Source organism: Leptolyngbya sp. AN02str (genome assembly GCF_050565595.1).
Taxonomy (GTDB): domain Bacteria; phylum Cyanobacteriota; class Cyanobacteriia; order Elainellales; family Elainellaceae; genus Kaiparowitsia.
In genome coordinates this window covers 57,672-115,342 of the sequence record NZ_JBNXVR010000016.1, presented here as the reverse complement: position 1 = coordinate 115,342, position 57,671 = coordinate 57,672, and the positions used below count along the sequence as shown (strand labels likewise).

At 51.8% G+C, this 57,671-nt stretch carries 44 protein-coding genes (1 of these 44 only partly in view); 18 read left to right on the top strand and 26 right to left on the bottom strand.

Annotated features, from left to right (window positions below; translation table 11 throughout):
• Positions 1-827: the 5' portion of a glycoside hydrolase family 10 protein gene (locus ACQ4M4_RS14260; RefSeq protein WP_430685166.1), read on the bottom strand. It extends 346 nt beyond the left edge of the window; only the first 827 of its 1,173 coding nucleotides appear in the window; its start codon is at positions 825-827; the stop codon falls past the left edge of the window.
• A 387-nt stretch (positions 828-1,214) separates the two neighbouring features.
• On the opposite strand from ACQ4M4_RS14260, the gene ACQ4M4_RS14255 reads away from it, so the two are divergent.
• Positions 1,215-2,657, top strand: a complete 1,443-nt coding sequence (locus ACQ4M4_RS14255; protein WP_430685165.1) for a hypothetical protein — start codon at positions 1,215-1,217, stop codon at positions 2,655-2,657.
• A gap of 102 nt (positions 2,658-2,759) precedes the next feature.
• On the opposite strand, the gene cobM is transcribed toward ACQ4M4_RS14255, so the two are convergent.
• Both cobM and lgt read right to left on the bottom strand, forming a co-directional pair.
• Positions 2,760-3,614, bottom strand: coding sequence for a precorrin-4 C(11)-methyltransferase (gene cobM / locus ACQ4M4_RS14250; protein ID WP_430685164.1), 855 nt, complete (start codon positions 3,612-3,614; stop codon positions 2,760-2,762).
• Between the two features lie 229 nt (positions 3,615-3,843).
• Positions 3,844-4,743 carry a prolipoprotein diacylglyceryl transferase gene (gene lgt / locus ACQ4M4_RS14245; RefSeq protein ID WP_430685163.1) on the bottom strand — a complete coding sequence of 300 codons (900 nt, stop codon included), beginning with the start codon at positions 4,741-4,743 and terminating at the stop codon, positions 3,844-3,846.
• Positions 4,744-5,148: 405 nt separating this feature from the next.
• Between lgt and ACQ4M4_RS14240 the strand changes: the two genes are divergently transcribed.
• Positions 5,149-5,964, top strand: coding sequence for a tryptophan-rich sensory protein (locus ACQ4M4_RS14240; RefSeq protein WP_430685162.1), 816 nt, complete (start codon positions 5,149-5,151; stop codon positions 5,962-5,964).
• Between the two features lie 151 nt (positions 5,965-6,115).
• Here ACQ4M4_RS14240 and ACQ4M4_RS14235 read toward each other — a convergent pair whose 3' ends face one another.
• Together ACQ4M4_RS14235 and ACQ4M4_RS14230 are read right to left on the bottom strand one after the other, a co-directional pair.
• Positions 6,116-6,880, bottom strand: coding sequence for an MOSC domain-containing protein (locus tag ACQ4M4_RS14235; protein ID WP_430685161.1), 765 nt, complete (start codon positions 6,878-6,880; stop codon positions 6,116-6,118).
• Positions 6,870-7,037 (bottom strand): hypothetical protein, encoded by a 168-nt coding sequence (locus ACQ4M4_RS14230; RefSeq protein ID WP_430685160.1) that lies wholly within the window; start codon positions 7,035-7,037, stop codon positions 6,870-6,872. The genes ACQ4M4_RS14235 and ACQ4M4_RS14230 overlap by 11 nt, the downstream gene beginning before the upstream one ends.
• Positions 7,038-7,189: 152 nt before the next feature.
• Between ACQ4M4_RS14230 and bcp the strand changes: the two genes are divergently transcribed.
• The 3 genes from bcp to ACQ4M4_RS14215 all read left to right on the top strand — a co-directional run bounded on the left by bcp (position 7,190) and on the right by ACQ4M4_RS14215 (position 9,485).
• The gene (gene bcp / locus ACQ4M4_RS14225; protein WP_430685159.1) at positions 7,190-7,660 is read left to right on the top strand and encodes a thioredoxin-dependent thiol peroxidase; all 471 of its coding nucleotides are present in this window, start codon (positions 7,190-7,192) and stop codon (positions 7,658-7,660) included.
• 404 nt (positions 7,661-8,064) lie between these two features.
• On the top strand, positions 8,065-8,520 hold the full coding sequence (locus ACQ4M4_RS14220) for an NUDIX hydrolase (RefSeq protein WP_430685158.1): 456 nt from the start codon (positions 8,065-8,067) through the stop codon (positions 8,518-8,520).
• Between the two features lie 116 nt (positions 8,521-8,636).
• Positions 8,637-9,485, top strand: a complete 849-nt coding sequence (locus ACQ4M4_RS14215) for an alpha/beta fold hydrolase (protein WP_430685157.1) — start codon at positions 8,637-8,639, stop codon at positions 9,483-9,485.
• Positions 9,486-9,709: 224 nt separating this feature from the next.
• On the opposite strand, the gene fghA is transcribed toward ACQ4M4_RS14215, so the two are convergent.
• The 3 genes from fghA to ACQ4M4_RS14200 all read right to left on the bottom strand — a co-directional run bounded on the left by fghA (position 9,710) and on the right by ACQ4M4_RS14200 (position 12,091).
• A complete protein-coding gene (gene fghA / locus ACQ4M4_RS14210) occupies positions 9,710-10,570 on the bottom strand; it encodes an S-formylglutathione hydrolase (protein WP_430685156.1) in 861 nt (286 codons plus the stop codon).
• Positions 10,571-10,587: 17 nt separating this feature from the next.
• Positions 10,588-11,703 (bottom strand): S-(hydroxymethyl)glutathione dehydrogenase/class III alcohol dehydrogenase, encoded by a 1,116-nt coding sequence (locus ACQ4M4_RS14205; RefSeq protein WP_430685155.1) that lies wholly within the window; start codon positions 11,701-11,703, stop codon positions 10,588-10,590.
• 187 nt (positions 11,704-11,890) lie between these two features.
• Positions 11,891-12,091 (bottom strand): hypothetical protein, encoded by a 201-nt coding sequence (locus ACQ4M4_RS14200; RefSeq protein ID WP_430685154.1) that lies wholly within the window; start codon positions 12,089-12,091, stop codon positions 11,891-11,893.
• Positions 12,092-12,700: 609 nt separating this feature from the next.
• Between ACQ4M4_RS14200 and ACQ4M4_RS14195 the strand changes: the two genes are divergently transcribed.
• The 5 genes from ACQ4M4_RS14195 to ACQ4M4_RS14175 all read left to right on the top strand — a co-directional run bounded on the left by ACQ4M4_RS14195 (position 12,701) and on the right by ACQ4M4_RS14175 (position 21,943).
• Positions 12,701-16,066: a type ISP restriction/modification enzyme gene (locus ACQ4M4_RS14195; protein WP_430685153.1), complete on the top strand. Its 3,366-nt coding sequence runs from the start codon at positions 12,701-12,703 to the stop codon at positions 16,064-16,066.
• A gap of 594 nt (positions 16,067-16,660) precedes the next feature.
• Positions 16,661-17,155, top strand: a complete 495-nt coding sequence (locus tag ACQ4M4_RS14190; protein ID WP_430685152.1) for a thiol-disulfide oxidoreductase DCC family protein — start codon at positions 16,661-16,663, stop codon at positions 17,153-17,155.
• The gene (locus ACQ4M4_RS14185; protein ID WP_430685151.1) at positions 17,152-19,620 is read left to right on the top strand and encodes a ligase-associated DNA damage response DEXH box helicase; all 2,469 of its coding nucleotides are present in this window, start codon (positions 17,152-17,154) and stop codon (positions 19,618-19,620) included. Before ACQ4M4_RS14190 ends, ACQ4M4_RS14185 begins: the two co-directional genes overlap by 4 nt.
• Positions 19,605-20,306 (top strand): ligase-associated DNA damage response endonuclease PdeM, encoded by a 702-nt coding sequence (gene pdeM / locus ACQ4M4_RS14180; protein WP_430685150.1) that lies wholly within the window; start codon positions 19,605-19,607, stop codon positions 20,304-20,306. The genes ACQ4M4_RS14185 and pdeM overlap by 16 nt, the downstream gene beginning before the upstream one ends.
• Positions 20,307-20,503: 197 nt before the next feature.
• On the top strand, positions 20,504-21,943 hold the full coding sequence (locus ACQ4M4_RS14175; protein WP_430685149.1) for a CHAT domain-containing protein: 1,440 nt from the start codon (positions 20,504-20,506) through the stop codon (positions 21,941-21,943).
• Positions 21,944-22,069: 126 nt separating this feature from the next.
• Here ACQ4M4_RS14175 and ACQ4M4_RS14170 read toward each other — a convergent pair whose 3' ends face one another.
• On the bottom strand, positions 22,070-22,327 hold the full coding sequence (locus ACQ4M4_RS14170) for a hypothetical protein (RefSeq protein WP_430685148.1): 258 nt from the start codon (positions 22,325-22,327) through the stop codon (positions 22,070-22,072).
• Positions 22,328-22,607: 280 nt separating this feature from the next.
• On the opposite strand from ACQ4M4_RS14170, the gene ACQ4M4_RS14165 reads away from it, so the two are divergent.
• Positions 22,608-23,555: a tetratricopeptide repeat protein gene (locus ACQ4M4_RS14165; protein WP_430685147.1), complete on the top strand. Its 948-nt coding sequence runs from the start codon at positions 22,608-22,610 to the stop codon at positions 23,553-23,555.
• Here the strand turns inward: ACQ4M4_RS14165 and ACQ4M4_RS14160 are convergent.
• From ACQ4M4_RS14160 to ACQ4M4_RS14135, 6 genes are all read right to left on the bottom strand, one after another.
• On the bottom strand, positions 23,552-24,661 hold the full coding sequence (locus tag ACQ4M4_RS14160) for an ABC transporter ATP-binding protein (RefSeq protein WP_430685146.1): 1,110 nt from the start codon (positions 24,659-24,661) through the stop codon (positions 23,552-23,554). The two genes, ACQ4M4_RS14165 and ACQ4M4_RS14160, sit on opposite strands and share 4 nt — an antisense overlap.
• Before the next feature lie 40 nt (positions 24,662-24,701).
• On the bottom strand, positions 24,702-25,520 hold the full coding sequence (locus ACQ4M4_RS14155) for an ABC transporter permease (RefSeq protein ID WP_430685145.1): 819 nt from the start codon (positions 25,518-25,520) through the stop codon (positions 24,702-24,704).
• The gene (locus tag ACQ4M4_RS14150; RefSeq protein ID WP_430685173.1) at positions 25,520-26,485 is read right to left on the bottom strand and encodes an ABC transporter permease; all 966 of its coding nucleotides are present in this window, start codon (positions 26,483-26,485) and stop codon (positions 25,520-25,522) included. Before ACQ4M4_RS14150 ends, ACQ4M4_RS14155 begins: the two co-directional genes overlap by 1 nt.
• A 35-nt stretch (positions 26,486-26,520) precedes the next feature.
• Entirely contained in the window at positions 26,521-27,360 is an 840-nt protein-coding gene (locus ACQ4M4_RS14145; RefSeq protein WP_430685144.1) for a sterol desaturase family protein, read from the bottom strand.
• A gap of 187 nt (positions 27,361-27,547) precedes the next feature.
• Positions 27,548-28,294, bottom strand: coding sequence for an SDR family oxidoreductase (locus ACQ4M4_RS14140; RefSeq protein ID WP_430685143.1), 747 nt, complete (start codon positions 28,292-28,294; stop codon positions 27,548-27,550).
• Positions 28,295-28,426: 132 nt separating this feature from the next.
• On the bottom strand, positions 28,427-29,212 hold the full coding sequence (locus ACQ4M4_RS14135; RefSeq protein WP_430685142.1) for a hypothetical protein: 786 nt from the start codon (positions 29,210-29,212) through the stop codon (positions 28,427-28,429).
• A 240-nt stretch (positions 29,213-29,452) separates the two neighbouring features.
• Between ACQ4M4_RS14135 and ACQ4M4_RS14130 the strand changes: the two genes are divergently transcribed.
• The 3 genes from ACQ4M4_RS14130 (at position 29,453) to ACQ4M4_RS14120 (ending at position 32,873) form a co-directional block, all read left to right on the top strand.
• Positions 29,453-29,812 (top strand): Spx/MgsR family RNA polymerase-binding regulatory protein, encoded by a 360-nt coding sequence (locus ACQ4M4_RS14130; protein WP_430685141.1) that lies wholly within the window; start codon positions 29,453-29,455, stop codon positions 29,810-29,812.
• 111 nt (positions 29,813-29,923) lie between these two features.
• Positions 29,924-31,033 carry a DUF389 domain-containing protein gene (locus ACQ4M4_RS14125; protein ID WP_430685140.1) on the top strand — a complete coding sequence of 370 codons (1,110 nt, stop codon included), beginning with the start codon at positions 29,924-29,926 and terminating at the stop codon, positions 31,031-31,033.
• Positions 31,034-31,214: 181 nt separating this feature from the next.
• Positions 31,215-32,873, top strand: coding sequence for an ATP-dependent DNA ligase (locus tag ACQ4M4_RS14120; protein WP_430685139.1), 1,659 nt, complete (start codon positions 31,215-31,217; stop codon positions 32,871-32,873).
• A gap of 85 nt (positions 32,874-32,958) precedes the next feature.
• Here the strand turns inward: ACQ4M4_RS14120 and ACQ4M4_RS14115 are convergent, their stop codons facing one another.
• From ACQ4M4_RS14115 to ACQ4M4_RS14085, 7 genes are all read right to left on the bottom strand, one after another.
• Positions 32,959-34,599, bottom strand: a complete 1,641-nt coding sequence (locus ACQ4M4_RS14115) for an iron uptake porin (protein WP_430685138.1) — start codon at positions 34,597-34,599, stop codon at positions 32,959-32,961.
• A 125-nt stretch (positions 34,600-34,724) separates the two neighbouring features.
• Complete coding sequence (locus ACQ4M4_RS14110; protein WP_430685137.1) at positions 34,725-38,999, bottom strand: filamentous hemagglutinin N-terminal domain-containing protein; 4,275 nt, start codon at positions 38,997-38,999, stop codon at positions 34,725-34,727.
• A 373-nt stretch (positions 39,000-39,372) separates the two neighbouring features.
• Entirely contained in the window at positions 39,373-40,044 is a 672-nt protein-coding gene (locus tag ACQ4M4_RS14105; protein ID WP_430685136.1) for a DUF4439 domain-containing protein, read from the bottom strand.
• Positions 40,045-40,546: 502 nt separating this feature from the next.
• Entirely contained in the window at positions 40,547-41,587 is a 1,041-nt protein-coding gene (locus ACQ4M4_RS14100) for a TauD/TfdA family dioxygenase (protein WP_430685135.1), read from the bottom strand.
• 375 nt (positions 41,588-41,962) lie between these two features.
• The gene (locus tag ACQ4M4_RS14095) at positions 41,963-43,018 is read right to left on the bottom strand and encodes an ABC transporter substrate-binding protein (protein ID WP_430685134.1); all 1,056 of its coding nucleotides are present in this window, start codon (positions 43,016-43,018) and stop codon (positions 41,963-41,965) included.
• Between the two features lie 1,019 nt (positions 43,019-44,037).
• Entirely contained in the window at positions 44,038-44,790 is a 753-nt protein-coding gene (locus tag ACQ4M4_RS14090) for an SDR family NAD(P)-dependent oxidoreductase (protein ID WP_430685133.1), read from the bottom strand.
• Between the two features lie 142 nt (positions 44,791-44,932).
• On the bottom strand, positions 44,933-50,806 hold the full coding sequence (locus ACQ4M4_RS14085; RefSeq protein WP_430685132.1) for a trifunctional serine/threonine-protein kinase/ATP-binding protein/sensor histidine kinase: 5,874 nt from the start codon (positions 50,804-50,806) through the stop codon (positions 44,933-44,935).
• Positions 50,807-51,526: 720 nt separating this feature from the next.
• On the opposite strand from ACQ4M4_RS14085, the gene ACQ4M4_RS14080 reads away from it, so the two are divergent.
• From ACQ4M4_RS14080 to ACQ4M4_RS14070, 3 genes are all read left to right on the top strand, one after another.
• Complete coding sequence (locus ACQ4M4_RS14080) at positions 51,527-51,760, top strand: hypothetical protein (RefSeq protein WP_430685131.1); 234 nt, start codon at positions 51,527-51,529, stop codon at positions 51,758-51,760.
• Between the two features lie 336 nt (positions 51,761-52,096).
• A complete protein-coding gene (gene dps, locus ACQ4M4_RS14075; RefSeq protein ID WP_430685130.1) occupies positions 52,097-52,672 on the top strand; it encodes a DNA starvation/stationary phase protection protein Dps in 576 nt (191 codons plus the stop codon).
• Positions 52,673-53,309: 637 nt separating this feature from the next.
• Complete coding sequence (locus tag ACQ4M4_RS14070) at positions 53,310-54,374, top strand: pentapeptide repeat-containing protein (protein ID WP_430685129.1); 1,065 nt, start codon at positions 53,310-53,312, stop codon at positions 54,372-54,374.
• 234 nt (positions 54,375-54,608) lie between these two features.
• Here ACQ4M4_RS14070 and ACQ4M4_RS14065 read toward each other — a convergent pair whose 3' ends face one another.
• Positions 54,609-54,758: a hypothetical protein gene (locus tag ACQ4M4_RS14065; protein WP_430685128.1), complete on the bottom strand. Its 150-nt coding sequence runs from the start codon at positions 54,756-54,758 to the stop codon at positions 54,609-54,611.
• A gap of 166 nt (positions 54,759-54,924) precedes the next feature.
• Here ACQ4M4_RS14065 and ACQ4M4_RS14060 point away from each other — a divergent pair, with 166 nt between their 5' ends.
• Positions 54,925-55,305, top strand: coding sequence for a BON domain-containing protein (locus ACQ4M4_RS14060; protein WP_430685127.1), 381 nt, complete (start codon positions 54,925-54,927; stop codon positions 55,303-55,305).
• A gap of 50 nt (positions 55,306-55,355) precedes the next feature.
• Here ACQ4M4_RS14060 and ACQ4M4_RS14055 read toward each other — a convergent pair whose 3' ends face one another.
• The 3 genes from ACQ4M4_RS14055 to ACQ4M4_RS14045 form a co-directional block, all read right to left on the bottom strand.
• Positions 55,356-55,859: an ureidoglycolate lyase gene (locus ACQ4M4_RS14055; RefSeq protein ID WP_430685126.1), complete on the bottom strand. Its 504-nt coding sequence runs from the start codon at positions 55,857-55,859 to the stop codon at positions 55,356-55,358.
• A 199-nt stretch (positions 55,860-56,058) separates the two neighbouring features.
• Positions 56,059-56,886, bottom strand: coding sequence for an RNA polymerase sigma factor (locus ACQ4M4_RS14050; RefSeq protein WP_430685125.1), 828 nt, complete (start codon positions 56,884-56,886; stop codon positions 56,059-56,061).
• Positions 56,887-56,891: 5 nt separating this feature from the next.
• Entirely contained in the window at positions 56,892-57,368 is a 477-nt protein-coding gene (locus tag ACQ4M4_RS14045; RefSeq protein ID WP_430685124.1) for a peptidoglycan-binding domain-containing protein, read from the bottom strand.
• Positions 57,369-57,671: the final 303 nt, after the last annotated feature.

The window sequence follows — 57,671 nt, the reverse complement described above, 5'->3', positions numbered from 1 at the left end:
TCGTCGTAGGAGAACTTGCGCGGATTGGGCGACATCGAAATCACACAGTCGGGGTTGATAGCCTTGACCTCAGTGACCACTCGGCGCATCAATTGGGTAATTTCGTTGGCGCGCCACCGCACCCAGTCGGGGTCGCGGGCATCTTCTGGGGGTTCGGCTCCGTTGTGTTCGGCCTTATATTTGTTGATGGTGATGGGATCGTAGCCAAAGGCAACCGGAATGCCAAAGTGGTCATCAAGCTGAATGCCATCGACTCGATAGCGGCGCACCGCTTCAGTCAGCAAATTCACCATAAAGTCCTGAACTTCGGGATGGGACGGGCTGAGCCATACGCGAGGAATGACGCCACCTTCCATCCAAATTTGGTCGCCGTCGCGCTTTTGGGTAACCCAGTCGGGATGTTGCTCCACCAGCTCCGATTGAGCCGGTGCCATCAGCCCAAATTCAAACCAGGGAATGACCGCCATGCCCTGACGATGCCCTTCGACCACCATCTCGCCCAGCATGTCGCGTCCGGCAAATCCAGGATAAGGATCTTGCTCGATGCCAAAGGTGGCCAGGGCCGTAGGGCTAGGATATTGGGTATAGCCGCCATTCCATACCGTGGGATACAGCGTGTTGAAGTTGAGATAGCGTAACCGACGCAGCCCGCTCACCACATTTCGGCTCGAAAAAAGCACTTCGCTGTCAATGTTGGTCAGCCAAATGCCTCGCAGTTCGGTCATGGGCGGGTTGGCCGTGGCCGCAATGGGAAGATGGAGCAACAGGGCGATCGCCATGCCAATCGCCAACAATCCAGAAAACCAGCGAAGACGAGAAAAAACCATAGAAAACAGGCCAAACAGAACCGCTGTCAGTTGTTCAGGTGTAGAACACCAGCCGTCAATCAACGGCTTTCTAGTTGTACCGCTTATCTTTCGCAGTTACGCACTTTGTCCTCAAAAAACAGCGGAACCTCGCGAATTTCTTTTTGGATACTGAAGCTACAGGTAGACGGAAGACGCAGCATTTTATGTTTCATCAGACTGACGCAAATCCACTAAATCTCATGTGTTGTGGATGGGGGGCTTCGACTCCTATCCACAACACACATGCATAAGTCCTGAGAATCTTGAGTTGTGGGCCGAGCCAACGACTCAGCATTCAAACCTTTAGATTCTGTACGAAGTGCGTAAGTCCTGTTTCAATTGGGAGGAGTCGAGTTTCGGTGGTTTATGCTGAGTCGCACGTCGGCCCGTCGGTCGTCTCATCCTGTGATCCGCGTGGTCAATCGAGCGATCGCTGCGATCGCTTTGGTGAACCTGGGGCTGGTCGCGTTTGATTTGAGCTATGTTTCCTGGCGTGATACTTATTTGCGGATCGATCCCGGCTTTACCACTTGGTATGGAGCGCAGTTCAAAGGAATTGAGCCCCATCGAGTAACTGAATCTTATCTAGATGCGGTCGATACGTTTGTCAACAGTGGCGGGCTGAATGCTGCCGATGCCGACGCCCAGCTAGAAGACTTACAGAACCGCAGCGCCGAAATCATTAGCGAAAATCCGTTTGAAATTGCCAACAAATCGGGTACGCTGGAGCGCATCAAGCGGCGCATGCGCGAAGAAGTGAATGTGGACAGCTCCACGCAGGCATTTCAAGAATTTTGGAGCCGCGAGTATTTGGAACAGGAAGGAACAGCCAATGCGATCGCCTTTTTTAACGAGCGCATTCGTCCCCTGATGGCTGCCAACTACTACCGAGGCATTGGCGAAAACGGGCTTCCTATCGATCGCTTTTGGTTGATTGACCGTTGGTTTGTGGCCCTGTTTGCCGCCGATTTTTTGGTTCGCACGGTTCACTTAGCGCGGCGCTATCGCGGCACAAATTGGTTTGATGCGGTGCTATGGCGCTGGTACGACCTGCTGTTTTTCCTTCCATTTTGGCGCTGGCTGCGAGTCGTTCCCACCCTGGTTCGGGTTGATCAATCTGGGCTGATTAATCTATCCCCAGTGCGCGATCGCATCATTCATGGAGTGATCACTAGCTTTGCCGTTGAACTCACCGAAATTGTGGTGCTGCGCGTAGTGGAACAAATGCAAGACATCATTCAACAAGGTGACGTGGTGCGCTGGATGCTCAATCCCGAAAACCGTCGTCGCTATGTGGATTTAAACGGCATTAATGAAGTGGATGCGATCGCCCAGGAACTCACCAACCTGTGGGTGTACCAAACCATGCCCAAACTCAAGCCCGAGCTAGATGCCCTTGTGAGCCACAGTATTGACTCCGTCCTTCAGCAAGCGCCCGCCTATCGCAGCCTCAGCCAACTTCCCGGCATTGGCGACGGAGCCCAACGCTTGCGCGATCGCCTCATTTCCGAAGCCACCAGCACCGCCTACCACAGCGTTACCGCCGCCCTCGAAGATGAAAAAGGCCGCCAGCTGACTAGCAAACTCGTGGAACGCCTGGGCGAAACCTTGCGCACTGAACTGGTGAACGACGGCACGCTAGAGCAGCTGGAAGCGCTGCTGGTTGATCTGCTAGAAGAAGTGAAAGTCAACTACGTCAAACGCATTGCCACCCAAGACATGGAGCAACTGCGCCACGAAACCCAACATCTTTACGCGCTCACCCAAGGCAGCAGGCTTACCCTCCAACAAAAACCGACCAAACCCTAAGCCCTATTCCCGCCTCCCCACTCCCTAATCCCACGGGAGTGATGGATAAGCAAAAATGGGCTTTTCTGAGGTTTTCGCGCCGCGAAAACCTCAGAAAAGCCCTTAATCCCTCTTCCCCACAGGCCGAAACAAATGATCATGTTGGGGATTGTACAGGCGCGATCGCCATTCATGGGCGGCCTCTTTATCCACCAGCGGTTTCAGCGCCGGACTGATCACATACAGCGTCGTGCGAATCAGGTTTTCGCGGGCCGTCACATCGGCAATTTCATCCAGGCGGGCCAGCCACACCTTTTCATCCGGCCAGCCCAGACGAAAGCACACGGCCACGGGTGTTTCGGGAGGGTAATGCTGCATCAGCTTGGCCTGCGACTCGGTCACGTGGCGAGCGCTCAAATACAGACACAAACTCGCCTGATGTGCTGCCAGCGATGCCAATTCCTCGGCCTCTGGCACCTGGGTGCGTCCGCTGATGCGCGTCAAAATAATGGTTTGCACCAATCCAGGCACGGTTAATTCCACCTTGAGCCGAGCCGCTGCCGCCTGAAACGCACTAATTCCCGGCACCACCTCAAAGGGAATTTCGGCTTCGGCTAGGGCTTGCATTTGCTCGTGCAGGGCACCGTATAGGCAGGGATCGCCATCGTGCAGCCGCACCACTTTTTTGCGCGATCGCGCCCGATCGATCATCAGCGGCACAATATCTTCCAGCGTTTTGTCGGCAGTGCGCACCAGTTCGGTATCAGGTCGCACGCCTTTCAACAACTGCCGAGGCACCAGCGAATCGGCAAACACCACCACATCGGCTTCCGCCAGCAGGCGATGTGCCTTGACCGTTAGCAACTCTGGATCTCCTGGCCCTGCCCCAACAATGTGCACCGTGCCCACGGCCCCAGGCACGGCAGAACCCTGAGAGAAATCGATCGCAGATTCGGAACTGTGGGGCGAGGTCACCATAAAACGGATTCAATCCTAAATTTGACGAGCAAGCAAACTTTGAGAGGGTGTCTGAGAAGTGTTAGGCGATCGCCCACATCGACTTTACCTAGCCCAACCCAAGAAACATTGGAATTACCAAAAAATTTCCGGATGCTCTCTACCCAAAGGAGTAGAGAGGAATGGTAGATGCACCCTGATTTCAACCCCGGAGGAAACTTCGGGGTTTTCTTTTGGCTAAGTCGGCTTGCTAAATGCGCATAGAGCGTGACGAGGAAGATGAGCGCGATCGCCCTGCCTTCACTCGGCTACCTGGCAGCATTTTGTTAAACCCGTAGAGCCACACCAGGCCTGCAGTTCCCAAAGCAATGCCAACCAAACTCACAACCTGGGCAATCCGCAACGGCCCCAGCATCAAGCTATCCATGCGCAGCCCCTCAATCCAAAAGCGCCCCGCACTGTAGGCAATCAAATACACCAAAATCAGCGTGCCCAATCGCAGTGGCAGCTTGCCACGCAACCCCTGAAAAAACAGCACCAGCAGCAAGCCAAACACCCCAATATTCCACAACGACTCGTACAAAAACGTGGGATGAAAATACTCAAACTGGGTATAGCCCGGAGGCCGCTGCGATAGGGGAATAAACAGCTTCCATGGCACATCTGTTGGGCGACCAAACGCCTCGGAGTTAAAGAAGTTGCCCCATCGACCAATCGCCTGCCCCAAAATGAGCGAGGGCGCGACCACATCGGCCAGTTGCCAAAACGACACGCGATTGATGCGGCTAAACAAGAATGTGGCCAGCGATCCCCCCAAAATTGCCCCGTGAATGGCGATGCCCCCATGCCAAATTGCCACAATTTCAGCCGGATTTTGGGCGTAGCTCTCCCACTCAAACAGCACGTAATACAGCCGTGCAGCAGGAATCGCCGCCAGCACCAGCCAAATCGCCAAATCGCCAATCAAATCGGGATTGACATGACGACGCGATCCGAGATACTGCGATAGTGTCACCCCAATCAGCACCGCAGAGGCAATCAAAAAGCCATACCAGCGGATTTGCAATGGCCCCAAATCCACCATGATTGGGCCAGGAGAGGTGAATTGCAACAGGTGCAATACGGGATGCAAGGAGAGTGGGAGCAGCATCGAAACAACATCCTCAGCAAATGCTTTGACAGTGTATCAAACGGCGTATCAAACCGTGTATCAAGCGGCTAATCTTCGGTGGGAATCCTCCCATTTCTGCGCCAAGTTGATAGGGAGTTAGGCAGTTGATTGATGTTTGGAGCGCTTAGCACTCCAAACATCTCAATCCTCTGTTTTTTCGGAGGACGTGCGTCCGTCCTATATGATTTGGCGAGATAGGATTGGGTCAGTTGGGAACCCATTTACCCAATCCATTCACCAAACCCATCCATCGAATCCGTTAACTGAATCATCCGTTGACGGAATTGCTTCGTCCCTAAGCTTGAGCCCCAGGCCTAACGTGCGACAGATCTGCGATCGCCCTAGATTTTCTACAATCAAAATGGATTGCACATAACAACATCTATGAACTCTTCCCCCGAACAATCTCCAGCGTATCGCCAACCCCCCGATCGCCTGCGCCAGTTTATTGCCGTGTTTACGGTGTTGGGGTCGTTCATTGTCAACTTGCTCTCCAATCTTTATCCCATCAATGGGCAAAACATTGGTGCTATCTCCAACACGTTGTTTGGCGATGTGTTGATTACCCCAGCCAACTACGCCTTTGCCATTTGGGGATTGATCTATATTGGGCTGCTGGCATTTGCGGTGTACCAGTTTTTGTCACCTGCTGAGCAGCACCCGCAGTTGCAATCTATTACCTACTGGTTTTTGCTGGCATCGCTGGCTCAGGGCGTTTGGGTGTATTTATTTTTGGCGCGGCAGTTTGGGTGGTCGGTGTTGGCCATGCTCATTATTTTGGGTAGTTTAATCGCCATTTTCTTGCAGCTGCATAGCCACAAACGCGCCAGTTGGAAAGAGCGCTGGCTATTGCGCTATCCCTTTGGGGTGTATCTGGGATGGATCGCGGTGGCTACGGTTGTGAATGTGGCGATCGCCCTCTACGGTGCTAACTGGAATGGATGGGGAATTGCTCCCGAAATTTGGACAGTGGTAATGATGGTCGTGGCCGCAGCCTTGGCAGCCGCGCTGTTGTGGCAATATCGCAGTTTTCCCTATGCATTTGTGGCGCTGTGGGCATTGGTGGCGATCGCCATTCGGCAGGCCGATGTTCCCCTAATTCAGGTAACGGGCTGGGTGCTGGTGGCGCTACTGGGTGGGTTAGTCGCCTATACATTTCGCCGAAAGCCGCGCCTTGCAAAAGCAGATTACAACGCATAGCAAAGGCATGGCATTCAAACCTCATCTTTAACAAGCATGAACCCTCTTTAACAAGCATGAACCCTCCTGCATGAATCGCTGCGTGGCATTACCGCGCAGCGATTCATGCTTTCAACAAGCCATTCGTGCAGGAGGTTGATTGCGATGGGGTTTAGCCCAAGCTGTGAAATTCGGCAGGATTCCAGTTGTATACCTCTGAAACTCGGCCATCTACAAAAACCACACCCTCGGATTGCAGAGCGATCGCCTGATGAGGCAAATGCTGGGTAAGCAAGCTGCCATCGGCAGCAACAATGCGGTGAACTGGCAAAGACGGGTCAGACTTCTTCAGCATGGTGGGAATGGCGCGGGCATAGCTTTGAGTGAGGCCCAGCGCCATCAGCAGTGCCTTGGTACGCACCACGTGGCCAGAGGGAATACGAGCCACAAATTCCTCGAACTTACCGCGAGTCGTTTCGGGAATAAACGGTAAACGGAAGGGTAAGGGAACCACGCGATCGCCCGGTCGCACAAGGCCATCCTGCACCACCATGCCCAACATGCCACGCTTGCCGATCAAATCTTTGGCCAAGCCCGGTTGAATGCGGTTGAGGTTGGAGCAGGGTTCGCACAGAAACGTGATGCGAATTTGGGCGCGATCGCCCACCTGCACCACCGTTCCTGAGGGCAGCGTTTCGACCCAGCTATCCAGCAGCAAATTTTCTTGAATGGCCCCTGGCGGCAACCCAAACATACTGAGCGCTGGGGCACTCGCCATCAACACCTGCCGAGGACTGCCAATGATTGCATGGGCATCGCCTTCAATTCCTAAACCCCGCTTTAGGACCAACTCTGAGGCGGGCTCGACCCCCTGGCCGTGCGCTCGTTTGATAAACAATCCCGCCACCGACAAACTCAAACTCGCGTCAGAATCCACACCCAACTCCCGCAACGCTGCACTCCATCATGCCCACATTCCCGTTGGGTTTTGTCACACTGCCCCATCGCGATCGCAGATCGGGGCGATCACGGCAACATCCCGAAATAGTCGTCACCACCATAAAATTCAGCATCACCTGAAATCTTGATTTCACAAGGCTTTCACAAGCCTTGCATTTTTTGGAATTTGGCGAGGGGCGATAGAATGCGGTATGAACTTATGTGAAGAACGGTGGCCCCTTTTTCGATATGAGCGGGCGCTGCCGTTCTCATCCCACCCTAGCGTTTACAGATATCAGGTTCCACCATGGCTCTTCAACTCGGCGATCGCGCTCCCGACTTCTCCTTGCCCGATGGCGAGGGTAATACCGTCAGCCTGGCCGATCTGCACGGCAAATGGGTTGTGCTGTATTTTTACCCCCGCGATAACACCCCCGGCTGCACCAAAGAAGCCTGCGCGTTTCGGGATGCCTATGCCGACTTTCAAAGCAGCGACGTTGTGGTGTTGGGCGTCAGCACCGACGATGCCAAATCCCATACCAAATTCACTACCAAGTTCAACTTGCCGTTTCCCCTATTGACCGATGCGGATGGGGCCATGGCCACTACTTACGACAGCTACGGCCTGAAAAAGTTTATGGGCAAGGAATATATGGGGATTAGCCGCAAAACGTTTATCATTGACCCCGATGGAAACATTGCCAAAATTTATCCCAAGGTCAAGCCGGAGCAGCATGCAGCCGAGGTGCTGGCCGATCTGGCCACCCTCAAAGGTTAAAAGGCCAGGTTGCCAAGCATCACAAGTCTGTAGCTTGCCCGGTAGCTCTTCACACAGGCGGCCCATCGGCTTTGTGGGAGGCTTCAACCCCCCGCTTCTCTCAACGGTTGGGAGGCCAGATGGTAAAGCAGGTAATACGGGCTCCCGCTCAGATAAACTTTGAAGGGCTCCAAATCTCCTAGAAACGGTCAAACCGGGTTTTTAGGTCACCATTTGCTTCAAGCCTAGAGGCTCGATCTTTAGGCTTGAATGAACTCTGTCATCCCTCACACTTCGTACGCTAATGTAGAGACGATAAGGGTTTGAACTCCAGGGTTGCACAAGAGAAACCAGCGATCGCCCTCTTGGTTACAAGGGGCCGCAGTCAGCAGAGATCCATGCATGTCGCGCACGAGTGAGTAAATATGCAGCAACTTTGGCGGTACTTGCAGTCAGCATTGGGAGTGATTTTTCGTCATCCCATTACCGGAACTAGCGTGATTCCAGTTTTGCCTGATGGCAATATCGTGTTAATCCGGCGAAGCGACAATGGACTGTGGAGCTTGCCCGGTGGCATTGTTAACTGGGGAGAAGACATTCCCACATCTTTGGAACGCGAACTTGAAGAAGAGACCGGGTTGAAGATTGTGTCGATGGGGCGGTTGGTGGGTGTGTATTCCTCTCCCAATCGTGATCCTCGGTTTCATTCCATTTGCGTTGCTGTTGAGGTGAATGTCAGCGGCAGCTTCGAGGTCCAAGACAAGCTCGAAGTATTAGACATTCGGGCCTTTACCCCAGGTGATATTCCCAAAGACGAACTCTCCCACGACCATCGCCAACAGTTGCAGGACTATTTTTCGGGAGCGACCCGTTTGGCTTAAGGTTGGGCGATCGCTCTCCTGCATTTAGGGGAAATGACTAGAGCGATCGCCAGAAGTGGTGTAGGGTTGTCTTGTAAAGAAATGTTTTTCCTTGTTGATATCAAAATTCCTTCAGGATGACTCTACCCATTCGTAATTCTCGACTGCGGCTATCGCAAGGGCAGCTTTTTTGGTGCGAAATTGGCCAGGGCACACCCATCGTGTTTTTGCATGGCGCTTGGAACGATAGCAGTCAGTGGGCCACTGTTATTCAGCAGTTGGGCATTCAGCAGTTGGGCAAGCACCGCGCCTACCGCTACCACTGCCTCGCGCCCGATCTGTTGGGCTTTGGTGAATCCGAACGCCCCAAGGTTCATTACTCGGTTCACTTACAGGTCGAGTGCTTGCTAGAGTGGCTCGATGCCCTACGCCTCGCCCAAGTGTACATTGTTGCCGAGGGGTTGGGAGCCTGGGTAGCGACGCAGCTCGCGCTCAAATATCCCGAACGGGTACAGGGTTTAGTCTTGCTGGCTCCAGAGGGGATTTCCATGCCCCAGGCTGCCAGTCGCTGGCGATGGGCACGGTGGCTCACTCAGCCTGTGCCGATTGCCTATTGGCTGCTGCAGGCGATCGCTCCCCTGGCAAAGTTGATGAAGCGATCTGGCCCAGCAGGCCTGTTGCAACAGCGTAAAATTTGGCGGCGATCGCCCGTTGCCTGCCAACTCTTGTTTCAACGTCGCCACGCCGAAATTCGAGCCGAGCAAGTCCAAACTCAGCTTCCTTGGCTCACTGTACCCGTGCGCCTCCTCCAATTTGAGGGCGATCGCTCCATTGGCACCGCTTTGACTCAAGCCTATGCTGCGGCTCTGCAAGTGCCTGTAACGCTGCTACCCGGAGACGAAACCCTACTGCTAGATTCACCCGAATCCATCACCACCCAAATTGAAACCTTTATCGATAGCGGTCGCGATCGACAAGCGGCCTAATGCCAACCAGAACCCTCATCAGCCCCCACCAACGGAAGTATCCGTATTTAACGTGAGTTTTGGATAAGCTGAAGCGCCCATTTTTGTGTGCGCGTTGCGCACACAAAAATGGGTTTTTCTGAGGTTTGCGCACCGCGCAAACCTCAGAAAAACCCTTAACCGAACCTGACGTTATTTACCTAATCCCTAGCCCCTAGCTCCTAACCCCTAACTCCGAACTCTTCTCACTCGACCAACGCTGCCGCATGGTAAGCCAGATGCTCACCAATAAACGAGGCGACGAAGTAGTAGCTGTGGTCGTACTCGGGCTGCATGCGCAGGGTGAGGGGGTAGCTTGCCGCATGGCACGCATCGGCAAATACCGATGGCTGGAGCTGTGTTCCCAAAAAGGAATCGGCATCTCCCTGATCGATCAGCAATCGCAATTGTTCAGATGATGTTTTGATCAGGTGCAGCGGGTCGTACTCCTGCCAATCATCGGGATTGGTGCCCAAGTAGTTGCTAAATGCCTTTTGGCCCCAGGGAACTTGGCTTGGCGTGACAATGGGCGAAAACGCCGACACGCTCTTGTATTGCCCCGGATTTTTTAGGGCAATTACGATCGCCCCAAACCCACCCATCGAGTGCCCCGAAATGCTCTGGCATCCCGGCTGAATGGGAAAGTTAGCAGCGATCGCCTCTGGGAGTTCCGACACCACATAGTCATACATGCGGTAGTGTTTGGCCCAGGGTTCTTGCGTGGCATTCAGGTAAAATCCGGCTCCGGTGCCAAAGTCCCAATCGTCGTCTTCTCCCGGCAAGTTGCAGCCGCGTGGGCTGGTATCGGGCGCAATCAAAATTAGCCCATGCTGTGCTGCATACTGCTGTGCTCCCGCCTTGGTCATGAAATTTTGCTCGGTGCAGGTAAGGCCGCTGAGCCAGTACAGCACCGGACAGGGTTGGGTTTCGGCCTGGGGTGGCAGATACACCCCAAAGTTCATTTCACAGTTCAGCACGGTGGAGGTGTGGCGATACACATCCTGCCAGCCGCCAAAACTACGATTTCGGCTCACTCGGGTGAGCGCAGTTGGAGAAGGTTGAGTCATAGCAGTGAGCGATCGCGTTACGAGCCGTAGACTATCACGGAACGAATGCTCTTTCCGGCATGCATCAAGTCAAAGGCAGTGTTGATTTCGGATAAGGGCATCGTTTGGGTAATGAACGGATCAATCTGGATTTCGCCATTCAGGTAGCGATCCACATAGCCGGGAAGTTGCGATCGCCCCTTCACGCCCCCAAAGGCCGATCCTCGCCATACGCGTCCGGTGACTAGCTGGAATGGCCGTGTGCTAATTTCTTCTCCAGCGCCCGCCACACCAATGATGGTGGACTCACCCCAGCCCTTGTGGCAGGCTTCCAGCGCTGCCCGCATCAGCTGCACATTGCCCACACATTCAAAGCTATAGTCGGCTCCACCATCCGTCAGGTCAACAATCACTTGCTGAATCGGTGCGTCGTAATCTTTGGGGTTGACGCACTCGGTCGCGCCTAGCTGCATCGCCAGTTCAAACTTACTGGGATTCAAGTCCACGCCAATGATGCGTCCAGCCTTGGCCATTACAGCTCCCTGCACCACACTCAGGCCAATGCCGCCCAACCCAAACACGACGACGGTGGAACCCGGTTCGACCTTGGCGGTATTTAGCACGGCACCAATTCCCGTGGTGACACCGCAGCCCAACAAGCACACCTTTTCCAACGGAGCCGCTGGATTGATTTTGGCTACGGCAATTTCGGGCAGCACGGTGTATTCGCTAAAGGTGCTGGTGCCCATGTAGTGGTAAATGGGTTCGCCATTTTTGCGAAAGCGGCTGGTGCCGTCGGGCATCAAGCCTTTGCCTTGGGTGGTGCGAATGGCCTGACACAGGTTGGTTTTTCCCGATAGGCAAAACTTGCACTGCTTGCACTCTGGCGTGTACAGCGGAATCACATGATCTCCAGGCTGCACACTGGTGACACCTGGCCCCACCTCTTCCACAATGCCGCCGCCCTCGTGACCCAAAATCGTGGGGAAAATTCCTTCTGGATCTTTGCCCGACAGCGTAAAGGCATCGGTGTGGCATACGCCTGTTGCCACAATGCGCACCAATACTTCACCCGCCTTGGGGCCTTCTAGGTCAATTTCTTCGACAACCAATGGCTTTCCAGCTTCCCAGGCGATCGCAGCTTGCGTCTTCATTCCCAAACCTCTTCAAACCAATACGGTCTCAGCACATGGCCAAAACCACTTGCATCCTAGCACCCAAACCCATGAAGCACTGAACACACAAGCGTTTCTTCAGTTGTTTACCCAAAAGCTGGGGTGTGGCAGGGAAGGGCGATCGCGCGATCGCCCTTCCCTGGTTATTTCCGTAGATGACCAGCCGCTATCTCACCAGCACGGTCATCACTTTGCCATTCGCAAACGGTGCGGGAATGATGGGGGTGAACTTCACTCGGTCATTCACTAGCTCTTTCACCATCATTTCATTCATGATGTGAACGACTTGCTCTCGCGTGCCAATAATCCAAATCTGCGGCTTGTCGGCCTGCTGCGTGGGCAACAGGTCGTTAAACTCTGAACTCATATTCGGTTCCTCGCTAATGCAATGGAGATGTGTGGAGAAGAAAAGCTTAAGGCGTGGTACCCAACCACGTGTGTAGCATTAGCGAGGTGAAACGATAAAATCGATCCAGCCTAGCCCTCTGCCCGTTTCAGAGAGTTAGGTTAGCTGGTTAGGCGTGTGTCCAGCACTCCTAATCAGCGTCCTCACCTTAAGCTCGTCTGTTAATCGAATCGCCGGAACGAATTCCGGTATCGCCCACCATAAAACGAAACGCCAAGAGATCACAAGTATCACCTAGCGTTTTGTTATAAATTCTTGATCTTTCAGCAACATCCCGTGCAAGGCTGGAACTCAGCGTATTGCCAACCGTAATGCACCTGCTCGCCTCCGTAAGAAATCTGAAAATATGCTGAAAGCTTTCCTGAAAATCCCTTAACTACATATGCTGATAAGCAGTTTGGCTGGGCTGCTAGACTCACGACAGGCCATAGCCCTGTAGACGGATCAGATCCGTTAGAGCCTCAAAACTTGAGCTATTTTGGAACACTTCGTAAAAAAGTTGCAACCATGAGATCTGTGTGAGCTACACTGGACGCGCCAATAAAGGCAGAGCTTTTGCTTCACTTCTCCATGAATTTGACTTTAAACTCCGCAATCTCGACGTTTGGAACCGCAGCTAGAGCAAAGCTAGCAAACATTGCAGCTTCAGGTCAGCCGGAGGATCAGTTACGTGCTCCATTAGAAGGGCTAATTGTTGACCTCGCTGAACTGTGTAGCCTTCCCCGTAATGAAGTTGCAACTGTTGGAGAGACATCGCTCGCTGGGTTGAGAACCCGTCCAGACTACGCAGTTACGGTTCGAGATGCGCTTGTCGGTTTCATCGAGGTCAAAGCTCCAGGGAAAGGAGCTCATCCAAATCGTTTTAGAGATCGGCACGATAAAGAGCAGTGGAAAAAGCTCCAATCACTGCCCAACCTTATCTATACTGACGGCAATGAATTTAGTCTTTGGCAGAGCGGGAAATTAGTAGGTTCTGTCATTAAACTTGAGGGAGATGTTGAAACATCGGGCAATGCTCTCCAAGCACCGCCAAGCCTGCTAGGTATTTTTGAAAATTTTTTCCAGTGGCAACCCATTCCTCCAAGTGATGCTAGACAGCTAGCTGAGATTAGTGCCCGGTTATGTCGTCTTTTGCGGGATGAGGTTACTGAGCAACTTGAACAAAATAATCCAGCTTTAACGAGTCTCAGGGAAGATTGGCGTCGTTTGCTATTTCCAGATGCAGACAACGCACAATTCGCTGATGGATATTCTCAAACAGTAACCTTTGGTTTACTAGTAGCCCGAGCAAGGGAAATTCGACTAACTCAAGGATTAGACCGAATTTCTCAGGAACTTGGTCAAACAAATTCTCTGATTGGCACGGCTCTCCGGGTTTTAACTGATGATGCGAATACCCGAAGAGCCTTACATACTTCACTCGATACATTAACTCGTGTACTAGATGCTGTGGACTGGGGGACAATCAGCAGAGGCAATCCTGATGTCTGGTTATACTTCTACGAAGATTTTCTAGCCATTTACGACAAGGAGCTTCGGAAGCAGACGGGCTCTTATTACACGCCTCCCCAAGTTGTCGAGGCTATGGTTCGGTTGGTGGATGAGGTGCTCCAGAGCTCAAATCGTTTTAATTTACACGGTGGTCTTGCATCACGAGATGTGACTATTGCTGATCCTGCCGTTGGAACAGGAACATTTTTACTCGGTGTATTAACTCGCATCACCGAAATAGTTAGGGCAGATGAAGGCCCTGGAGCGGTACCTGCAGCAATCAACGATGCAATACGTCGCCTTATTGGGTTTGAACTTCAGCTTGGCCCTTTTGCAGTTGCGCAATTGCGACTCCTTGCTGAGCTTACCAAACTGATTGATGATGTACCATCAACGCCTCTGCGCATGTTTGTTGCTGATACTCTGGGAAGCCCATACGAAAGTGAAGAATGGATTCCTAAGCTCTACAAGCCAATTGCCGAGTCACGTGAGCGAGCAAATCAAATCAAAAAGCAAGAGCCTATTACAGTTGTGATTGGCAACCCACCTTACAGAGAGAGAGCTAAAGGACGTGGCGGATGGGTTGAGCAACGTAGTAAAAACTCTGCTGAACCCGCACCTCTTGAAGCATGGATTCCGCCTACTAATTGGGGAGTTGGTGTACATGCAAAGCACCTGCGCAACCTCTACATTTACTTTTGGCGTTGGGCAACTTGGAAAGTATTTGATCAACATCCGGAGGAAAATTCTGGAATTGTCTGTTTTATCACGGTCGCGGGATTCCTTAACGGACCTGGATTCGAACAAATGCGAGACTATCTCCGTCGCACTGCTAGCGAGATATGGGTCATCGATTGCTCGCCGGAGGGACATCAGCCAGGAGTTAAGACTCGAATTTTTCAAGGAGTACAGCAGCCTGTATGCATTGTGCTTGTTGCCCGTACCTGCGAAACAGATACAGAAATACCTGCCCGCGTTAAATTCTTAGCCTTGCCCAAAGGACACCGTGACGAGAAGTTTGCAGCCCTAAAAAGGGTATCGTTAGATTCGTCAGAATGGGTGTATTGTTCATCAGATTGGAGATCCCCATTCTTACGTGAGCCGAGACGCGAATGGTCAACTTTTCCCGCCCTTGAAGACTTGTTCCTTTACAACGGATCAGGTGTTATGCCAGGACGTACATGGATTATTGCCCCTGATTCACAATCATTACAGCAGCGTTGGCAAAAACTTATTAACGCTCCAGCAGCTCAAAAAGAAACGTTATTTCATCCTCATCTTCGAGGAGGAAAACTAGGCGACAAGCATAGCAATAAAGTAGTGAATCAAGGGTTGCCAGGTTATGATGCTCGTCTTAGTACAGTCGCTAATGAGCGCGGAGATTGCATTACACCCAGGCGTTATGCTTTTCGTTCGTTTGATAGACAATGGATTATTCCCGATAATCGTTTAATAAATCAGCCTAATCCAGCTTTATGGGAAATGTTCTCAGAACATCAGGTATACTTAACTGCGTTTCAACGAACATCACCATCATCAGGACCTGCATTTACGTTGACAGCACTAGTTCCCGATCTCCATCATTACAAAGGATCGTTTGGTGGCCGTGTCTTTCCTTTATGGCAAGATAGAAACGCTCTCACCCCAAATATTGTCCCGCAGTTAATTTCATATCTAAGTGAAAAATATCAATTTGAAGTATTGGCCGAAGACGTTTTAGCATATCTTGCGGCAGTAGGTGCTCACCCTGCATTTACAGAGCGTTTTCAAGCTGATTTAGCCAATCCAGGCTTGCGAATTCCATTCACTTCTCATGGCAACTTGTTCTCTAACGCCGTTGAAATTGGAAAAACTGTAATTTGGCTTCATACCTTTGGCGAAAGATTTATAGACCCTAATTCTAATCGGCCTAATGCTCCCCGGATTCCGGGTGATGCGGCTCCTCGGATACCTATTAAAGGAGCGATCTCACAAGATTCTGGGGAAATGCCAGACACTATTGAATATGACAAAACTAACCATAGACTCCTGGTTGGCAATGGATATGTTGAGAGAGTCTCACCGCAAGTTTGGAAATACGAAGTTTCAGGTAAACAAGTACTACGCCAATGGTTTAGCTATCGCAAAGCAAATCGAGAACGTCCAATTATTGGCAATCGTCGGCAACCATCACCACTAGACAACATTCAACCAGATCACTGGTTAGCTGAATATACAACAGAACTAATCAACTTACTGCACGTACTTGAAAAGTTAGTTCAATTGGAACCCATACAGGAAGAGTTGCTTGAACAAATTTGTACATCCCCAATAATTACAGTCGATGAACTCCGATCTGCGGGTGTATTGAATAGGGCTGGTACCAGAGCAAGTCGAACTAAATCTACAGAAAACCCAGATCAGATTTCGATTGATTTTTCTGGAGGTGATAGTCTTCAAACTTAAAGAGAAGCTAAGAGGTAGAGATAGAGGAAGAGTAAACCTAGATTTTAGCAAGCGACAGCCAGTTAATAAGTCGATGGAGCGGGCAATTGAGAGATTTTGGTGGTGAAGCCAAAGTTTTTTATTGCCGCTCATCTTGGTCGTTGTTGTGCTTTCACAATGAAGAGCCACCGGGATTTTGAACGTTTACATTCATGCCGGTTTCTCCGCCACCCAGTATGAACGGTGGAGTTAACGTCCTACTATGGGTTGTTGAATCTACCGATCCTTCATGTACACCCGACCAAGGCGCAGGCTGGCTTAAGAGCAGACTGCCACCACCAGTAAACAACTTGGAGCAATGGAAGCTGAATGATAATTTTCGGCTCAGATTTTGATCAAAGAGCCGTTTCAAGCCGCACTCATCGAAGCAATGAAACGGCGATCGCGATTAGTCGGGACTCCTGCTTTTGCTTCTTCTCCTCCCCTTGCTATCGGTCGTAAGGTTAAAATTACGACATACCGCTTTTAGGAAAAGACCTCAAATCAGGCTGCTCAATTTCTAAAGCTGCTACTGTTTCGGGTCTGCTCCAATTGCATCATCCACGTTTTATAGCTATGTCACCTTCACCCGCTCCCGCTGCTGCATCAACCTCCACCACAGCTCCAACCTGGCAAATCAAGCTCCTGTACGACAGCGCCTGTCCGCTGTGTATGCATGAGGTGAAGTTTTTGAAGAAGCGCGATGCAGGGCGTGGCCTGGTGGAATTTGTCGATATTGCCGATGATGCCTATGATCCAGCCGCCAACGGTGGGGTCGATTTTGAAACGGCCATGGGACGCATTCACGCCATTTTGCCCGATGGCACCATCATCAAAAACGTAGAAGTGCTGCGGCGAGTGTATGAGGTGTTGGGCATGGGCTGGGTGTATGCCATTACCAAGCTGCCAGGGATAGGGGCGATCGCCAATTTTGTCTACAGCATTTGGGCACGTTGGCGCTTGCCGCTCACCGGACGACCCAGCCTGGAAACCGTAATTGCCCAGCGCAACAAACGCCTTGCCTGCCCAACCGACGGGCAAGCTGAAGGCCGCTGTCGCATCGACTCATGAGCCCTGCCAAGCGCAAATCTGCAACACTCTCTCCAGTTAGTGACCCGCAGCTTCAGCCCATTGTGGACTGGTTTCGGACTCAGGGCTGGGAGCCGTTGCCCTTTCAGCTAGAGGCGTGGCATGCGTTTTTGGCAGGGCGAAGCGGCATGATTCAGGTGCCCACGGGTTCGGGCAAAACCTATGCTGCCGTGATGGGGGCGATCGCCACCCTGCTGCACACTCCCGGCAAAGGGTTGCAACTGCTGTACATTACCCCATTGCGTGCCCTGTCGCGAGATATTGAACTCTCCATTCGCCGCCCGATTGAAGAGATGGGCTGGAACTTGCGCGTCGAGTCCCGCACGGGCGATACCACCAGCTCGCGCAAAACTCGCCAGCTCAAAAACATGCCCGATATCCTCATCACCACGCCGGAATCGCTGGCGGTGATGTTGTCCTATCCGGGCACAGCAGAGCGCTTTGCCAACCTGCGCGGCGTGATTTTGGATGAATGGCACGAACTGCTCAACTCCAAACGCGGCACCCAAACGGAGCTGTGCCTGTCCCACTTACGCCAAGTTCAGCCCACGCTACAAACCTGGGCCATTTCCGCCACATTGGGAAACGTGGAAGAAGCGGCGCAATCTGCCGTGGGGCTGGGCGTTGAACCTGTGATTGTGCGGTCTAACCTGACGCGCCAAACCATCATCAAAAGCATCCTGCCCGAATCCGTGGATGCATTCCCCTGGGCGGGTCACCTGGGTTTGCACATGTTTGAAGAATTGGTAGATGCACTGGATATTGAGAAATCCACGCTGATTTTCACCAATACGCGATCGCAATCCGAACGGTGGTTTCAAGCGCTCACGTTTGCCCTGCCGGAACACACCGACAAGCTAGCCCTGCACCACAGTTCCATTGATGTGAAGGAACGCGAGGCGATCGAAGCAGCGGTGAAAGCAGGCGATATTAAGTGGGTGGTGTGTACGGCATCGCTCGATTTGGGGGTGGACTTTCAGCCTGTGGAACGAGTGGTGCAAATTGGCAGTGCCAAGAATCTGGCCCGATTGCTGCAACGAGCGGGGCGATCGGCGCATGTTCCCGAAGGAATTTCCGAAATCTTTTTTCTGCCCACCAATGCGCTGGAATTGCTGGAGATTTCCGCCTTTCGCAATGGGCTGAAAGCGGGAGATTTGGAATCGCGGCGATCGCTGCACAAGCCCTATGACGTATTGGTGCAGCACTTGGTGACCTTGGCTTGTGGGGATGGATTTCAGGCAGAGCAAACATTAGCCAGCGTTCGCAAAACGGTTGCCTACCGAGATCTCAGCGATGACGAATTCTTTTGGATGCTGGAATTTATCACAACAGGCGGAAAGAGCCTCAACGCCTATCCAAGATACAAAAAAGCCACCCATCAAGATGGTTTGCTGAAAGTAACCGATGCCCAAATTGGTAAGATGCACCGAATGGGAATTGGAACGATCGCATCCAATCAAGCCTTACGCATGGTGTATACAAATCGGAAAGATATTGGCACCGTCGAAGAAAGCTTTGTATCAAAACTCAAGAAAGGAGATGTGTTCTTTTTTGCAGGACGACAGCTCGAATTTTTTATGATGAAGGATATGGTGGTGTACGTGAAAAATACCACCAAAAAATCTACTGTAACGCCCATTTGGTATGGGGGCAACCTCACCATTTCCGATACGTTGAGCACGCATCTCCGCCGCGAAATTGGTTCCATCAAAGCGCCTGAGACCCAAGATTTCAGTCCAGAAATTCACTGCATTGCGCCAATTTTGGCCACCCAAGATCGCCTGTCTCACCTACCCGGCACCCAAGAGTTACTCATTGAAGTGTGCAAAACCCGCGAAGGACAACATCTTTACGTCTTTCCATTTGAGGGAAGGTTTGTGCATGAGGGATTGGGCTTTTTGTGGGGCTATCGCTTTGCTCGACAGCAGCAAACCACCTTCACCATTTCTGTGAATGACTACGGGTTTGAGATTCTGGCTCCTAAAGATTACCCCTTTCAAGACTTATTTTCTGATGAATTCTTTAGCACCGAGCATTTGGCCGAAGATTTGAAAGCTAGCCTCAACATTTCGGAACTCACCAATCGCAAGTTTCGGGCGATCGCCCAAATTGCTGGTTTAGTCTTCAAGGGCTATCCATCTTCCAAAAAAACAACGGGTCAACTGCAAATTAGCTCGTCGTTAATCTACGACGTGTTCTGCAAATACGAACCCGAAAATTTGTTGCTCAAGCAAGCAGAACAGGAAGTCTTGAACGAGCAGTTAGAAGCCCATCGCCTTACCCAAACGCTAGAGCGACTAAAAGACCTAAACTTAGTATGGACGCAAACACGGCGGCCTTCTCCCTTTGCATTTCCGCTTTTGGTAGAACGCCTCAGTTCGCGCCTATCCAATGAAAGCCTGATGGATCGCATCGCTCGATTAAAAGAACAGTGGAACGCTCTGTAATTGAACTCACCTATCAAACCACGCAGCTGCACCTGTTGCCAGAACGCGCCGTTTACCTATCCCAAGCTGAACTGCTGCTGGTATCGGATGTGCATCTAGGCAAGTCAGAAACATTTCAGCAATCGGGAATTCCCATTCCAAATTGCGTCAACGATCGCACCCTCCAGCGACTGACTACCCTGTGCCAAACCTATCATCCTAAACAAATGATTATTTTGGGCGATCTCTTCCATGCTCGTTTGGGGTTTGTGGATGAAGTGATTCAAGCCTGGTTGAACTTTTTATCAACCGTTCAGCTCAAGCCTCAGTTATTGTTGGGTAACCACGATCGCCCACTGACGAATCAACTCACGCTGTTCAATCTTGAATGCATTGATCATCCGATCGAACTCGACGATGTCATTTTGAGCCACGAACCTGTCACGACTCAAACCAAGCTCAACATTTGTGGCCATGTTCATCCTTGCTTTCGCTACAAAAGCAAATTGGATGATATTCGATTACCCTGCTTCTTTTACGATCGCACTGCCAAAACACTCATTCTGCCATCCTTTGGTGAGTTCACAGGCGGATATGATGTGTCATTAACTCCGCATACAATTGCCTATGCGATCGCTCAACAATCCATTATTCCATTTGAAGGAACAGGCCGCGCTCAGTCAACCTGGCGAAAAAAAACACAGTAGCAGTTATCGATACAACAAGTGTCAAATAGGGGCTAAATTAGCAGCAAAATGTTAGGGTGGAATTCCCTCTCTAGGATCAGGGATATATCACCATCGCATGCTATTTTGAACATCTAAACTCAACGATATTGAACAGATGAGTTTGGTGTAAAACCCTTGGACAACCGCTTATAAAACTTCAAGAATTTGCTCAGCTTATGATGAATCATCGTTATCGAGCAGGTTTAGGGTTTGTGCTAGGTTTGGTTGCTACACTCGTGCTGTTTGCTCCCGTCAACGCATCCACAGAACAAGTACACATAGAACGGGCACACACACAGCATACCCACACAAAACAAGCACAAACAGAAACGTCAGCCCCCTCCCAGCTAACGCCCATCTCAGCATTGCGTCTCGATCCCCAGCAGCTCAGTACATCGCTCGATGAGGGAAGGATGGCTGAGGCCGTGTTGCAGCTTGAGCAGGGATGGCGACAACAGCTGAATGAATACTACGGACGGCACTTTAGAACCGAACTACTGCCTCCCGAGCAAATTGCCCAAAGCTTGCAGCAAATCAACCAAACGACCGGACAGCGCACGGCCCTGGTCTATGCCGTCTCGACCGCGAATCAGCTAGAAGTGGTGCTGCTACTGCCCGATGGCCAACTCATACACCATCGAGCCACCGAAGCAACTGAAGACGCGATCGCCGAAACCATCCGCGAATTTCGAGCAGAGCTGGTTCGTCCTGCCCTGCCTACTCAACGCTATTTGCCCCTGGCGCAGCGGCTTTATCAATGGATGCTGGAACCGTTGGAATCTGCACTAGAAGCCCAAAACATCGATAACCTGATCTTTTGTTTGGGGGGTGGCTTGCGTGGCGTTCCCCTAGCGGCATTGCACAACGGTCAAACTTTTTTGATTGAGCAATATGGCGTTAGCATCATTCCCGCGTTTAATCTGCTCGATCGCCGTCCAGCCAACTTAGCCGGGGCGCAGGTGTTGGCCATGGGAGCCTCCGAGTTTCAAACCCAGGTGCCGTTGCCAGCGGTGCCGGTTGAGCTAAACGCCATTACCCAACTGTGGCCAGGAGACGTATCGCTGAATCAGGAGTTTACGCTAGAAAATTTGAGAAATTTGCGATCGCGCCAACCCTACTCCATTGTGCATTTGGCAACTCATGCCGATTTTGCCCCTGGCGATGTCGAAGAATCCTATATTCAATTTTGGAATCAACAGCTTGGGCTTAATCAACTGCGCAGTTTGGGGTTACAAAGTCCCACCGTTGAGCTTTTGGTGTTGAGTGCTTGTCGGACTGCGGTTGGAGACCCCAATGCCGAACTGGGCTTTGCTGGGTTAGCGGTGCAGTCGGGGGCAAAATCGGCCCTGGCAAGCTTGTGGTCCATTCCCGATGCCGGAACATTTGTGTTTATGACGGGCTTTTATCAAGCGCTGATGGACGCACCCACTAAAGGCGAAGCCCTACGGCAAACCCAACTCGCCATGCTCCAGGGTCGCCTTACGCTAGAGAGTGAATCTCTCCAACCTGTTCTGCGAGGTCTTGCTATTCCTGAAGAAGTGGTTCAGGATGCGGCCACCAATTTGGCGCATCCGTACTACTGGTCAGGATTTACGCTCATTGGCAACCCGTGGTAGCACGCTACAAAGCGAGAGCACCGCATCAATGCACTTCATGTACCATCGAGCGCTTCAATTTTTAACTGAATACTTAACTGAATACCTATCTTGATAGCTCTTTCAAACCCAAGACAAGTGCGCAGCTCATACCAAAGATTTAGTCAAAATAATGTAGTCTTCTCTACTGGCTTCTTTCCAAGTAATGGGTTGTGTCATCCAGGCTTGAAAACAATCCCGCCATTCTGCACAATACCCATGTTCAAACACAAAACTACGGACATCATTGATTGGAGATAATGTTGCTGTGGTTTCGTTTTGAGATTCCACATAGGCACTAGTAAACCGATAGTGCTCAGGATGAAATACTGTTGCTGGAACCAAAACTTTGACTTGAAAATACATTGTTCATCACCCCTAGAACAGGTACTTGCTTGGGGTAAGAGTAAACAACATTAAGCGCGATCGCCCGCAAACTTTATATAAATTTTATCTAGAGGGTTTTCTTTTTTATTTAACCAATAAATTATTGGGCTCATTCGGACTTGAAAACTGCTCCAACTATCGTTAGCGATCGTGTGCCGATGGGCAATCTAAATCTGCTTGGCGACTTGTTCAACCATCGATCAGGTGCACCAGTGCCTAAGCAACTCAATCCACCTGTACGAGAGAAAGGCTTAACACTATGGCGATCGCAGCATTTGTAGCACTCGTGCTGGTGATTGTGGGATGGTTAACGTGGCTGAGTGGCCATGTTTGGGGTCTTGTCCTTGCCTTTCAGGACAGTGCCTTGTGGGGATTCGCTTATCTATTTGTTCCATTTGCGGCGCTTGTGTTTGTGCTTAAGCGCTGGAGCCGGACAGGTGCCCGAAAATCCTTCTGGCTCCAAGCGTCAGGAACGGGAGTTATCATAATCGGCAGTCTGTTCATGCTTTTACTAGAGGCTGGAATCCCGTTTGGCAGTTCTTTTGGCAGCTCTAATGCATCTCAAATGGCGCAACAACCAACCGAGACAGGCCGGAGACAGTCGGTACAGGTACCCGTGCGCAACTCAAAACCAATCCCTGTTCCCAGATCTCAAACGGTTGTCTCATGCTACATGTCAGAAGCAGAAACAACCGCCCCAGATTCCTCTGTTGAAGTCTCTTCGCAGCACTACAGCACCTCCTCTGGTGAAGTATTTTCCCGGCGCTACAGCATCCGCTCATCCGAATCATCTCCAAAATTCGATTTTGAGGAATGCATGAGGTTGGGAAATGAGGCACTCATACAACAAAACTACGAAAGAGCCGAAGCTTACTATAAGCGAGCCAGTCTCTCTGCACCATTTGGCGATCGCACAGCGTTCGATGCCATGAGCAGAGCGGGCAATCTTGCTTTTCGGCAGCAAGTTGACCAACAGCGGGCAAAGATGCGAGCATCTAGCCCAGGCGCTCGACCTGCCCGGTATAACTACCAAGACTCGATGCGGGTGGGCTATGCTGCGTTTCAACAAAAGGACTACCAAACAGCTTTGATTAATTTTGAGCGGGCAATTGAGGCACGTCCGGGCGATCGCCTTGCCTTGGATGCCATCAACAACACCCGCCGCATTCTACAGCAGCAATCAGCCAGCACCCGTAACGTTAACTAGGTGGCATCCGATCGCGGCAACACCAGACAATCCCCAACATTCCAACTCAGGGCGATCGCCCCCTCGGCAAATAGCGCTTGCTGGCCCAGTTGAGTCACTATCAGCTGGCCTACGGGAGTTTGCAACGTGAGTTCGCGCAGTTGGCCAATATAGGTTTGGTGCAGTAGCATTCCTGTGATGGAGTTATCATGCTCGCCGCTGCTGGCGTTGAGCCGAATCCGCTCTGGTCGAATCATGAGCGTTACGGCTTCGCCAGTGGCTAGCTGCATCACAGACTCGTGAGGCACCTGCGCCCGCAGCAATTCATCCTGCACCCGAATCACCGTGCGATCGCCCGATTGTTCTACCAGCGTTCCCTGCAAAAAGTTGGCCTTGCCAATGAACTGTGCCACAAAGGGCGATCGCGGCAGATTATAAATTTCGTGGGGAGTGCCAATTTGCTGCACTTCACCGTTGTGCATCACCGCAATGCGATCGCTCAGAGCCATCGCCTCTTCTTGATCATGGGTAACGTAGATGAATGTGAGATCGGTTTGGCGCTGCACGGCTCGTAGCTCTTGCCGCACCTCTTCCCGAATCTTGGCATCCAGAGCCGACAACGGTTCATCTAACAACAGCACCTTGGGCCGGTTGATAATGGCTCGCGCCAGGGCAACTCGCTGCTGCTGCCCACCCGACAGCTGCGCCGGACGGCGATCGCGCAACGCCTCAATTTGAAACATCTTGAGCACATCGCGCACCCTAGGATCAATCTCCTCACACGGCGTACGGGCGATCGCCAAGGGATAGGCCACATTCTCTGCCACCGTCATGTGGGGAAACAGCGCATAGTTTTGGAACACCGTATGCACATTGCGGCGATAGGGCGGCAGCGTGGTCACATCTTCTCCACCCACATAGACCGTGCCATATTCGGGAACTTCAAACCCGCCAATCATACGCAGCGTCGTTGTTTTCCCCGATCCGCTGGAACCAAGCAACGAATAAAACTCACCCGCCTTCACATCCAACGTCACATTCCGCGCAGCATACACCTCCGCATTCCCAGATCGATAAATTTTGCTGACGTGATCCAGATAAACCAGGGAATCAGATTGGGGAGCCATAGGGAGTGCCGGAAACGGTAAACAGTCAGAAAAAACCGCATTAATCTGGATTGCGCTGGCTCAGGAGCACCAACAACGCACTGACCGCTGAAATAAAAGTGGCGACTGCGGCAATTTCGGGAGTGATATTGGTGCGCAGTCGCCCCCAAATCTCCATTGGCAGCGTGTTGTCGCGCCCGGTGAGGAAAATGGTGACCACCACCTCATCAAACGATAGCGTGAACGCCAGCAGCGCACCTGCAACTACAGCGCTGCGAATGTAGGGGAAGATAATATCGCGAAAGACTTGGGCTGGTCTAGCACCCAGATCTGCCGCCGCTTCTTCTAAACTGCGGGGAAACTGCTGCAAGCGAGTTAGCATTGGCCCCAGTGCGACGGGCAAGCCAAACATCGCATGGCCCAACACCACCGTCCACAGTGATAATTCCAACCCCAGGCTAGAAAAATAGGCCAACATCGCCACGCCAGTTACAATCCCCGGTAACAAAATCGGCAAATTGAGCGAGATGCGAAACGCACTTTTGCCAAAAAACTGGTAGCGATAAATCGCAAACGAGGCCAACAGCCCAAACACCGTCGCCAAAATTGTGGCAGCTCCTGCGACTCGTAGCGAATTCCACAACGCGGTACGCAGGGGCTTGTCCAAAAACGCCAGTTGGTACCAGTCCAATGTAAAGCCCTTGAGCGGCAGCGACAAAATGCGCGAGTCGTTGAAGCTCATCACCACCACCACCACGATGGGGAGATACAAAAAGCCAAACACCAGCACCAGCCACAGGCCGAGCAGCCAGGGCTGTTTGGCGGCGCGGGGAACGGTAGACGTGGGCGGTTCGGTGGCTGGCAGCGTCGAGTTGGCCATCACAAATTCTCCAATGCTCCACGTCGCAGGGCGATCGCCAGTCCGCTAAATACAATCAGCATCACCACCAGGGCAAACGCTGCCCCCAACGGCCAGTTGTAGGCCACCCCAAACTGCGACGAAATCACGTTGCCCAGCATAATGCCACTGGGACTACCGACCAAACTGGGCGTGATGAAATCGCCCATGGTCAGCGAGAAAACGTTGATGGAACCTGCCAATACTCCCGGCATCACCAAGGGCAAAACGATTCGCCGAAACGTGGTGATGGGTGGCGCATTCAGGTCTACCGAGGCTTCCAGCAATGAATCGGGCAGTTTTTCAAACGCGGTAATGACGGGCAAAATCATAAACGGTAACCACACATGCACAAACGTGAGCATGGTGGAAAACTGGTTGTAGAGAAACACCTGACTGGGTTCCGACAAAATTCCTGCCCAGATTAGCGCACTGTTCAGCACGCCGTTGTAGCCCAAAATAATTTTCCAAGCAAACACCCGCACCAAGTAGCTCGACCACAGCGGCAAAATCACCATGAGGGTGAGCAAGGAGCGATACCGCCCCGCTCGCTTGGCAATGAAAAAGCCCACGGGAAGCGCGATCGCTACATCAATTACGGTCACTCCGAGGGCCGTTCCCACGGTTCTTGCGATGATGGTTCGGTAAGACGGATTGGTGGCGATCGCCTGAAAATTTTGCAGGGTAAATTCTTTGACAATATCGAATGCTTCCAGCCGCCACACGCTGTAGCTCATCAGAATGAGCAACGGCACAAAGTACAGCGCCGACATCCACACTAACGGTGGAAACAGCGAAGCATACAAACCAGAACGGGCACGAGGCGATCGCCGCTCCACTGATTGAAACGAACGGCCTTGAGGCGCATTAAGAGGTGCATTCGGTTGAGGATCTGCTGTGGTCACATCCATTCCCCACGCATCAGCGACTACTTCAGCATATCGCACCAAATTTCAGCTCATTCGCCCTCCTGCACCATCAGTTATGACTCCTCAGCTGGGTGGCCCGTGTGTGGACGGCTTGCGCATTGACCATAAGCCGCTTCGTATTTGGGATCTTGGGTGCCCAACAGCTTATCCCAAAAGGTGAAATATAGACCGTAGTGCATGGAGTACTTGCAGTGGTGAACCGAATGGTGCGCTGGGCCAATAAACCACTTGCCCAGCCAATGGTGAGGGAACGACACGGGTAATCGCTCAATTCCTAAATGATTCATAACAGCCCACACCGTCATGGTGATGAGAACCGCAATGATAGTGATGAAGTGAAGCGGAATGGTAAAGACAATGAAAGCTAGAAACAAAGCTTGGGCGATCGCTTCTAATGGATCAAAGGCAAAGGAAGTCCAAGGTGTTGGGTGTCGTGAGCGATGATGGCCTTGATGAAACCACGAAAACAACCGAGGATGATGAAACAACCGATGGGTGAAATAAAAGTACGTATCTTGCAGAATGAGCACAAAGATATAACTTAAGCCGATGTACCACCAGTCAAACCACCAGTTGGACGATTGGACTTGCAGATATAACCGAGTAAATCCCAGGCAATACAGCGACATGATGCAAGCACAGGTAAAGGCAAACACGATGGCCGACTGCATCGACAACAAGATATCCTGCTGGATCAAACGGCGTTGCGCTGCGTTTGGCCCCGGCAGCGGAGCCGAAGAGTTTGGAGCGGAAGAATGGCGATCGCTGAGCCAGCGACAAGCCGGAACATAGAGCAGGAGATAAATCCCCCCAGCAACTAAAAAATATCGCAGCACAATAATCGCAAAAAATGCAGCGTTATAAAATCCAAACGACCGTTCGGTTAAATTCATTGGTTTGCATATCTGTCAGAAATTAGAGGTTGAATTCTCTCTGTCCTCCTCACTGTAAGCCATTCACCCCACTTAATCGCTGACCATTAGACAGAGGCCCAAGGTAGATATCATTCAGATGAGCGATCGCACTATCCCAAACCATTCCCCAAAGCAGACCCCACGTCAAACTGCTCATCAAGCTGAACTATTTGCCGCCTGCAATGTCAATAAAGGCTCCCGTGGTGTAGGAAGCTTCATGCGACAGCAGCCACAAAATCGCGTTTGCTACCTCCTCTGCGGCTCCGCCTCGCTGCATCGGAACCGTAGATTTGACCCGATCAATTCGATTGGGCTCACCGCCACTGGCATGAATTTCGGTATCAATAAAGCCAGGACGCACCGCATTTACCCGAATACCGTGATCGGCCACTTCTTTAGCCAAGCCAAGCGTCAGGGTATCGATCGCGCCTTTGGAGGCGGCGTAGTCCACATATTCCCCGGGTGAACCCAACCGTGCCGCCACCGACGACACATTCACAATTGCCCCACCCCTGCCCCCATTTGCAGTTGACATGCGCTTAATTGCCTCGCGCGCACACAAAAAGCAACTGGTAATGTTGGTGGTAAAGATGCGGTTCAACCGATCTGCGTCCATCATTTCCACTCGCATTTGCTGTTCCAAAATTCCAGCATTATTGACCAGGGCGGTGAGGGGCCCCAATTGCTCGTCTACTTGCTGAAACAGCGCCACCACGTCGGGTTCGGAGGCAACATTGGCAGCAATGGCGATCGCCCTTCCACCCATCGCCTGAATATCTGCCACAACCTGCTGAGCTGCGGCCTCCCGTTGGCGGTAGTTCACGCACACAGCGTAGCCGCGCTTCGCTGCCAACCGCGCCGTTGCCGCACCAATGCCCCGACTGCCTCCGGTGACTACTATGACGTTCTCCATCCTGGCAAAATCCGCTCAACCACCACACCCAACTATAGCGACCCGCACCCAGAAGCGATCGCGCCCAAAGCGAGAAGTTTTCGCTCCAATTGGTGACAGCTTACCGCATACCCAAGCTGGGGTGAGCAGAGCTTATCTGCGTCTTCTGGGGCGATATCCCCACACCATTCCTATTACCACCAACGCCACTGCAATGGGCAGCACCACCCGAAACCCCGCCACCACCGATGTAAACAGGCGAGGCGAGGGCAAACAGACATAGACATCTCGATACCCACAAACAGCAAATTGCAGCAGGCCATATCCCCAAAACGAGCACAGCAGCGTGAGCAAGGTCAGGCCCATCCACTCATACTTTTGGGTAGCCCAAATAGACGCCGAATGGGGGTGAAAGGGGTGAACGCTGATGCGAGCAGACGTGCCAGAACGGGACTGTTGAGAATCGGCCTGCTCATAACAGTGGGCTAGGTTTTTACCAATGAGGGCACCCGCACAGCCTGCGATGACCGAGGCCAACACCGAATGAAAGCCAATCAGAACCGCATAAGTGGGTGTCATGGCAGTTGTGGCAAAATACCACGGGCCAAATATGGCCGCGCCGCTACTAGCCAACCCAGCACCAAGAACCATCGCTAGGGCGCGATACTGCCGCACTCGACGCAATGGGGAGTAAAACCAGGCGGTGAGGCCGCTCAGCAGGAAGCCATTTGCGATTCCCAAGCTCACTCCCAACACTGCACCCACCCATCCAGTCCACAGGGCAACGAAAAAGAAAGTGGTTCCCAGCACAACTCCCAACAGGTCGCCAGCCATCAGCCCGGTCAGGTCGCTGCGGAGGATGAGGGCGATCGCCAACGGGGGCGACAGGCGAAGTCTGTCTGGTGGGGTTGGCTGCTTTGGCTCACGATTCCTATTCACAAATCCTGAATGATTCGATGACTCATGGATTTTGACGAAGCAGCCCTGACTTTACCTCCTGCGATCGCTCGTTTTCCCAAAGCTAAACAGAGGAGCAGGTCTGGTTTAATAACAACAGGACTTACGCAAGCCCACTAAATCTGGTGTGTTGGTGTTGTGGGTAGGGTGCGAAGCACCCTACCCACAACACCAATGCGTAAGTTCAGAACAAGTTGGAGACGACAAGCAACAGGAGGAGCCATGTCTACACTTCTGGTTTATGGAATTCCAAATTGCGGCACCTGCAAAAAGGCATTGAGCTGGCTTAATGAACATCAAGTTTCCTATGAATTTGTAAACACCAAAGAGCAGCCCCCCAGCCGAGAGGCGATCGCCAGCTGGGTTGCCACCCTGGGAGCCAAACCCATGCGCAACACTTCGGGGCAGTCCTATCGAGCGTTGGGCACCACCAAAGATAGCTGGACCGACGAGCAATGGATCGACGCGTTTGCCAACGATGCCATGCTGCTTAAGCGGCCCCTGTTTGTGCAAAATGGCGAAGCGGTTTTTGTTGGTTTTCGCAATCCTGAAGATGTGAAAACCAAGCTGGGCATTACATAGCCGCCGCCTGAACAACCTGTTAGCCTGTCAGCAGGGTTGCCTTTCTTGCCCATCCATATTTCTTGGGCTGATCCCTCGCCCGATTCCTGTTGGTGAGGTTCTAGACACGTGATGTTTGGTACAGAAAAGCGGCTCCATCGGCTTTCTACATCCAATATCCACCCATGCGAAATCCCCTCTCTGCCCATGCTGAAACGATTTATCCATTGGATCACCAAGAAGCTGAGCGAACTGCGCAACGGCAACAGTGGAGATTGGGCTTGGCTCAACTCCAAGCCGATGCCGTTGCCGGCCATGAATCGGCATCTTTGGCGATCGGCTGACCCATCGATTACGTATTACCTGTTGCTCACGCTGTCGGTCATCATTGCGACGTTTGGCCTGCTATCCAACAGTGCTGCCGTCATCATTGGTGCCATGATTATTGCGCCACTGATGGGGCCAATTAGCGGAATTGCTTTTTCGATTGTGCTGAACAATCGGCGGTTGCTGCGGCGCTCCATGCTGGGATTGATTACTGGATGTACGTTGGCGATCGCCACGGCAACCGCCATTAGCCTGTCGGTGGGCATCCAAACCCCAACTGCCGAAATTTTGGCACGCGTGCGGCCTAACCTGATGGATCTGGGGGTCGCGTTGGCAGCGGGCACCGCTGGGGCCTATGCTAGCTCTCGTCGCGATATTGCCAATGCACTGCCCGGTGTGGCGATCGCCGTTGCCCTGGTTCCACCGTTGGGCGTGGTGGGCTATGGGGTGGCGCTATCGTCTCAAAGCATTACTGGCGGAGCGCTGCTGCTGTTTGCCACAAATTTGGCGGCCATCATCTTTAGCGGATCGGTAGTATTTTTATTTCAGCGCTATGGCTCTATTGCACGAGCGCAACGGGGTCTGACGATCGCCGTTACCGCCCTCATCTTGTTAGGAATTCCGCTGGCTTTCTCATTTCAAGACTTAGTTCTACGAGAACGCACCCGCACCGAAATTAACCGCCTCATTCGTCGGCGCACCCTTACCTTTGCTGATCGCAGCATTCGCACCCTCAACGTCGATCGGATTGGCCGTGAACTCTACGTTGATCTCGAAGTTGCGGCTCCACCCAACACCGTAACCGAAAAGCAAGTGCAGCTCGTCCAAGATTTTTTGCAACGTCAGCTCGATCGCCCAATTTACCTGAATGTAACGGTGGTTCCGGTTGAAATATTTGTGGCTCCAGCCAATTAATCTCCCCCACGAAACCGCTTCCACACGACCTTGCCCAAACCGTCCAAACCTCGTTAGGCTAAGCCAGGGATAAGTCATGTTGACAGCCTGTGATGATGCTAGAAGATGCGATGCATCCAACCACCAACCACCATCACAGATTTAAACCACCTCCTATGGATGCCGTTGCGATCGCCCCTCTATGAAGCGTTTTGCCTTGCTATTTCAACAGGTTGATGCCACCACCTCGACCAACGAAAAGGTGAAAGCATTGGAGGCGTACTTTCGAGAAGAAATCCCCGAAAACGGCGTATGGGGACTGTTTCTACTTTTGGGAAAAACACGCAAACGTCTCATTACCTCTCGTGTATTGCGGGATGCCTTTCTGTCCATTGCCGACATTCCCGAATGGTTGTTTGAAGATTGCTACGCCCAAGTGGGCGACTCGGCAGAGGTGATTGCGCTGCTGTTGCCCCGTTCTGAAACGCCAGCTGAAACGCCAGTCAAAGACGCGACGGTTGGTTCCGAGTTACCCCTGGCCACCTGGATGCAGACTATCATTCCCCAGGTGAAGCAGATGGAAACGGAGGATGAGCTGCGATCGCTGATTGTGTCGTGGTGGCGATCGCTCGACTCGTTCGAGGTGTTTGTGCTCAACAAAGTGCTGACGGGAGCCTTTCGCTTTGGTGCATCGGAAAAGCTGGTCATTAAGGGACTGTCTGCGGCGTCGGGCATTTCCGAGTCAGAGTTGGCTCATCGGCTTATGGGCGATTTTGTGCCCACCGTGGAGTTCTATCAGCAGTTGCTTCAGCCCCAGGTAGAGGAGGCGATCGCCCCCAGCCGCCCTTATCCGTTCTTTCTGGCTTCCCAGTTGGAAGAGGATAAGTTTCAAACCGAGACCATGGCAGATTGGTTAGCCGAGTGGAAATGGGACGGCATTCGTGCCCAAATCATTCGCCGCGCCGATGAATCCTTCATTTGGTCGCGGGGCGAAGACTTGATTACCCAACAGTTTCCCGAACTAGCCGATGGCGCCGCTGCGCTGCCCAACGGTACGGTGCTGGATGGCGAAATTTTGTGCTGGTATGGCGAGGATCATGAGAATCCCCAACTGCGCGATCGTCCCATGAACTTTAACGCGCTACAAAAACGACTGGGGCGCAAACGAGTGACCGCCAAGCTAATGGACGAAAATCCCGTCAACTTTATTGCCTACGATGTGCTGGAATACGAGGGGCAAGATGTTCGCAGCAAGCCCCTGCGCGATCGCCGTGAGCTGTTGTTCCGGGTTTTGGCTCAATCCATGCCTCAGCGCATGCGCCCCTCCACCGTGCTCCAGTTCGATACCTGGGAAGATTTGCAAGCATTGCGAGAGCGATCGCGCGATCAGGGTGCCGAAGGGCTGGTCATTAAAGCGATGGATAGTCCTTATCTGGTGGGACGCAAACGCGGCTACTGGTGGAAGTACAAAGTCGATCCCATGTCACTCGATGCGGTGTTGATTTACGCACAGGCGGGCAGCGGCAAACGCGCCAACCTGTTTACCGACTACACCTTTGCTCTGTGGAAAGGCGATGAGCTAGTGCCCTTTGCCAAAGCGTATTCCGGCCTGGATAACAAAGAAATTGATACGCTCGATCGCTGGATTCGCAAACATACGATTGAGAAATTTGGCCCGGTGCGATCGGTCGAACCAATTCAAGTCTTCGAAATTGGGTTTGAGGGCATTGCCCAGTCGAATCGACATAAATCCGGCATTTCCGTGCGGTTTCCCCGCATTTTGCGCTGGCGACTCGACAAACCCGCCCAAGAAGCCGACACCATCGAAACGGCGCTGACGCTGCTCCATCAGATGCCGTAGTTTTGGGACACAAAGTGCCCATTTTTGCGTGCGCGTTGCGCACGCAAAAATGGGCACTTCAGCTTATCCATAACTCACGTCATCTTTAGAACGCGAAGGTTAACCGGAGGGTGCCAATCACAATGTCATCGTTGCCTTCAAACTGATCGGGAGCGGTAATCCACACGATGCCGGGCGTGAGGGAAATGTTGTCGTTAAAGGCATAGCGATAGAACGCTTCCACATGGAGCGACGTGTCATTACTTAAGCCAAGCCGAGGCAGATTGAGTCCATTAACCGTCGCCCCGCCCAAGTAAGGCTCCACCCCAACCAAAACGCCGCCCAAATTGCCGTCCTTAAACAAGTCGGGCAACGCCACACCCAGGCCGTAATACCAAATTTCCCCACTGCCCACATCATTGACAAAGTTCAAGTCGGTGTAGCCACCAAAGGCATTGAGGGTTAGGCCAGGACTAACGCGATAGGACAGTGACCCGCCAAAGGAATTTGTGGTGGCGGCGACGCCCAACCCTTGGTGCAGAGCATTGGCAACAACGGTGCCTGCGTAAAACTCATCGAATTCACCCAGGCTAAAAATGTAGCTATCGGAAGTGTGGTAGCCACGCACATAGGTAAGGCCAATTTGCAAGGCCGAGCTGGGCGTTACGGTGGCTTGTGCTAGAGCGGCAAAATCGCCATTGAACAAACCTCGGCTTTCGCCCGATTCGTTACTGCGGCTGGCCAAGTAGCCCGCACTCAACACAATGCGATCGCTCGCATCCAGACTAAAGCTCACTCCTGCCCCTGCACCGCCGCCAATGCGATAGATGGGGTTTTGCTGAGCAAAGGACGAAATTGCCCCACTCCCCCCATCAAAATCGTCGAAATAGGGATTGACCGTGCTGGGCACATAGTAGCTGCTTCTGCCGCCAATCCCAGCCACGTAGAGATTGACGCGATCGCCCACCGGAAATGAGTAGTCCAGCCGATCGACTTCAACCGAGTTGCCCGTATTGCCACCCACACCTGAACTCAGCCGTCCTTCTCCGGTTCCTGCGGTGACAACGGGAAATAGGCTCCCTGGTACCACAGGCGGCAAAAAGTTCCCCGAGGTAAGGCGAATGTTGAGGGCATCCTCCCCTGAAAAGCTTGCTCGCAAGTTCAGCCGCACTCGATTTTGCAGCACGATTTCATCACTGCCATCAATTGAATTGCCCAATGGAGCAGAAAGGCCAAAAATCGCTTCGCCATACAGCTTAGTGGTGGTAGAAAATTGGTTTTCTTCCAGGGTTGGAATGCGACCCTCTAGCTCGGCAACGCGATCGCGCACGGTGGCCAACTCGCTCACAAATTCTCGCTGCAATCGCTCAATTGACAGCAGGGCTTCTTGATCATCCGAATTGACGGTGATGTTTTCCAAGCAGGCGCTCAGGCTGGCTGCAAACTCGTATCGCGAAATGGGGCGATCGCCTCGAAAGGTTTGGTTGGGATAGCCCGCAATACAGTTGTAACGGGTAACCAACAGTTGCAACGCTTCATAAGCCCAGTCGGTAGGCTGCACATCCGACAGCTCCGTAACCGCAGTAACTTGAGCAAGTGACCTTTGACTTTCGTTCCCGTCCAGTTCTGAGAGAGAGGATGACCCATCTGCACTGGGTAAGGATACTTGAGCGATCGCCGCAGACCCCATTCCCCAAGCCAATACCCCCAACATCAGCCCAACATGCAGCCGATAGCACCCCACCATATCCTTTCCCCACACCGATAACGATCACCTCATCATAATTCTCGAATCTCACATCTCAACAGTTTTTTGGAGGGGTGCTCTCTCGCAAATCCAAACGGGGCAAAACGGGGCTTTAGATGACTGATCTAGGGGCAAACTGTGGGGGCGATCGCGGCTACAGGCGTTGCATCTGCCACCAGCATCACCTCTCCCGCGTCATTTCGCACCCAGCCATGGGCCTCTGTTAGTGCCAACGGAGCCGACGGAGCTGTTGGATGCAGTGCGCCCGGTGCCCGTTCGGTTCCAGATGGGGACACTTGGGCCCAACCGGAGACAACTGCCCCACTATCTCGAATATCCATCGGGCTAGCGGGTAGGCCGCCTCGTCCCGTCACCACAAATTGCCCCAACTGGCGATCGGCTACGCCGCCTGCGCTACATCCCTGGGCTATTTGATCCGCAGCATCTACCACATCTCCCGGCAGTTCCGTTAAACCCTGGCTGGGATCTACCCCCAGCGTGCTAATGGTGATAAGCCCCTGTGGCCCTGCTTCGGAGCTGGCGCTAATGTCGCTGGTGATGTTGCTTCGCAATTGAGCCGTGCTCAGCCCCGACTGCACCAACAAGCCAAACACCCCCAAGGCCGACACCGAAATTTCTCCCCCCTGGCCCTGCACGGCATTCGCAATAATGTCGCTATTTTCAAACTGGGCTGCGGCCACAAAGCCATTGGGTGTGTTGATTGAAATGCTGCCACCGTTTGCTTGATCAAGCGCCTGGGCATTAATTTCGCTACTGGTTTGCAGGGTCAACAGCTCATTCACATTCAGCACAATGTTGGCCCCCGAAGCGGAACCCGCCCCTCCAGTTTGGGCCGTGATGCGGCCTCGATCCAGTGCAACGGTGTTGGCTGTCACGGTAACGCTGCCTGCCTGCCCAGCCGGGTTGCTCACGGTAACTTCGGCTCCATCGCTGATTTGCAGCGCATTGGCCGATAGAGCCAGGTTGCCAGCAATGCCATCAGGATTGGTGGCCGCCACCGAAATACTGCTGCGATCGCCTGTCATTTGCAGCGTATTCTGTGCGGTCACGGCTAGGTTGCCCGCCGTACCCGATGCCACCTGCGCCGTAATTTGACCGTTATTGAGCGCTACAGAATCCGCCGCAATGACCGTCACATTCCCACCATTGCTCTCGCCTTCTGCACTAGCCGCGATCGCCCCATCATTTGCAATGGAGACCTGTTGAGCCAATACGGAAATAGAACCCCCATCTCCATCCGCGTCTGCGGTGGCGATCGCCTCGATTCTTGCCCCATCGATAATTTGCAACAGCCCCACATTACGAATCAGCAGCGAGCCTGCATTACCGCTCCCGGTTGTGCGCGCCGAGATGGAAGAAACCTGTGCGGCATCCGTTGGATTCGCTCCCGCCAGGAACACCGTGCCGCCATCAATCACCACGTTGCCAGCCTCGGCTGCCGTTTCGGTACTGGCGGTAATGCGACCCCCTTGCACGACCTCAATTTGCTCAATTTGCTCCAGGCTAATACTGCCACCTGCGCCCGTTGCCTCTCCCAGCGATGCTGCCACCAGTTGAGCGCCATCCTGCAAACGCAACAACCGGGCATTGCGAATGACTAAGTTGCCGCCTGCGCCAGAGCTTTCGGCACTCACGGTCAAACTCGATGGTTGGATCGCGTCCACATCATCAAATACCGAACTGTTGGGATTAAAGCCCTGCCCCGACAGCACCACCGCGCCGCCGTTGGCATCGATCGTAATGCTGCCTGCCGCCCCTTCGCTGCGCGATCGCGCCGAAATCACGCCCCCATCCAGCACCAGCAGTTGATCTATCGACTGAATGGCAATATTTCCGCCATCTCCGCCAATTACATCCTCATCATCATTGGCCGTTTCGGCCACGATCGTTGCTCCACCATCCACTTGCAGCACTTGGGCATTACGAATGGTAATGTTGCCCCCGGCTCCGGTGCCAAAGGTTTGCACCGATAGGGCCGTTTCTCGATAGGAAGGGGTATCAAACTCATCGCGAAAGCTCCGCCCCGACAGCACAATTTGTCCTTTGCCCCCACCATCGATCACAATGCTGCCGCTTGTGGCCTGATACCGCGCTCGGGCAAAAATGACCGCTCCGTCGGTAAGCTGAACGCGATTAGCATTAATTTGAATGGTGCCTGCCTGTCCTGTGCCGCGATGCTCGGTGCCAATTTCGGCATCATCTTCGGCGATGAAACTGCCTGTGTTGATCAGGATATTGCCTGAGGTTGTAAAGTCATCGCGATCGCTCGAGCCGGGAACTGCATCTGCCCGAATGCCGCTTTCAATACTTCCTGCCCGCCCGGCAATGTAGAGGGTGCCGCCGTTTGTGTTCACCGTAATGTTGCCCCCGTTGCCCTCATCATCGGTGCGAGTTTCCAATCGCCCCCCACTCAGTAGATCAACTCGGTTGGCATTGACAACGATATTGCCACCCACGTTATTTCCAGCTTCGGAACGGTTTCCGGCGGCGATCGCCCCTTGTTCCTGCACCAGCAGCGTTCCCGTATTCACCACAATTTGGCCCCCATTGCCTGACGAGCGGCCTCCGACCTCCGCATTGATGCGACTCCCTTGCCCGGTAATGACGACACTCCCACCATTGGTATTGATCACCACATTACCGGCATCGCCCGCCTCTCCATTTAGATCTTGGGACGTTTGAGTAATGATTTCCCCCCCAGAGCCAATTTCAATCGCATTCGCCGTAATCGACACATCGCCCCCCTGGCCGCTGCCTCGGGTCTCGCCGCTAATTTGGGCATCCCGAAACACCCTCAGGGTGTTGGCAGTAATGGTCACCGTGCCCCCATTTCCCGAAGCTGTGAATGCCGTATCCGAAAAAATGCCGCTTTCAATGCCCCGCTGCCGTCCGTCGGGGTCAATCGTATCGCGAGACTCCGACAGCCACACATCGCCTGTGGCGTTCACCTCCACAGCGCCCGCGTTGCCCACTCCGCTCGTGCGGTTAATAATGCGACCTGCCCGGTTGAGCAAGATTGTATGGGAATTCACCACAATGTTGCTAGCTGTGCCCGCCCCATCAATGTTGGAATTGATTTGAGCAAAGCGGCTAATGGTGAGATAGGGTGTTGTGACCCGAATGGTGCCAGCTTGGCCAGAGGCGGTGGCTCCCATATTCGAGCGAATGCGGCTTAGCGTTGTGGGGGCAAAAAAGTCGCAGCCACCATCGTCGCCTTGCGGAGGGGAACAGCCTGATAGCTCGACGAATTCATTGGCGGTCACGGTCAGATTACCCAATCGCCCCGTGCCGCGGTTATCCATATCGATGCCGCTGCCTTCTAGAATGCGCAATCGCTCGGTTTGCACGGTAATATCGCCACTTTGGCTGGCAATGCTGCCTGGGCCAATGTTGGCCGAAATGACGCTGCGGTTGTTGAGCTGGAGGGTGCCCGTAGAGTTGACATTGACGGCTGCACCAATGGCGGTGGGGCTCCCCAATCCAGGCGCAATCCCACCTAGAATTTCGCTTTCATTATTTAAGAGGATGTTGCGACCGGCCAGGTGGATGCTGCCGCCGCCACTGCTGGCTGCTGTCATTTGGCTGCCTGCATTGAGGGCGATATCGCCGCGCCCTAATGAGTTGGGAATGGAGAGACGGATGCGATCGCCCTGCTGGGTGAGAGGCAACGTTCCTGCCTGCCCTACCGAGGCCAGGGTGACATGTCCACCCAGTGCCGTGAGGGTTGCATCCGTCAGGTTAATGTTGCCGCCTGCCAGCACCAAACTTTGCCCCGGATTGGTGGCGATCGCGGCTCCTGGCTGCAAGTTAATTGGGGCAAGGCTTTGGGCTGCCGCCACAGTAAACAGCAGCGCATTGGGCTGAATAGTCAGTAACGGTGGCGCCGCCGGATTTCCGACGGTAAAGCTGCCCTGCGATCCAAACTGTAAACCGCTGGCCGTTGTAGTAAAAAACGCACCTTGGACATCGAGTTCGGCATTGGCCCCAAACACCACTCCGCTGGGGTTGAGCAAAAACAAATCTGCTGGCCCCAGCACTCCCAACGTGCCGTTAATCGTAGATGCATTACCGCCCGTCACCCGCGTCACAATAGTGTTGACTCCCGCAGGATTGCGAAAGTACACCCCCGCAGCAGGCCCCACATTAAACTCGGCAAAGTCATGAAACAGGTTGCTGTCGCGTCGGGCACCTCCACCAATTTCTGTTTGGGTTGGCGATGTGGAAGTCACAGTGGAGTTTTCTGGCCCCCAGGTGGCATTTGGGGTCAACTGGGCCCACGCGGGAACGGCCGTACCCAACACCCCAAAGGACAGCGCGATCGCCCCCCCACGTATGCCAGCACTGAGCAACGTTAGCCAGGTTTGAGCGGTCTGCCCCATGGGAGTACCTTCCTATTCAATCTTTGTTAAAGTTAAACCGCAGTTTATGAGACTTGACCCGTGACACAGTCGATGACAATTCAGGTTTTTCTAATGCTGAGCCCACTCAAAAACAACGATTAAAGCGTTGTCAATTTTTTTTCCATTCTCAAGACAAAGCATATCCAGGTCAACCACCTCGCGATCAGACTTGATACAAAGCTTGATACCTCTTTGAATACCGCTGCTCTGCCGTCTTTCCGGTCCTGAGAGTTGGGCATGAAGGGTTGGGCATGACGATAATGGATCCCCATCCACAGAAAAAGGCGCAACTTGCGCCTGGAGTGATGATGTATATTTCGCGTTTGTGGTCTTTTTCGGTTGGAGTCTGAGGTTACACAGTCAGCACCCAAGAGCTGCGAGTATCGGCATTGATAAACGCAGTGGGAATGGGGCTAAGGTCAATGCCAAGAGACTGGAATGCCGCCCGAATGAGAGTAGCGTGGCTTGCCTCGGTTGCCCCAATGCTGGCACCAGCGGTGATCAATGCGGGAGTTTGCAGCATGGCAATTTCTTTGCCATAGGCGATCGCAGCATCCGTTTCCAACGCCAACGCCAGCTTGGCAATATTGACATCCGAGTCAAGGTTGCCTTCACCCCGCTGCAAGTAAGCCGACAGATCATATTCACTCTGGGCCTCGGCTGGAGTACCACCCAAATCGCGAATCACCGAGATCAACGTATCGCGATGCTCCATGTGGTCTTCCATGTTGGCAACGGCGATCGCCTTTACGGCATTACCCACGTCCGAGCTAGACAGCAGGGGAGCCGCTGCGCTGTAAGCCCAGATCGCCGCATGTTCGTAAAACAAAGCCGTATTCAAAATCTGCACATCATTTGCCATGGTGCGGCGTGCGCCAAAGGTTCGGCGCATTTGAGCCTGGGCCGAATCTGCGAGTAGGGGCACACTCAAAACACTTGCCGCGCCTACCACTGCTCCTCCAGTCAGCAGGCGGCGACGCGATACACCCGCCGCTTTGCGAGCAGGCTTAATGAAACGATTCATTCGTGTTCTCCAAACAAATAACGCGAGAGTTGAGAGGGGGCTGGCAACTCACCAGAATGAAAGACAAAGCGAAGGAGAAAAGAAACCCCGCCGAAAACCCCTGCATCGACATTGCATGCTTTGTGCATGCATCTATAAGCCAGGGTTCAGAGTGCTCACTCCATCGCTTTGTCTAAGCTTGAGCATCAGCCCGGCAATGAAGCCTGCCCGAGCCGTTTTGCCAGTCCACTCGGATATACGCATAACTTCTGCCCGTGGATGCAATCTCTACGCTTTTGCTCTGGGTTTGGGTCACCCAACACAAACGAGCTGAGCTTACCGCTTGTGTTTCGCCTGGGTCGATGTTGGTTGTCGAAGGACGATTCCACCACCTTTCGACAACCAACATCGACAGGTCTAGAACATCACCATCTGACCCAGTTCGACCATGCGATTGGGCCAGCTCAACGGTGCCACACAACCAAAATCCCTCACATCTTGTGTTCTTGAGTGCGTGTGAAGATTAGCCAGAGAATTCGGTGCGAATAATGCGTTCACCGGGTAAGCGATCGCGGGCAGACAGTCCCAAATCGCGCACCACAAATGATCGCTGCAACCATCGATCAAACCCATCGTATTTGGGCTGAAAGGGCGATCGCCCATGCACCGTCCGCCGATTGTCGATACAGAGCAAATCCCCCATGTTAAGCCGCACACCGCGATACACCGAAGCGATCGCCAGCTTGAGTGCTTCTAGCGCCTCAGCGGCCTCAGGCGTGAGCGCCTCCATCAAGTCTTCGTCGTAGTTGAGGAAGGGATCTTCTGGCCGACCGTACAACACGGGCAGCATGGGGCCTTGGCCCTTCACACTGCTAGCCTTGCCAAACGAGTAATCAATGCCCGTCCGGTACAGCGGTTGAAACAGCAGACTGCGATGCTGTTCTGACAGCAGCGGCAGTGCGTGAGAAATGCTGGCATAGGTCGTTTCTGTCGTTCGCGCATGGTCGGGACGCAGGCAAAACAGCAGCAAATATTCCGGCGCGTAGGGATGAAATACCGTTTCGCGGTGAAACTGTAGGCGAGTTTGGGAACCGGTCGATATCTGCACAGTTTCGTTGCCCTTCACTGGAGCCAAATTTTGAAACAAATCTCCGTTTTTCTCTTGAATGTAGGACACCAAATGGCCCAGTCGGCTACCAATCATAGCCAGGCAGCGCTCGCTCACAAAGGTTGTTTTCTCGTGCGATCGCTGTGCGTTTTCAGGAGTATGCACATGGTAGAGCCCCGGATCGATCGGCAAGCCTTTTAGCAGCAAAATGCCCTCTGAGTTGGATCGCACCTGAAACTCCAGCAGCGATCGCCGCACAAACCGAGGCATTTCATCGGCCCGCATTTCGCAGTCCAGCAAAAACTCCTCTGTGTCTTGATAGGGATTGGGGCCAGGAGCCAAAAACAAATTCATCGTTTGCTCATCAAACGTCGAGCAATCCACCGTTGATACGATAGTTGGCACGACAGTTGGTACGACCGAAGCCTGAGCAGAACCAGCAGTTGAGCCTTGCATACGTGAGAAAGCCTCCCAGCGACTAGATAGCCGATAAATCGCCGACCTTTTGAGGGGAATGGTCTAAACCTGGGATTGTGGTTTGTGGAAGTGGTACCGTACGCTATTTCCACAAACCATAACCCCAAATTTGAAGCCCGATCCTTGTGAGCGCATGGGCAGGGTAGATGAGGCGCACTCTGCCATCCCTCTATCTCCATCAAAGCTCATGTTCACCCGGTTCGGTTGGCACATTTAGTACCATGATTTTTTTTGACAAACTGTTGCGCAGATTGCACCGAACCAGATGGCACCAAAAAACACAAAACCGGGCCGACAACACGTAACGACCCGGCTTAGATTCACACGGAATGCGATCGCTAAGGCGTGAATTCCCTAGCTGCGAATTTCATTCCACAGTTGAACCCACTTGTCATAGTTCTCGACACTTTGCCACATCTTAATTTGAGAATGCAGCGACAAATCATCCATAAATAGCTCGTGCGCCTTTTCGGGGCCAATGGCCTCGGCACCCAGGGTGGTTGCGCCCGAGTATCCGGTCACATCCATCACGCCCTTTTGCCCCTCGCCACTCAAAATGAAGTCAATCCATTGATACGCGGCTTCAGAATTGCGCGATCGCTTTGAAACCATCCAAGAATCTGTCCAGCCTGTGAGCTTGCCCTTGGGGCCAACGGAGCCAGCCGGAAACCCTTCGTTGATGAGCTGCGTATAGGTGAGTGGCCACGCATGGGCTAGCACCACCTCACCCGATTGAAACAAATTCGCCAATTCCCCCGCTGTCGTCCAAAACTTGCGCACATTAGGGCGCAACTCCAGCAGTTTGGCCTTCACCTCGGCCAAATCCTCATCGCTCAAGTCATAGGGATCATCCTTGCCCAACCACAGTGCCACATCGGCGATCGTCATGGGATTATCGGGCAGCGAAATCTTGCCTGCATACTGCTCATCAAACAGCACATCCCACGACGAGGGCGCTTGCTGAACTGCCGTGGTGTTGTACACCAGCACGTTTGGCCCCCAAGCAAAGGTCACTCCATAGGGCTGACCATCAAAGGTATTCCACTTGCCACCCTGAAATGATTCAAAAACTGAATCGTAGTTTTGGAGCTGACTTGTCTCAATTGGCTGTACGAGCCCAGCCTTATACAAGCGCTCGGTAATATCGCCCGATGCCGAAATCAAATCATAGGTGCGGCCACCCCCCGCCCGAAACTTGGCAAACATTTCGTCGCTGGAGCCTGCATAGGTGGCTTTGACAGCACAGCCAGTTTTTTCTTCGAAAACTTGCTCAAATGACGGATCGGTGTACCCCTCCCACACAATGGCGGTAAGCGTGCAATTGGCCGCTTGCACAGGCGCAACTGGCCCAACCCAACCCGCTATACCCAACACTCCTATCAATACAGCAGTGAATAGACGTTGAAGCATACTTGCTTACTCTCTTGAAATGTTTCTTGAAGACAGCGCTGCACAGGGTGCTTCACCATGAGCCACAAGCCGATGAGATGGTGTTTGCCCCGGCGCGATCGCGTTCGACCTATTCCTCAAGCGTGGCGAACGAACCGATCTCAACATCCTGACGCACTGCTCATGATGATGAATGACTTCACGCATCCGTGAATGTGTCAGCCAACACAGATGGTGATCCCGTCATGATGTGATTTAGTCTACTGTTCTTGCCCAGATGTTGTGGGTCTTTCGTCAGAATTCTGTAACAATTGCAGGCTGATTGCAAGCCGATTGCAGGATGGAGGAGAGCCCTTGGCAACGCAGGAGTATCAATCACGTATCAATCAATGCGCATTCGTACTCACGCATCAGCGATCGCCTCACGCAAGCAACCCCACGCACATCCAGTCGGCCAACAGAGCAGCAAACAAAACGGAGTTATGTCTTGGACATAACTCCGAGAACCAACACTATTCAGAATCAAGGAGATGAACAATTGGCTTCCACGCACTCCCATGACCATGCATTAAGCGAATGAAAAGCTTGACCTAAAGCATACGAGGGAACCAGAGTATCTACCAGACTCATGATCTATCTTTACAGAAACTATACATAAATGGAACTATTCTCTACGTAAATCTTCTGGATTTACCAAAACTTAAAGTGTTGTGGCCGCCATTGAGCAAACCTCGCAAGTGTCCTCAACCGGAGAAATCAACCAACCCCAAGGAGAAACCAACCAACCCCAAGCCAACGTCACCATAGATCCTAGCTATCTCAGCTCTTGTTAGGGCCGCGAGCGATCGCGCTCCTTCGCCACCATTCAGCAGCCTTGCCCTCATAAAACCTTGTGCCCGAACACTGGTTGAAGCATGAGTCGTTTCACAGCGCCGCCACACAACGTTTCCCCTCACCTGCTGCTTAGGCTCTCAGACTCAACTAACCAGTGTCATATGATTCAGTGTGCAGGCGGATTGTTAGGCATGAAGCTCAGTCACCTAAGTGAGATTCAGCCCCCCATCTGAAATTAAAATTTCGCCTGTTAAGTAGTGGCTCGAAATCAACATCGAAGCTACTTGCGCGATCTCCTCAGGTTGTGCCCCCCGCCCCATTGGCGATCGCTCTTCCCACAGCTTTTGTGCGGCGGCCCAATTTTTGCTCATTGGAGTATTAACCAAACCTGGAGCGATCGCATTTACCCGAATTTGTGGTGCAAGACTCAATGCAAGCAGCTTCGTCATGTGGTTTAGAGCCGCTTTACTTGCAGAATATGGGATTGAGGCTCCTTTTGGACGAATTCCCGCATGAGAACTAATGTTGAGAATGCAGCTAGGACATGCACGGCTAGAGGATTGTCGTAGGGCGTTTTCAGCCTCTGCAATGAGTGTCCAAGGTGCAATGACGTTGACTTCGTACAAGTCTCGCCAAATTTCTGGTGTCGCTTCCTTGAGGGATGTATGGGAAATTGTGGCGCTAACCCCTGCATTATTGACCAACACATCTATCCGACTGTGATGCGATAGGACTTTAGCAATCAAATCACGAGCCTGCTCTTGATTAGACAAGTCAGCTTGAAAATACGATGCACCACGATACGCTGTTGCCAATGATTGTCCAACTGACACCGATGACTTGGAATGAAAAACAACAATAAATCCATCTTCGGCAAGCTGCTTTGCGATCGCCATCCCAATTCCTGATGTCGAACCCGTTACCAGTGCAACTCTCTTGTCTCTTGTCTTTTCGGCCACAGCTTCACACTTCTCATCTTCCTTGCGTTTAATTCTGCTTAACGGTTGAGTTGAGCCGTTGCTAATTGCTCTACACTCCCACCAACCAACTCTGTAAAGCGGCTCCAACGTGCATCGTCACGATCCTTACAGACAGAACCTACTACTCAACACTCAGCGGCAACCGGATGCAGAACTCAGTGCCCTGACCCACTTCAGACTGAACTTCCAGGCTGCCCTCATGTTTTTCGACAACGATTTGACGAGCGATCGCCAATCCCAACCCGGTTCCTTGACCAACCCCTTTGGTGGTAAACAAATGATCAAAAATCTTGTCTTTGATCGCCTCACTCATACCTTTTCCATTGTCACTGATGCGAATTTCGATCGCATTTGATTGCGTCAGTGATGTTTGAATGGTGATGGTCTGGGGTTTAGACTCTAACTCAACAAATGTCATCTCTTGCGCTGCTTCATCCAGCGCATCGATCGCATTTGCCAGAATATTCATAAATACCTGATTCAGTTGACCAGGAAAACATTTGAGTGCAGGAACCTTGCCATAATCTGTGACAACTTCAATCGCTGGACGCTCGTCATTTGTCTTTAATCGATGTTTGAGAATCAGAATCGTACTATCAATTCCCTCATGGATGTTGAACAATACTTTGTAGTCTTTATCAGCTCTGGAGAAGGTTCTTAAACTGGTACTGATGCTGCGGATGCGATCGACTCCTAGTTTCATCGAGTCAATCAACTTTGGCAGGTCTTCCCGGATATAATCCAGATCGATCACTTCCATTTCTTCTTGAATTATCCTATTAGGATTGGGATATTCCTGCTGATATAATTTGATCAATCCAAAGATATCTTTGACATAATCAAATGCAGGTTGCAGGTTGCCTGCAATAAAGCCGACCGGATTGTTGATCTCGTGTGCCACTCCTGCCACCAGGTTGCCCAATGCCGACATTTTTTCGCTCTGCACAAGTTGTAATTGAGCGCTTTGCAAGTCTTGCAAAGCATTTTCTAGATCCTGTGTTTTTTGTTCTAAAGCCTGCTCAGCAATTTTGCGATCGGTAATATCAATTAGCATCCCATCCCAAACAATTTTCCCATCGTCTCTGAATTCTGGTTGAGAGGCTGCTTTAACCCACTTCACATTCCCATTAGGAGTAATAATTCGCCACTCATGCCGAAATTGGGTAAGGGCTTGTGCCGACTCCATCGTTGCCCGTAAAGCCTCTGCTCGATCATCGGGATGTTCAAAGTCGCGCAGACTGCATTTCCCAGACATCAACTCCTCAGCGGATACCTCATAAAGCGTCTGACAACCCGAACTGACATAAGGAATGGAAGCAGAACCGTCCGCTTCAATCTGAATTTGGTAAATCAAGCCAGGTACATTATTGGCAAGCTTCTGAAATCGAGTTTCGCTAGCCTGCAATTGCTGCAATGACTGCTCTAGCTGATGGGCATATTGTTGCGATCGCTCATACAGTTGAGCATTCTCCAACGAAATGGCGGCTTGAGCGCACAGCAGGTTGAGCAACTCGACGCGATCGGCGGTGAATGCTCCGATGACTGACTTGTTCTCCAGATACAAAATGCCCATCAACTTGCCTTGATGCAAAATCGGGCTGCACAAAATACTTCTGGGCTGCTGCTGAGTAATATACGAATCGTTGGCTAGAGTCGGATCGGCACTGGCATCCACCAGCACAACAGTTTTTTGGTCATGCTTGACTTTATAAATCAGCTTTAGAGGAATGTCCTGACTCTCTTCAATCGGGAGACGCTGCAAGACCACTGGCTCTGCTCCTGCCATCATTGAGCCTTTGATCAGCAAGCGATCGTCTCGTAGCAGCATCAGAACGCATCGATTCGCTCCCGCACCTTCCATGACGATAGAAAGTAGTGATGCCAGGAGTTTACCGAGTTCAATTTCGCTGGAAAGGGTTTGGGAGGCTTTGAGAATCGCCGATAGATCTAGCGCATCGGAAACGCTGGCAAAAGAACTGCTGGAGGCGATGGTTCCAGCAGCGAAGACCGTTTCATTAACCGAGAGAGGCGTGCGGGTTTGTTGCAGAATGGGAGCCAGCAGTTGCGGGTAGCGAGTTTCCAGGTCAGCAACTTTGGCTTTGGCCCCCCAGCGGGAATAGCCATAGTAAGCTTCGATCAGATAGTCCTGGGCAATGCGTTCTTTGCCCCAATTGAGATAGAACTGAGCGGCGAGTTCGTTGGCAAGAGCTGCTTCGTGAGTGTATTCGTTCACATTGGCGGCTGCGATCGCCCGATCATAACCCTCGATCGCGCCTGCATAATTGCCAGTCAGACGCGCCATTTCAGCCGAGAGCAACAGATATCGATGCAAAAAGTTCTCCGGGCAATGATCGGCCCATGTTTTTACCGTCTGCTGATGCTGTTGCAGAATTTTCCAATATTGATTTTTCTCCTCTGCGTTAGCAGTAGGATAAAGTGCTGCCAAACTCAGCGGGTAGTAGAAATAGTATTGAATAATTGGGAAAAAACCTGCATTAGCGGGTAGGGTTGGCTCTGCCTCCTTTGCTGCTTCAATCGCATCCTCATACCGCCCATACAAGTACGAGAGTTGTAGTTTGAGGAAACAATACCAGTTAATGCCATGCTCAAAATTCTTCTTTTGTCGCCAGATCTCAATGTGGGGAATGACGCGCTTATCCTGAGCATTGTGATTTCGATCGCTCAGCAAATCGGTAGTCTGAGAAGGGTCTTGCAGGTTTAAGAGAAACTGTCGCTGTAAGGTGAACGCATACAGCATATTGACATCGTTTACCTGCTGCACGTAATTCAGATACTTCTCAGTTTCAGCATACACATCAGACAGGTGATCGCCCTTCACCAACATTGCCCAGATCAGAAACGAAACTGCCCAGATACCAAACACGACATCTCCACCCTCCTGACTGGTCTGGTAAGACTGCCGGGATACGGGTAAGTTCGTTTTCAAATGTTGGCTGTAGGGGTTGATTGTATGAGCAAAGATGTTGTTGGTTTTGTAGATGAATTTGGTGCTGTTGAAATGGCGATCGAGCTTCCGGGCTAAGGTGCCAAACTCATAGGCTGTTTGATAGTCTCCTTGATTTGCTAAACTCATTCCATAAAGGCAGTAAGCAAAACCAGAGCCATCCGTATTACCATGGGTCAACGAGGTGTTAACCATTAACAGCATGCTGAGATGTGAAAGGTGCTGATGTCCTCCCATGTAGGCTGCTGCCCACAGGTCTGCTAAAAGACTCATGCAAACCTTTTTAATCGGATCGGTCATCTCAGGTCGATCAAACAAATCCGCAGGATGAGTTGCTTCAAGTTGAGTGTGGATTTCTTTTAGTTCACGATTGATAGCAGCTTGCTGTTCTTCGACCGTGAGCGGCAGAGGCATTCCCATAATGCTCAAGCCTTTTAGTCCCGCTTCAAAACCAGCCTGGATGTTTTCGCCCTGTGTCATTTTCAAGTACATCTGGATGGCGTAAATATCGGCTTTATCAAACTTGTCTTGAGCCTGATGCAATGCGAAATCAAACAGATGCTCTGCAGCACTAAGATTACCCGTCAGATATTCGCACTCTGCCTGTTCTCGATAAAGCCCAAAAGTCAGCCTGTAGTCAGTTTCCCAACTATTCTTTGGCAGCAATTGAATGCCCAATCCAAAGTATTCAGCGGCGGCTTTATAAGCCGTAGAAACTTTTGCTTTTCTCCCAGCAACCAGATTGAGTTGAGCGATTTCAGTTTTTTCTGATTGTTCGGTGAGGATTTCAATTCCCTGATTTAACTGACCGACAATATCAAAAATGCCAGTTTCAATGGCTTCAGAAGCAGTATTTTGTAGCAGTAATTGTCCAATTTTGAGATGGGCCGCTTTTTTCTGGGATGTCGGGATGAGTGAGTAGGCCGCCTGTTGAACTCGATCGTGCAAAAAACGATAAGTTAGATTCACGGTCTCCGTCGCCTCAGACTGCTCTGCCCCTTGAAAGAACTTGTAAATCTGGCTTGTCGGTAAAATCAAGCCTTCCTGCAAGGCTTTCCACAGTGCAGTTGCGGCATCGCTTGGGGATTGTTCCGAGACGATTGTTAGAGTTTCTAGATCGAACTGTGCTCCGATACAGGCAGCCAACTTCAGCATCCGCTGGGTTTCAGCAGGCAATTTCTGGAGCTGAAGCGCCATAAACTCTACGACATCATCCGTGAGGGAGAGCGATCGCACCTGTGACACATCACACTGCCAGTATCCGACCTGCAAATCATAGGCAATGTAGCCTTCTTGATGGAGCGCTTTCAGAAACTGGGTGGTGAAGAAGGGGTTGCCCTGCGTTTTTTGATACACCAGTTCACTCAAGGGCAGTGCTGTTAGGGTCGAGCAACTGAGCGTATCGGCAATTAAATGATTGATGTGAGCCTGACTTAAGGGTGTGAGCGTCAACGTGCTGAGGGTTGCCTGAGCTTGCTGCATTTCCTCCAGGGTCAGCATCAGCGGATGGGCCGGAAAGACTTCGTTGTCCCGGTATGCCCCAATCATCAGCAGGTAGCCCCGGTTGCTTTCACTCATTAACGTCTGCATCAAGCCCAATGACGCAGAATCTGCCCACTGCAAGTCGTCGAGAAACATCACTAACGGATGCTCTGGGGCCGTAAAGACTTGGACGAATTTCTGAAATAGCAAGTTGAAGCGATTCTGAGCTGCACTGCCTGACAGCTCGGGTACAGGCGGTTGCTTGCCGATGATCTGCTCCAGTTCCGGAATCACCTCAATCAAGGCTTGCCCATTCTCGCCCACCGCAGACAGGATCTTGTCTTTCCACTGCGCCAGTTGCTCATCCGGTTCACTCAGCAATTGTCCCATTAGGTCACGAAATGCCTGCACAAACGCAGAAAAGGGAATGTTGCGCTGAAACTGGTCATACTTGCCCTTGATGAAGTAGCCGTTCCAGCGGACGATCGGCTTATGCACTTCATTCACAACAGCGGTTTTGCCAATGCCTGAAAAACCTGCTACTAGCATTAGTTCAGACGCACCATTGGCCACTTGTCCAAACGCCTCCAGCAAGGTTTGTACCTCTGCTTCTCGACCGTAGAGCTTCTCGGGGATGAGGAAGCGATCGCACACATCCCGCTGCCCCAACTCAAACCAGGCGTGTTTGCCTGTTGCTTGCCACTGTTGCTGACATTGCATCAAGTCGTGCTTGAGCCCTAAAGCACTTTGATAGCGGTCTTCGGCATTCTTCGCCATCAGTTTTCGGATGATCTCGCCCACGATTAACGGCAAGTCTGGATTGACATCACACACGGAAGGGGGGTGTTTCGCCAGGTGACAATGCACCAATTCCATCGGGTCAGAAGACGGGAAGGGTAGCTGTCCGGTGAGCAGTTCAAACAACGTGACGCCCAATGAGTAAAAATCGCTGCGATAATCAATGCCCCGGTTCATGCGTCCGGTCTGCTCTGGTGATAAGTAGGCTAGGGTTCCCTCCAGCACGTTGGGATTCTGAATCTCCTGGGTCTCTCTCGGCAACAGCGAGGCAATACTAAAGTCAATCAGTTTGACCTGTTTTGTCTCGGGATGAATCAGAATGTTCGCAGGTTTGAGGTCTTTGTGAACCACGCAGTGCTGGCACAGATCGTGGAGAATATCGGCAAGCTGTAGCGCGATCGTTAACACGTCTGCCAGGTTCAACGACTGCTGCTGCATGTATTTACCCAATGCCACCCCGCCCCAATCCTCCATCACCAACGCATAGCTACCCCCGACAGATTCCAGGCTCAACGGCTGAACAATGCCTGGAATATTAAGGTTTTTGGCGATTGTGTACTGGTTGCGAAACTGAACTAATTCACTAAAGGCTGGGTATTTACGCTGTAAGACCTTGATCACTACTGGATGCTGCACGTTCGTTTGCACGGCTCGATATACTGCCGTTCGAGAACCGAGATACAGTTGTTCGACAATGGTGTAGCCCGCGATCGCAGGGGCATGAAAAGAGGTCGTTACAGCAGGTTTCATAGGCGTGGGTGATGGAACCCAATTGAACTTTATCACCCTAAAATTCCCTAGGAGGCTGGCGATCGCACCATGAACTTTATAAATTCTAAGAATCACCAAGCAGTACAACAAATCATGCAGAGGATTGATTGTTCAGCTCTGATGAAAGCCAAGTTTTGTAAAGGCTCCGTAGCCTTCTCCCATAGAGGTGTAAGTACCCCTATGCTCACTCTATTTCCTTAGAGTCAGGTTTCTTGACGGTTAGAGCGCTTAGAACCTGAGTTTGAGGATTCTCTTCTCAAATCTGTATGGGAACTTCTTGCTGGCGTGGGATCGTCTGTTCTGACAACTTATCTGGCAGCTTGGGGTATGACACGTCAATTGGCTTTGCTGGAAAAAGCCCCCTAACTGAATAGCAGCCCATAATTTCCATTCTGCCTGCCAAGCGCAGTGGTCAGGAGCATGTCAGCTCCCGTTCCATTACCCGAGCGATCGCCGTTGATGGCAAAAACCTATGGCTCAAGCCGTTTGAAACTGGCCGCTTCACGCTTCTCAAAGGAAACTCTAGAGTTCTTACGCAGACTCCTTCCATTTCAGAATCGGCTTGTGGGGGAAATCCTCAAAAATACAGACCTGACTTTCCGTGAAAGTGCGATACACTTTGCTGTACGATAGGATTCCTTAAAAAAGTTTACGCGTTTCTCATATTTCTTTTCGTTCGAAGTTCCCTGCCTGAATCATATGAAGTACTCGATTCCGACCAATCCTCAAGATATTGTGGCGTTAAGACAGCAGCCAGTTGATGAGAACCTGATGGCCGCTGTGCTGGCTGGCGTTGTGGGTATGGCGCGATCGCGCGGTCAATCGTTAGAAGACTTAACCGCAGAGGTATTGGCGGAGGATGGTTTGCTGGATGCCGCCACCCGCAGACAGCTAAGTGAAGTGGTAGCCCAAGCATGGAAAACACTGCCCTAAGCTTTGGGCCTCGCGGCTGCCAACGCTGCGCCGAGGGGCAAGCCAATGCAACGCCAAGTTGTAACATATCTTTTTAGAATTTTAAGATGGCCGAGTCGTAGCCTTGATGGAAGCTGGCTCGGCCTTTTACGTAAAACACTTGCTATAACCCACTTGTAGCGCCAGCATTTTGAAGCAGCCAAGGCAAAACTGTTCGCATCGGGTGCGATCGCCCTCTCCTGTCGCTTTCGGCCCCATTCCACGACACGTTGCAATGTGAGGGATTTAGGTTATCTTGAACTCTTGAAGACCTCGCCAGGATAAAGGGTTATGGGCAGCAACGGACACAGTCAACACATGTACTCAACAAAGATTGATCTGGCGCTCGAGATTCGAACCAACGTTATCAATATTTTGAACCAGTCGCTTGCGTCTACCCTGGATCTCAAAACTCAGGTCAAGCAAGCCCACTGGAACGTAAAAGGCATGGATTTTTACCAACTCCACGAGCTGTTTGATGAAATGGCCTCTGAGTTAGAAGAGTTTGTGGATATGATTGCTGAGCGAGTTACAGCCTTGGGCGGACTCGCCATGGGCACCGCCCGTTTGGCCGTTGCCAGCACGATTCTGCCGGAATACCCGCTGGATGCAGTTGATGGAAAGGATCACATTGTTGCGTTAGCCGATCGCTACGCCGCCTATGGCAAGCTGGTGCGTGAAGGCATTGATAAAACCGATGAACTGGGTGATGCCGATACCGCCGATTTATACACCGAAATTTCGCGGGCGATCGACAAGCGCCTGTGGTTCCTAGAGGCCCACTTGCAAACTTCGGCAACCTCTGTTGAAACCAATGGCTCGAACACGAATGGTTCTAGCGCAAGCGATTCGGTAGACAAAGCCTCTAAGAAAGAGGCCAAGGCCAAAAAGTAGCCTTCTGTTGTAGCCCCTTTGGCGGACGGAGGCATTTCGCGTCGGTTCCATCTACGTGTGACTCGGCCTTCTGCCTATTTGTGCATCATCGTTAGCGAAAGCGATACAGGTCATTAGGGGAATGGGGATGTGTCTCCTAAATTGCAGCGCATCCCATCCTTGCTTTAGGATCAAATCACTTAGACAAACGTTGGGAGTGCCACGCAGGAGGCTTGTATTGAATTAATTATTGAATCACTTGTGATTCACAAGTGATTCACAAGGGTTTTCCTGGGCCTCAAGGGATTTCTTGAAAGTCCCCCAAAATTTGGTGGGGCGATCGCCATTGGCTAGCGTGCTTCAAGCCTAACTTGCCCAAAATTTGTTATCATCCGGTTCTGTCGATTGTGTGACTGAGCCTGAGCGAGAACTGTGCCGTCTTCAATATGCAGATTCACCCCTAGTCTGCGCTCCACCTGTACCCGCTACGATCTGTATTTCACGAGTTCAATTAATTTGTCATGTAAGTTCACTCTTTGGGCGATCGCGATGTACTAGAGTTTCCTCATTCATCGCATCAACAAGGCCAATCAATTGGCGAGCAAACAATCTCCCAGGGCAGGCTCTGGCCTGTCTTGAAAGTGCTATCTTGAACTAGATGAACGATCTTGAGCAGAGCTACAAAGTATTGGGATTGCAGCCTGGTGCATCACTGGAAGAGGTGAATCAGGCGTATAAGGACTTGGTGTTTATTTGGCATCCCGATCGCATTCCCAGAGACAATCCTCGATTGCAAGAAAAAGCTCATGAGATGCTGAAAGAGCTGAACCAAGCGCGCGATCGCCTGCGTTCTTCGCATCGAGCCAGCAAGGCCCAGCCCCAAAGCACAAGTCAAACCAAAACGAGCTATCCCAATTACTCTTCAAGCTCCTACTCGCGCCCCAACTCCTCAGCCTCTAGCTCATCGAGTTCTAGCACGTATGGGTCGAGTACCTATGGCTCTAGCGGCTCCTCTAGTTCGGGCTCCTCCAATTCGAGTTCACCCAATTCAGGCTCGGCCCACTCGTCACGCTCCTATTACCAACCGCCACCCCGCCCACATTACTACTACCAAAGCCACAATCAGGCTAAGCAACCCAATTCATCGAATTACCAGGGCTCTAGCTCCAGTTCTAGTCAGCACACCTCGTCTAGCCAGTCAAATTACCAAGGCTCTAGTTCCAGCTCTAGTCAGCACACCTCGTCTAGCCAGCAGTCCACTTACCGCAGCCCCTACGGCACCACTGGCGGAACTTACTCCTCCGGTACGTCCAATAGTGCCAACGGCCAATCTAGCTCGCAGCAACCCCGCAAGGAAAATCCCGACTTGAGCGGAGCCGATCTGAGCGGCCAAAACCTCCGGGAAAAAGACCTGGCAGGCCGCAACCTGAGCAGCGCTAACTTGAGCAACGCCAATTTAAGCGATGCCTTTTTGCACAAGGTCAACTTGAGCGGAGCGAACTTGCATCGAGCCAATCTGTTTCGGGCCAACTTGCTGCAAGCCAATTTGCGCAATGCTGATCTGCGCGAAGCCAATTTGATCGGGGCTGACCTGAGCGGAGCAGACCTTAGCGGAGCAAACTTGCGAGGAGCCCGAGTTGGGGTGCAAGACAAACTCATGGTCAAGCTGACGGGAGCAAATTTGACAGGGGCGGTGATGCCTGATGGGCACCTCCACAGCTAGTCGCATTGGCCCGTTTTATCTGCCTTAAACCAATCAGCAATGCCAGTTTGATTAGGACATCTTGGGCCTCCCCCAAGATGTCCTTGGCTCAACTACGCTGACGGCAGCTAAGACATCTCTGTTGGCGAAGCCGAAATACCTATTTTTGCGTGTGGGTTACGCCACAAAAATAGGCACTTTTTTGCTGACTGCACGCCCTACAGCCAGCAGAAAAGTGCTCAACCGCAATGGATGTTATTTGAGCGATCGCACAGCAAGGATATCCGTAGATTCGCCATCAGGAAATTGGTATCCCTGTACTCCCACCATCAAGAACCAGCGAGCAACGCTGAGGTCAGCAAGCTGCATTTCTTTACGTCTTGTAAAGCTTTCACCGATTGACATAAGCCTATAAGCACGGTAGGTGGAATCCTCTGATGCGAGAATTACGGGTTCTAAAACTTTGTGCTAAATTGTGTTCACGATTAAAGATTTTTTTAAGAGAGTTCACAGGAACTTTACTTAAAACCCCCTGTTCGCCCCCTAGCAGCATATTTGAGGCTTGTTGATTATGATGTCAGGTCATCTACCCGAGTCAAGTCCACAGCTCAGCCAATCGTCAATTGATCGCTCTTGGTTTCAAACAATTCCTCCAGAGCGCATTGGTTTGGATGGAAAGTACGATCATAATGGCTTAGCAAAACGCGTAAAACTCGCATTTAATCAACAATTTCGCTACGGAGAAGTGTGCAACCTGAAGGTGCGACAACGGGGAGCTGTGGTTGTCTTGTTAGGTGAAGCCCCTAGTCAAAAGGTTCTTGATCAGCTATCAGCGGTGGCCATGGCTGTGGAAGGCGCAGCAGGCATTGAGTTCAACGGTGTCAGCATCGTACCCGCTTCTACTTCCGGGTTGTTTCTGACAAATGGTAGCGAGCAGCTTTACGCTTACTAACCCGTCTCCGTACTACTCCTGATTTGGGTCAACCGCTGCGATCGCTCACATTAGCGCGACTCTACGATGAGCTGAAACTCCAAGCCATGCGATACAGCAAAGTCGTGAGTTTGGTGATCTACCAGATTGGTATCGCTCAGTTCCAAATTATAAAAATCAACAAACTCATGCTCAAAATAGGGACCAGCATGCCAGGTTCCAACATGCAGTTTAATAAAACAATCTCCAGAAATCCGAAATGCCATGAGTTGGTTGAGGTCGGGGTAAGGCGTTTCGCTGGGGGGAGCTACTGCCATAAGCCAATCTTTGCCATTCAGCGCTCCCAAACACTGCGTACACTGCTGATGCCGCGTTATACGAGAAAAACGCAACCCTTTTGCAGGTAATCGCATAATGTAAAATCGAGGGATACCGCGATCGAGGCTCAGCTGCGCATCTTCGGCACTAAAGGGCTGCCCATCTTCACTCGGCACAATTAATTGGCCAAAGGGCTCAAAGGCGGCAGAGGTAACCCATTCAGCCGCCAAAGGTTTTACCGTTAACGCTGGTTTCATAACAACATGTGGGGTACACAAGGCATAGTGGCATCTTTAGCATCTTGCCTTACCAGACAGCGGAATTTCTACCCTATCCGCAAACAAACTGCGCAGCCTGCTGATACAAACTGCGCAGTAAAGATGCAGCTGAAATTGTAGAACTGAAATTGTGGAGCATATCCAAGGCCAATCACAGAAGGGCGATCGCGCTCCTGCATTAACCCTGAACCGCCAAATACAGCTCTCGCAAACGTTGTAATGCCCGATATCCTCGCTGACGAGCCGCATTTGCCGACAAACTATCTGCCCCCTCCTCTGATAGCGACTCTCCAATCTCTTGCCACGACTGACATTCCCAATAGCGAAGACATAAAATTTGGCGATCGAGCGGATTGAGCTGTTGAATCGCTTGGTGAATCATTTGCATATCCTCTTCCAAAACCAACGTTGAAAACAAATCATCAGGCGCAACGCGGTGTAGCGTGGATTGCTTATGCAGTAGAACATCCAAATTTTCATCACTAATGCGTGGATGCTTCGACTTATCCTGCTGGCGGCGAAATTCACGAATCACATTCAGGCATGTTCCTCGCAACCATGCGATCGGAGTGTCAATTCCCTTGCCCGATTCAATGTAGACAATGCCTCTGGCATACGCCTCATTGATAATATCGCGCACATCATACGTTCCATTCAGCCGAAACTGCCGCAACATGCGCGCCACGCCAGCAAAAAAGGTATGGGCATCTGGATTATTGTCATCAAACAACGCCTGCATCGCTCTATCAAATCGTTGACGACAATGTTGGCGGCTGTAGTCTTTAATAACCTCCAGGCAGATGGTTTTTAGCCACGCGAGCTGAATTTCCAAAACCGCATCAGACTCGACCAGTTCTGCATTACGGGTCAGCGCTTCGGTGATGATCTCTTCAACACAGTAGCAGTGCTCAAGACCATACTGCGCCAGTAAAAGGGCAACAAACTCGCGTAGTGCAAAAGCATCAGAATTATCGGAATCGAACAGGGCTTGATAATTTGGGGGCATGGCAATTACCTAGTTTGCAACGCAGAAAAGGTTTTCTTACCCGGAACACCATCGACACAAAGGCGGTGCGATTCTTGAAATTGCTTGACAGCGTGTTGTGTGCGTTTGCCCAACACCCCATCAATGGGACCTTCATAAAAACCGTGTTGCTGCAACAAACGCTGAACGGCTTCTCGGTAGGTTTTGTCGTAGGGGACACCTTCTAAGTGCTCGCGAAGCCACGCTTGCTGGTTGCAATACAGTTCAACTTGAGCGTTATCCAACAGCCCTAACCGCTGGCCTAAAATTGCATCGAGCTCAGTAATAAAGAAATTTAGCAGAGGTTCCTGCTCGGCAGCCGTGTAAATCGAGGCCAATTGCTCTGCTTCACTATCGGTCAGCTCAGGACGCAGAACGAGCTGGCAATAATTGGCCAAAACATTGGCATACTGCTCACTACCTTGCTGCAACGTTTCAATCAAATCATCCATCGGACAATCCATAAACTCCTCTCCTATCAGGTGTTTATTTCTCTCATGAACTAATGTGAATCCAGTGGGCAAGTTATCCACTGAAAAGCTCGATCGGGGTGATCTTGCTCGCCATCGTAGGGATGGTCCTTGGAGGAATAACCCTATCCGCTTGATGGTTTGTGACGTTGTTGGCGTAGATGTTACACGTCTTCTCTCAATTTCTGCTGTTCTTGATAAGCACATGCGAGTTATTGGGTTGGAAACCCTGCCAACAGCTCAAGGGTTTTCCCGTTTTTGGTGCCTCTACAACTCCATAACGCATTTTCCCCGTAT

Coding starts and splice junctions, on each gene's coding strand:
- ACQ4M4_RS14205 (WP_430685155.1), bottom strand. CDS start 11,703: ATGAAGACGCAAGCTGCGATCGCCTGGGAAGCTGGAAAGCCATTGGTT.
- ACQ4M4_RS14165 (WP_430685147.1), top strand. CDS start 22,608: ATGGCGATCGCAGCATTTGTAGCACTCGTGCTGGTGATTGTGGGATGG.
- ACQ4M4_RS14145 (WP_430685144.1), bottom strand. CDS start 27,360: ATGAATTTAACCGAACGGTCGTTTGGATTTTATAACGCTGCATTTTTT.
- ACQ4M4_RS14240 (WP_430685162.1), top strand. CDS start 5,149: ATGAACTCTTCCCCCGAACAATCTCCAGCGTATCGCCAACCCCCCGAT.
- ACQ4M4_RS14215 (WP_430685157.1), top strand. CDS start 8,637: ATGACTCTACCCATTCGTAATTCTCGACTGCGGCTATCGCAAGGGCAG.
- ACQ4M4_RS14140 (WP_430685143.1), bottom strand. CDS start 28,294: ATGGAGAACGTCATAGTAGTCACCGGAGGCAGTCGGGGCATTGGTGCG.
- ACQ4M4_RS14190 (WP_430685152.1), top strand. CDS start 16,661: ATGTCACCTTCACCCGCTCCCGCTGCTGCATCAACCTCCACCACAGCT.
- fghA (WP_430685156.1), bottom strand. CDS start 10,570: ATGACTCAACCTTCTCCAACTGCGCTCACCCGAGTGAGCCGAAATCGT.
- ACQ4M4_RS14125 (WP_430685140.1), top strand. CDS start 29,924: ATGTTTGGTACAGAAAAGCGGCTCCATCGGCTTTCTACATCCAATATC.
- ACQ4M4_RS14050 (WP_430685125.1), bottom strand. CDS start 56,886: ATGCCCCCAAATTATCAAGCCCTGTTCGATTCCGATAATTCTGATGCT.
- lgt (WP_430685163.1), bottom strand. CDS start 4,743: ATGCTGCTCCCACTCTCCTTGCATCCCGTATTGCACCTGTTGCAATTC.
- ACQ4M4_RS14070 (WP_430685129.1), top strand. CDS start 53,310: ATGAACGATCTTGAGCAGAGCTACAAAGTATTGGGATTGCAGCCTGGT.
- ACQ4M4_RS14060 (WP_430685127.1), top strand. CDS start 54,925: ATGATGTCAGGTCATCTACCCGAGTCAAGTCCACAGCTCAGCCAATCG.
- ACQ4M4_RS14110 (WP_430685137.1), bottom strand. CDS start 38,999: ATGGGGCAGACCGCTCAAACCTGGCTAACGTTGCTCAGTGCTGGCATA.
- ACQ4M4_RS14065 (WP_430685128.1), bottom strand. CDS start 54,758: ATGTCAATCGGTGAAAGCTTTACAAGACGTAAAGAAATGCAGCTTGCT.
- ACQ4M4_RS14105 (WP_430685136.1), bottom strand. CDS start 40,044: ATGAATCGTTTCATTAAGCCTGCTCGCAAAGCGGCGGGTGTATCGCGT.
- ACQ4M4_RS14055 (WP_430685126.1), bottom strand. CDS start 55,859: ATGAAACCAGCGTTAACGGTAAAACCTTTGGCGGCTGAATGGGTTACC.
- cobM (WP_430685164.1), bottom strand. CDS start 3,614: ATGGTGACCTCGCCCCACAGTTCCGAATCTGCGATCGATTTCTCTCAG.
- ACQ4M4_RS14160 (WP_430685146.1), bottom strand. CDS start 24,661: ATGGCTCCCCAATCTGATTCCCTGGTTTATCTGGATCACGTCAGCAAA.
- ACQ4M4_RS14185 (WP_430685151.1), top strand. CDS start 17,152: ATGAGCCCTGCCAAGCGCAAATCTGCAACACTCTCTCCAGTTAGTGAC.
- ACQ4M4_RS14195 (WP_430685153.1), top strand. CDS start 12,701: ATGAATTTGACTTTAAACTCCGCAATCTCGACGTTTGGAACCGCAGCT.
- bcp (WP_430685159.1), top strand. CDS start 7,190: ATGGCTCTTCAACTCGGCGATCGCGCTCCCGACTTCTCCTTGCCCGAT.
- ACQ4M4_RS14130 (WP_430685141.1), top strand. CDS start 29,453: ATGTCTACACTTCTGGTTTATGGAATTCCAAATTGCGGCACCTGCAAA.
- ACQ4M4_RS14100 (WP_430685135.1), bottom strand. CDS start 41,587: ATGCAAGGCTCAACTGCTGGTTCTGCTCAGGCTTCGGTCGTACCAACT.
- ACQ4M4_RS14155 (WP_430685145.1), bottom strand. CDS start 25,520: ATGGCCAACTCGACGCTGCCAGCCACCGAACCGCCCACGTCTACCGTT.
- ACQ4M4_RS14220 (WP_430685158.1), top strand. CDS start 8,065: ATGCAGCAACTTTGGCGGTACTTGCAGTCAGCATTGGGAGTGATTTTT.
- ACQ4M4_RS14200 (WP_430685154.1), bottom strand. CDS start 12,091: ATGAGTTCAGAGTTTAACGACCTGTTGCCCACGCAGCAGGCCGACAAG.
- ACQ4M4_RS14045 (WP_430685124.1), bottom strand. CDS start 57,368: ATGGATTGTCCGATGGATGATTTGATTGAAACGTTGCAGCAAGGTAGT.
- ACQ4M4_RS14085 (WP_430685132.1), bottom strand. CDS start 50,806: ATGAAACCTGCTGTAACGACCTCTTTTCATGCCCCTGCGATCGCGGGC.
- dps (WP_430685130.1), top strand. CDS start 52,097: ATGTACTCAACAAAGATTGATCTGGCGCTCGAGATTCGAACCAACGTT.
- ACQ4M4_RS14175 (WP_430685149.1), top strand. CDS start 20,504: ATGATGAATCATCGTTATCGAGCAGGTTTAGGGTTTGTGCTAGGTTTG.
- ACQ4M4_RS14120 (WP_430685139.1), top strand. CDS start 31,215: ATGAAGCGTTTTGCCTTGCTATTTCAACAGGTTGATGCCACCACCTCG.
- ACQ4M4_RS14115 (WP_430685138.1), bottom strand. CDS start 34,599: ATGGTGGGGTGCTATCGGCTGCATGTTGGGCTGATGTTGGGGGTATTG.
- ACQ4M4_RS14080 (WP_430685131.1), top strand. CDS start 51,527: ATGAAGTACTCGATTCCGACCAATCCTCAAGATATTGTGGCGTTAAGA.
- ACQ4M4_RS14255 (WP_430685165.1), top strand. CDS start 1,215: ATGCTGAGTCGCACGTCGGCCCGTCGGTCGTCTCATCCTGTGATCCGC.
- ACQ4M4_RS14095 (WP_430685134.1), bottom strand. CDS start 43,018: ATGCTTCAACGTCTATTCACTGCTGTATTGATAGGAGTGTTGGGTATA.
- ACQ4M4_RS14170 (WP_430685148.1), bottom strand. CDS start 22,327: ATGTATTTTCAAGTCAAAGTTTTGGTTCCAGCAACAGTATTTCATCCT.